The 57671-nt window shown below is 43.7% G+C and carries 49 protein-coding genes, 21 tRNA genes, 1 rRNA gene, 1 pseudogene, 1 riboswitch and 1 other annotated feature (1 of these 74 running past the window's edge); of the genes and pseudogenes, 50 read left to right on the forward strand and 22 right to left on the reverse strand.

All coding sequences use genetic code 11. The features are described from left to right. From rrf to ACZ9AO_RS20650, 22 genes are all read left to right on the forward strand, one after another. Window positions 1-95 (forward strand): 5S ribosomal RNA (gene rrf / locus ACZ9AO_RS20545); the annotation flags it as partial. Between the two features lie 11 nt (window positions 96-106). After that, window positions 107-182 (forward strand) — tRNA-Val (locus ACZ9AO_RS20550). A gap of 10 nt (window positions 183-192) precedes the next feature. Then, window positions 193-268 (forward strand) — tRNA-Thr (locus ACZ9AO_RS20555). Between the two features lie 22 nt (window positions 269-290). Continuing rightward, window positions 291-366 (forward strand) — tRNA-Lys (locus tag ACZ9AO_RS20560). Window positions 367-373: 7 nt separating this feature from the next. Continuing rightward, window positions 374-455 (forward strand) — tRNA-Leu (locus ACZ9AO_RS20565). A gap of 8 nt (window positions 456-463) precedes the next feature. Beyond that, window positions 464-538, forward strand: a tRNA-Gly gene (locus ACZ9AO_RS20570). A 12-nt stretch (window positions 539-550) separates the two neighbouring features. Beyond that, window positions 551-639 (forward strand) — tRNA-Leu (locus tag ACZ9AO_RS20575). 10 nt (window positions 640-649) lie between these two features. Further along, window positions 650-726: transfer RNA gene (locus tag ACZ9AO_RS20580), tRNA-Arg, on the forward strand. Window positions 727-737: 11 nt separating this feature from the next. Further along, window positions 738-814: transfer RNA gene (locus tag ACZ9AO_RS20585), tRNA-Pro, on the forward strand. A gap of 17 nt (window positions 815-831) precedes the next feature. Beyond that, window positions 832-907: transfer RNA gene (locus tag ACZ9AO_RS20590), tRNA-Ala, on the forward strand. A 28-nt stretch (window positions 908-935) separates the two neighbouring features. Then, window positions 936-1012, forward strand: a tRNA-Met gene (locus ACZ9AO_RS20595). A gap of 10 nt (window positions 1013-1022) precedes the next feature. Next, window positions 1023-1099, forward strand: a tRNA-Ile gene (locus tag ACZ9AO_RS20600). 20 nt (window positions 1100-1119) lie between these two features. Beyond that, a tRNA-Ser gene (locus ACZ9AO_RS20605) sits at window positions 1120-1212 on the forward strand. 103 nt (window positions 1213-1315) lie between these two features. Beyond that, window positions 1316-1389 (forward strand) — tRNA-Met (locus tag ACZ9AO_RS20610). 6 nt (window positions 1390-1395) lie between these two features. Continuing rightward, window positions 1396-1471, forward strand: a tRNA-Asp gene (locus ACZ9AO_RS20615). A 23-nt stretch (window positions 1472-1494) separates the two neighbouring features. Continuing rightward, window positions 1495-1570 (forward strand) — tRNA-Phe (locus tag ACZ9AO_RS20620). 17 nt (window positions 1571-1587) lie between these two features. Continuing rightward, window positions 1588-1663: transfer RNA gene (locus ACZ9AO_RS20625), tRNA-His, on the forward strand. 4 nt (window positions 1664-1667) lie between these two features. Next, window positions 1668-1741 (forward strand) — tRNA-Gly (locus tag ACZ9AO_RS20630). Window positions 1742-1746: 5 nt separating this feature from the next. Beyond that, window positions 1747-1823: transfer RNA gene (locus tag ACZ9AO_RS20635), tRNA-Ile, on the forward strand. Between the two features lie 12 nt (window positions 1824-1835). Continuing rightward, window positions 1836-1910: transfer RNA gene (locus ACZ9AO_RS20640), tRNA-Asn, on the forward strand. A gap of 1 nt (window position 1911) precedes the next feature. Further along, window positions 1912-2002, forward strand: a tRNA-Ser gene (locus ACZ9AO_RS20645). A gap of 3 nt (window positions 2003-2005) precedes the next feature. Then, a tRNA-Glu gene (locus tag ACZ9AO_RS20650) sits at window positions 2006-2077 on the forward strand. Window positions 2078-2118: 41 nt separating this feature from the next. Here the strand turns inward: ACZ9AO_RS20650 and ACZ9AO_RS20655 are convergent. Together ACZ9AO_RS20655 and ACZ9AO_RS20660 are read right to left on the reverse strand one after the other, a co-directional pair. Beyond that, window positions 2119-2868, reverse strand: coding sequence for a TraR/DksA C4-type zinc finger protein (locus tag ACZ9AO_RS20655; protein ID WP_476110142.1), 750 nt, complete (start codon window positions 2866-2868; stop codon window positions 2119-2121). Between the two features lie 146 nt (window positions 2869-3014). Then, the gene (locus ACZ9AO_RS20660; protein WP_476110144.1) at window positions 3015-3935 is read right to left on the reverse strand and encodes a 1,4-dihydroxy-2-naphthoate polyprenyltransferase; all 921 of its coding nucleotides are present in this window, start codon (window positions 3933-3935) and stop codon (window positions 3015-3017) included. A gap of 299 nt (window positions 3936-4234) precedes the next feature. Between ACZ9AO_RS20660 and ACZ9AO_RS20665 the strand changes: the two genes are divergently transcribed. The 7 genes from ACZ9AO_RS20665 (at window position 4235) to ACZ9AO_RS20695 (ending at window position 12190) form a co-directional block, all read left to right on the forward strand. Beyond that, the gene (locus ACZ9AO_RS20665; RefSeq protein ID WP_251542924.1) at window positions 4235-5644 is read left to right on the forward strand and encodes an isochorismate synthase; all 1410 of its coding nucleotides are present in this window, start codon (window positions 4235-4237) and stop codon (window positions 5642-5644) included. Then, entirely contained in the window at window positions 5637-7388 is a 1752-nt protein-coding gene (menD, locus tag ACZ9AO_RS20670) for a 2-succinyl-5-enolpyruvyl-6-hydroxy-3-cyclohexene-1-carboxylic-acid synthase (protein ID WP_476110146.1), read from the forward strand. Before ACZ9AO_RS20665 ends, menD begins: the two co-directional genes overlap by 8 nt. Beyond that, a complete protein-coding gene (gene menH / locus ACZ9AO_RS20675) occupies window positions 7385-8206 on the forward strand; it encodes a 2-succinyl-6-hydroxy-2,4-cyclohexadiene-1-carboxylate synthase (protein ID WP_476110148.1) in 822 nt (273 codons plus the stop codon). Before menD ends, menH begins: the two co-directional genes overlap by 4 nt. A gap of 7 nt (window positions 8207-8213) precedes the next feature. Next, window positions 8214-9026 carry a 1,4-dihydroxy-2-naphthoyl-CoA synthase gene (menB, locus tag ACZ9AO_RS20680; protein WP_370029151.1) on the forward strand — a complete coding sequence of 271 codons (813 nt, stop codon included), beginning with the start codon at window positions 8214-8216 and terminating at the stop codon, window positions 9024-9026. 86 nt (window positions 9027-9112) lie between these two features. Next, window positions 9113-10594: an o-succinylbenzoate--CoA ligase gene (locus tag ACZ9AO_RS20685; protein ID WP_476110150.1), complete on the forward strand. Its 1482-nt coding sequence runs from the start codon at window positions 9113-9115 to the stop codon at window positions 10592-10594. Continuing rightward, window positions 10591-11694: an o-succinylbenzoate synthase gene (gene menC / locus ACZ9AO_RS20690; RefSeq protein WP_476110310.1), complete on the forward strand. Its 1104-nt coding sequence runs from the start codon at window positions 10591-10593 to the stop codon at window positions 11692-11694. The genes ACZ9AO_RS20685 and menC overlap by 4 nt, the downstream gene beginning before the upstream one ends. 349 nt (window positions 11695-12043) lie before the next feature. Continuing rightward, window positions 12044-12190 (forward strand): hypothetical protein, encoded by a 147-nt coding sequence (locus tag ACZ9AO_RS20695; protein WP_153246142.1) that lies wholly within the window; start codon window positions 12044-12046, stop codon window positions 12188-12190. Between the two features lie 44 nt (window positions 12191-12234). On the opposite strand, the gene ACZ9AO_RS20700 is transcribed toward ACZ9AO_RS20695, so the two are convergent. Both ACZ9AO_RS20700 and ACZ9AO_RS20705 read right to left on the reverse strand, forming a co-directional pair. After that, window positions 12235-12930 carry a response regulator gene (locus ACZ9AO_RS20700; protein WP_251542933.1) on the reverse strand — a complete coding sequence of 232 codons (696 nt, stop codon included), beginning with the start codon at window positions 12928-12930 and terminating at the stop codon, window positions 12235-12237. Next, complete coding sequence (locus ACZ9AO_RS20705; protein ID WP_283906231.1) at window positions 12923-14533, reverse strand: ATP-binding protein; 1611 nt, start codon at window positions 14531-14533, stop codon at window positions 12923-12925. The genes ACZ9AO_RS20700 and ACZ9AO_RS20705 overlap by 8 nt, the downstream gene beginning before the upstream one ends. A 140-nt stretch (window positions 14534-14673) precedes the next feature. Between ACZ9AO_RS20705 and ACZ9AO_RS20710 the strand changes: the two genes are divergently transcribed. Continuing rightward, a complete protein-coding gene (locus ACZ9AO_RS20710; protein ID WP_251542937.1) occupies window positions 14674-15738 on the forward strand; it encodes a DctP family TRAP transporter solute-binding subunit in 1065 nt (354 codons plus the stop codon). A 41-nt stretch (window positions 15739-15779) separates the two neighbouring features. Here ACZ9AO_RS20710 and ACZ9AO_RS20715 read toward each other — a convergent pair whose 3' ends face one another. The 3 genes from ACZ9AO_RS20715 to yidD all read right to left on the reverse strand — a co-directional run bounded on the left by ACZ9AO_RS20715 (window position 15780) and on the right by yidD (window position 17629). Beyond that, complete coding sequence (locus ACZ9AO_RS20715) at window positions 15780-16154, reverse strand: hypothetical protein (RefSeq protein ID WP_476110153.1); 375 nt, start codon at window positions 16152-16154, stop codon at window positions 15780-15782. A gap of 180 nt (window positions 16155-16334) precedes the next feature. Then, a complete protein-coding gene (locus tag ACZ9AO_RS20720; protein ID WP_251542941.1) occupies window positions 16335-17285 on the reverse strand; it encodes a metal ABC transporter solute-binding protein, Zn/Mn family in 951 nt (316 codons plus the stop codon). Between the two features lie 122 nt (window positions 17286-17407). Further along, the gene (gene yidD / locus ACZ9AO_RS20725; protein ID WP_207118056.1) at window positions 17408-17629 is read right to left on the reverse strand and encodes a membrane protein insertion efficiency factor YidD; all 222 of its coding nucleotides are present in this window, start codon (window positions 17627-17629) and stop codon (window positions 17408-17410) included. 209 nt (window positions 17630-17838) lie between these two features. On the opposite strand from yidD, the gene ACZ9AO_RS20730 reads away from it, so the two are divergent. Continuing rightward, the gene (locus tag ACZ9AO_RS20730) at window positions 17839-18312 is read left to right on the forward strand and encodes an S-ribosylhomocysteine lyase (protein ID WP_034310515.1); all 474 of its coding nucleotides are present in this window, start codon (window positions 17839-17841) and stop codon (window positions 18310-18312) included. A gap of 37 nt (window positions 18313-18349) precedes the next feature. On the opposite strand, the gene ytzI is transcribed toward ACZ9AO_RS20730, so the two are convergent. Then, on the reverse strand, window positions 18350-18505 hold the full coding sequence (ytzI, locus tag ACZ9AO_RS20735; RefSeq protein ID WP_034310518.1) for a YtzI protein: 156 nt from the start codon (window positions 18503-18505) through the stop codon (window positions 18350-18352). 124 nt (window positions 18506-18629) lie between these two features. Between ytzI and ACZ9AO_RS20740 the strand changes: the two genes are divergently transcribed. Further along, window positions 18630-19070: a Dps family protein gene (locus ACZ9AO_RS20740; RefSeq protein WP_048686502.1), complete on the forward strand. Its 441-nt coding sequence runs from the start codon at window positions 18630-18632 to the stop codon at window positions 19068-19070. Window positions 19071-19167: 97 nt separating this feature from the next. Here the strand turns inward: ACZ9AO_RS20740 and ACZ9AO_RS20745 are convergent, their stop codons facing one another. After that, window positions 19168-19434 (reverse strand): DUF6154 family protein, encoded by a 267-nt coding sequence (locus tag ACZ9AO_RS20745; protein ID WP_370020242.1) that lies wholly within the window; start codon window positions 19432-19434, stop codon window positions 19168-19170. Window positions 19435-19660: 226 nt separating this feature from the next. Between ACZ9AO_RS20745 and ACZ9AO_RS20750 the strand changes: the two genes are divergently transcribed. Together ACZ9AO_RS20750 and ytkD are read left to right on the forward strand one after the other, a co-directional pair. Further along, window positions 19661-20011 (forward strand): hypothetical protein, encoded by a 351-nt coding sequence (locus ACZ9AO_RS20750; RefSeq protein WP_053536647.1) that lies wholly within the window; start codon window positions 19661-19663, stop codon window positions 20009-20011. A 113-nt stretch (window positions 20012-20124) separates the two neighbouring features. Further along, window positions 20125-20595 carry an RNA deprotection pyrophosphohydrolase gene (gene ytkD / locus ACZ9AO_RS20755; protein ID WP_251542943.1) on the forward strand — a complete coding sequence of 157 codons (471 nt, stop codon included), beginning with the start codon at window positions 20125-20127 and terminating at the stop codon, window positions 20593-20595. Between the two features lie 253 nt (window positions 20596-20848). On the opposite strand, the gene ACZ9AO_RS20760 is transcribed toward ytkD, so the two are convergent. Genes ACZ9AO_RS20760 through ACZ9AO_RS20770 form a run of 3 tightly spaced genes read right to left on the reverse strand, consistent with a single transcriptional unit; the run spans window position 20849 to window position 23429 of the window. Further along, window positions 20849-21640, reverse strand: a complete 792-nt coding sequence (locus tag ACZ9AO_RS20760) for an ABC transporter permease (RefSeq protein ID WP_222620005.1) — start codon at window positions 21638-21640, stop codon at window positions 20849-20851. Next, window positions 21630-22400, reverse strand: a complete 771-nt coding sequence (locus ACZ9AO_RS20765) for an ABC transporter ATP-binding protein (protein WP_057279181.1) — start codon at window positions 22398-22400, stop codon at window positions 21630-21632. The genes ACZ9AO_RS20760 and ACZ9AO_RS20765 overlap by 11 nt, the downstream gene beginning before the upstream one ends. A 27-nt stretch (window positions 22401-22427) precedes the next feature. Beyond that, entirely contained in the window at window positions 22428-23429 is a 1002-nt protein-coding gene (locus ACZ9AO_RS20770) for an ABC transporter substrate-binding protein (RefSeq protein WP_476110157.1), read from the reverse strand. Between the two features lie 135 nt (window positions 23430-23564). Between ACZ9AO_RS20770 and ACZ9AO_RS20775 the strand changes: the two genes are divergently transcribed. The 4 genes and pseudogenes from ACZ9AO_RS20775 to ACZ9AO_RS20790 all read left to right on the forward strand — a co-directional run bounded on the left by ACZ9AO_RS20775 (window position 23565) and on the right by ACZ9AO_RS20790 (window position 26136). Beyond that, window positions 23565-24353, forward strand: a complete 789-nt coding sequence (locus ACZ9AO_RS20775) for an alpha/beta hydrolase family protein (RefSeq protein WP_252267928.1) — start codon at window positions 23565-23567, stop codon at window positions 24351-24353. Between the two features lie 50 nt (window positions 24354-24403). Continuing rightward, complete coding sequence (locus ACZ9AO_RS20780) at window positions 24404-24646, forward strand: DUF2584 domain-containing protein (protein ID WP_048686484.1); 243 nt, start codon at window positions 24404-24406, stop codon at window positions 24644-24646. Between the two features lie 221 nt (window positions 24647-24867). Next, window positions 24868-25332 (forward strand): 2-thiouracil desulfurase family protein, encoded by a 465-nt coding sequence (locus tag ACZ9AO_RS20785; protein ID WP_214774116.1) that lies wholly within the window; start codon window positions 24868-24870, stop codon window positions 25330-25332. Window positions 25333-25366: 34 nt separating this feature from the next. Further along, a pseudogene (locus tag ACZ9AO_RS20790) lies at window positions 25367-26136 on the forward strand (sulfite exporter TauE/SafE family protein). A 254-nt stretch (window positions 26137-26390) separates the two neighbouring features. Here the strand turns inward: ACZ9AO_RS20790 and ACZ9AO_RS20795 are convergent. Together ACZ9AO_RS20795 and wecB are read right to left on the reverse strand one after the other, a co-directional pair. Further along, window positions 26391-26561 carry a Fe3+ hydroxamate ABC transporter substrate-binding protein gene (locus ACZ9AO_RS20795; RefSeq protein ID WP_476110160.1) on the reverse strand — a complete coding sequence of 57 codons (171 nt, stop codon included), beginning with the start codon at window positions 26559-26561 and terminating at the stop codon, window positions 26391-26393. 205 nt (window positions 26562-26766) lie between these two features. Beyond that, a complete protein-coding gene (gene wecB, locus ACZ9AO_RS20800; protein WP_476110162.1) occupies window positions 26767-27903 on the reverse strand; it encodes a non-hydrolyzing UDP-N-acetylglucosamine 2-epimerase in 1137 nt (378 codons plus the stop codon). Window positions 27904-28098: 195 nt separating this feature from the next. On the opposite strand from wecB, the gene ACZ9AO_RS20805 reads away from it, so the two are divergent. The 3 genes from ACZ9AO_RS20805 to ACZ9AO_RS20815 are packed head-to-tail and all read left to right on the forward strand — an operon-like array spanning window position 28099 to window position 31987. Further along, window positions 28099-29304: a glycosyltransferase family 4 protein gene (locus tag ACZ9AO_RS20805; protein WP_476110164.1), complete on the forward strand. Its 1206-nt coding sequence runs from the start codon at window positions 28099-28101 to the stop codon at window positions 29302-29304. 23 nt (window positions 29305-29327) lie between these two features. Further along, window positions 29328-30644: a glycosyltransferase gene (locus ACZ9AO_RS20810; protein ID WP_476110166.1), complete on the forward strand. Its 1317-nt coding sequence runs from the start codon at window positions 29328-29330 to the stop codon at window positions 30642-30644. 41 nt (window positions 30645-30685) lie between these two features. After that, window positions 30686-31987 carry a nucleotide sugar dehydrogenase gene (locus ACZ9AO_RS20815; RefSeq protein ID WP_476110168.1) on the forward strand — a complete coding sequence of 434 codons (1302 nt, stop codon included), beginning with the start codon at window positions 30686-30688 and terminating at the stop codon, window positions 31985-31987. Between the two features lie 680 nt (window positions 31988-32667). Here ACZ9AO_RS20815 and pckA read toward each other — a convergent pair. Continuing rightward, on the reverse strand, window positions 32668-34254 hold the full coding sequence (gene pckA, locus ACZ9AO_RS20820; RefSeq protein ID WP_048686469.1) for a phosphoenolpyruvate carboxykinase (ATP): 1587 nt from the start codon (window positions 34252-34254) through the stop codon (window positions 32668-32670). A 429-nt stretch (window positions 34255-34683) separates the two neighbouring features. Next, window positions 34684-34846: riboswitch (SAM riboswitch) on the forward strand. 163 nt (window positions 34847-35009) lie between these two features. On the opposite strand from pckA, the gene metK reads away from it, so the two are divergent. Further along, complete coding sequence (metK, locus tag ACZ9AO_RS20825; protein ID WP_048686467.1) at window positions 35010-36203, forward strand: methionine adenosyltransferase; 1194 nt, start codon at window positions 35010-35012, stop codon at window positions 36201-36203. A 300-nt stretch (window positions 36204-36503) separates the two neighbouring features. On the opposite strand, the gene ACZ9AO_RS20830 is transcribed toward metK, so the two are convergent. Continuing rightward, window positions 36504-37022 (reverse strand): gamma carbonic anhydrase, encoded by a 519-nt coding sequence (locus tag ACZ9AO_RS20830; RefSeq protein WP_063596121.1) that lies wholly within the window; start codon window positions 37020-37022, stop codon window positions 36504-36506. 210 nt (window positions 37023-37232) lie between these two features. Between ACZ9AO_RS20830 and ACZ9AO_RS20835 the strand changes: the two genes are divergently transcribed. Next, the gene (locus tag ACZ9AO_RS20835; RefSeq protein ID WP_034310569.1) at window positions 37233-38036 is read left to right on the forward strand and encodes an alpha/beta hydrolase; all 804 of its coding nucleotides are present in this window, start codon (window positions 37233-37235) and stop codon (window positions 38034-38036) included. Window positions 38037-38099: 63 nt separating this feature from the next. On the opposite strand, the gene ACZ9AO_RS20840 is transcribed toward ACZ9AO_RS20835, so the two are convergent. The 3 genes from ACZ9AO_RS20840 to mnmL all read right to left on the reverse strand — a co-directional run bounded on the left by ACZ9AO_RS20840 (window position 38100) and on the right by mnmL (window position 40408). Next, a complete protein-coding gene (locus ACZ9AO_RS20840; RefSeq protein WP_072273698.1) occupies window positions 38100-38495 on the reverse strand; it encodes a hypothetical protein in 396 nt (131 codons plus the stop codon). Between the two features lie 384 nt (window positions 38496-38879). Further along, on the reverse strand, window positions 38880-39452 hold the full coding sequence (gene mnmM / locus ACZ9AO_RS20845) for a tRNA 5-(aminomethyl)-2-thiouridylate-methyltransferase MnmM (protein ID WP_251542952.1): 573 nt from the start codon (window positions 39450-39452) through the stop codon (window positions 38880-38882). Next, window positions 39449-40408 (reverse strand): tRNA modification radical SAM protein MnmL/YtqA, encoded by a 960-nt coding sequence (gene mnmL, locus ACZ9AO_RS20850; RefSeq protein WP_048686310.1) that lies wholly within the window; start codon window positions 40406-40408, stop codon window positions 39449-39451. Before mnmL ends, mnmM begins: the two co-directional genes overlap by 4 nt. 168 nt (window positions 40409-40576) lie before the next feature. Between mnmL and ACZ9AO_RS20855 the strand changes: the two genes are divergently transcribed. From ACZ9AO_RS20855 to ACZ9AO_RS20875, 5 genes are all read left to right on the forward strand, one after another. After that, window positions 40577-41083: an SMI1/KNR4 family protein gene (locus tag ACZ9AO_RS20855; RefSeq protein WP_052137365.1), complete on the forward strand. Its 507-nt coding sequence runs from the start codon at window positions 40577-40579 to the stop codon at window positions 41081-41083. Window positions 41084-41179: 96 nt separating this feature from the next. Beyond that, window positions 41180-41443, forward strand: coding sequence for a DUF2524 family protein (locus ACZ9AO_RS20860; protein WP_034310579.1), 264 nt, complete (start codon window positions 41180-41182; stop codon window positions 41441-41443). A gap of 153 nt (window positions 41444-41596) precedes the next feature. Then, window positions 41597-41828: a binding site (T-box leader), on the forward strand. 53 nt (window positions 41829-41881) lie between these two features. Then, window positions 41882-44296 (forward strand): leucine--tRNA ligase, encoded by a 2415-nt coding sequence (gene leuS / locus ACZ9AO_RS20865; protein WP_161922125.1) that lies wholly within the window; start codon window positions 41882-41884, stop codon window positions 44294-44296. 336 nt (window positions 44297-44632) lie between these two features. Beyond that, a complete protein-coding gene (locus ACZ9AO_RS20870) occupies window positions 44633-47800 on the forward strand; it encodes an Ig-like domain-containing protein (protein WP_476110173.1) in 3168 nt (1055 codons plus the stop codon). 405 nt (window positions 47801-48205) lie between these two features. Next, the gene (locus tag ACZ9AO_RS20875; protein ID WP_476110175.1) at window positions 48206-48409 is read left to right on the forward strand and encodes a hypothetical protein; all 204 of its coding nucleotides are present in this window, start codon (window positions 48206-48208) and stop codon (window positions 48407-48409) included. 892 nt (window positions 48410-49301) lie between these two features. Here ACZ9AO_RS20875 and gltC read toward each other — a convergent pair. Beyond that, window positions 49302-50204, reverse strand: a complete 903-nt coding sequence (gene gltC / locus ACZ9AO_RS20880) for a glutamate biosynthesis transcriptional regulator GltC (RefSeq protein ID WP_476110177.1) — start codon at window positions 50202-50204, stop codon at window positions 49302-49304. A 133-nt stretch (window positions 50205-50337) separates the two neighbouring features. On the opposite strand from gltC, the gene gltB reads away from it, so the two are divergent. Together gltB and gltD are read left to right on the forward strand one after the other, a co-directional pair. Further along, the gene (gltB, locus tag ACZ9AO_RS20885; protein WP_251542965.1) at window positions 50338-54888 is read left to right on the forward strand and encodes a glutamate synthase large subunit; all 4551 of its coding nucleotides are present in this window, start codon (window positions 50338-50340) and stop codon (window positions 54886-54888) included. A 16-nt stretch (window positions 54889-54904) separates the two neighbouring features. Beyond that, entirely contained in the window at window positions 54905-56386 is a 1482-nt protein-coding gene (gene gltD / locus ACZ9AO_RS20890; protein WP_048686283.1) for a glutamate synthase small subunit, read from the forward strand. A gap of 341 nt (window positions 56387-56727) precedes the next feature. Here the strand turns inward: gltD and ACZ9AO_RS20895 are convergent, their stop codons facing one another. Both ACZ9AO_RS20895 and ACZ9AO_RS20900 read right to left on the reverse strand, forming a co-directional pair. Next, window positions 56728-57291 carry an MEDS domain-containing protein gene (locus tag ACZ9AO_RS20895; RefSeq protein WP_251542971.1) on the reverse strand — a complete coding sequence of 188 codons (564 nt, stop codon included), beginning with the start codon at window positions 57289-57291 and terminating at the stop codon, window positions 56728-56730. A 122-nt stretch (window positions 57292-57413) separates the two neighbouring features. Next, window positions 57414-57671: the 3' portion of a FusB/FusC family EF-G-binding protein gene (locus tag ACZ9AO_RS20900; RefSeq protein ID WP_476110180.1), read on the reverse strand. 378 nt of this gene lie beyond the right edge of the window; the window shows 258 of its 636 coding nt (coding positions 379-636); its start codon lies beyond the right edge, outside the window; the stop codon is at window positions 57414-57416.

A 57671-nucleotide genomic window follows, 5' to 3' on the forward strand; every position in this document is an offset into this window, starting at 1 on the left:
GTCACACCCGTTCCCATTCCGAACACGGCAGTTAAGCTCTTCAGCGCCGATGGTAGTTGGGGGTTTCCCCCTGTGAGAGTAGGACGTCGCCAAGCAGGTTTCATATGGAGGATTAGCTCAGCTGGGAGAGCATCTGCCTTACAAGCAGAGGGTCGGCGGTTCGATCCCGTCATCCTCCACCATTTTACACCTGCCGGTGTAGCTCAACTGGTAGAGCAACTGACTTGTAATCAGTAGGTTGGGGGTTCAAGTCCTCTTGCCGGCACCATTTTTTAAGATAGTACAAGCACGAGCCATTAGCTCAGCTGGTAGAGCATCTGACTTTTAATCAGAGGGTCGAAGGTTCGAATCCTTCATGGCTCACCATTTATATGCGGGTGTGGCGGAATTGGCAGACGCACCAGACTTAGGATCTGGCGCCGCAAGGCGTGGGGGTTCAAGTCCCTTCACCCGCATCTTTCATGCGGAAGTAGTTCAGTGGTAGAATACAACCTTGCCAAGGTTGGGGTCGCGGGTTCGAATCCCGTCTTCCGCTCCACTTTTCGTATGTGCCGGGGTGGCGGAACTGGCAGACGCACAGGACTTAAAATCCTGCGGTAGGTGACTACCGTACCGGTTCGATTCCGGTCCTCGGCACCATCATAAATATGCGCCCGTAGCTCAATTGGATAGAGCATCTGACTACGAATCAGAAGGTTGTAGGTTCGACTCCCGCCGGGCGCACCATGTTTTTATTGCGGGAAGTAGCTCAGCTTGGTAGAGCACTTGGTTTGGGACCAAGGGGTCGCAGGTTCGAATCCTGTCTTCCCGACCACGTGATTTTTAATGAATGGGGCCTTAGCTCAGCTGGGAGAGCGCCTGCCTTGCACGCAGGAGGTCAGCGGTTCGATCCCGCTAGGCTCCACCATTTTTCAATCAGAAACTTATATTATATTGGCGGTGTAGCTCAGCTGGCTAGAGCGTACGGTTCATACCCGTGAGGTCGGGGGTTCGATCCCCTCCGCCGCTACCAATAAATATAAGGACCTTTAGCTCAGCTGGTTAGAGCAGACGGCTCATAACCGTCCGGTCGTAGGTTCGAGTCCTACAAGGTCCACCATATTCATTTTTTTAAGCCGTGGAGGTATACCCAAGTTCGGCTGAAGGGATCGGTCTTGAAAACCGACAGGGGAGTCAAATCCCGCGGGGGTTCGAATCCCTCTACCTCCTCCATTTTTTCTAAAAGCAGCAAGTTGTTTTAAAACAACCTTACATAAAGGATGCGGACGAAACAATATTCACGAAAGCTTGATGCTAATCGTTTCATTATTACCGTCGCGGGGTGGAGCAGTCCGGTAGCTCGTCGGGCTCATAACCCGAAGGTCGCAGGTTCAAATCCTGTCCCCGCAATTATTAGGTCCCGTGGTGTAGCGGTTAACATGCCTGCCTGTCACGCAGGAGATCGCGGGTTCGATTCCCGTCGGGACCGCCATTATTTAAATTGAATACATATGTGGCTCAGTAGCTCAGTCGGTAGAGCAAAGGACTGAAAATCCTTGTGTCGGCGGTTCGATTCCGTCCTGAGCCACCATATCTTACAAAATTACGGCGATTGTGGCGAAGTGGTTAACGCACCTGATTGTGGTTCAGGCATTCGTGGGTTCGATTCCCATCAGTCGCCCCATTTCGCGGGTGTAGTTTAGTGGTAAAACCTCAGCCTTCCAAGCTGATGATGAGGGTTCGATTCCCTTCACCCGCTCCAAATATGGGCCTATAGCTCAGCTGGTTAGAGCGCACGCCTGATAAGCGTGAGGTCGATGGTTCGAGTCCATTTAGGCCCACCATATTCATATTGTTCCGCAGTAGCTCAGTGGTAGAGCATTCGGCTGTTAACCGAACGGTCGTAGGTTCGAGTCCTACCTGCGGAGCCATGGGGAAGTACTCAAGAGGCTGAAGAGGCGCCCCTGCTAAGGGTGTAGGTCGCGCGAGCGGCGCGAGGGTTCAAATCCCTCCTTCTCCGCCAGTTGGCCCGTTGGTCAAGCGGTTAAGACACCGCCCTTTCACGGCGGTAACACGGGTTCGAATCCCGTACGGGTCATAACAAAAAAGGAAGCATACATTCATGTATGCTTCTTTTTTTCATTTATTTTCCTTGATATAACCATCTTTTTGTTTATAGGGAATGTCTCCAAGTTGGGATTCTATATTTTCTTCTTTCAGGGTATCTTCATATTCCTTTTGCTTTTTGTTCGGTATATCCACTCTCGTTTTTCCTTCGATATCATTTGCGGCAAATCCTTCATAGTCTTCAGGAAATCCATCCGTTTCATCCTCGTTTTTATAAAGATCATTGTAATTGTCATGATCGCCGGTATAATCAGATGGCGTTTCTGATGTACCGAATTTGGCCACTTCACCAAAGCTATCTTCTTTAGCCGCCATTTCGATTCCATGACGATTTTCAAAATGATCACCCTTGGATGGAATCAGTATATCCTCTTCCACTGGCCTGTCTTGTGAAAGCGTTCGTTCTGGGGCATGCTCGACACAGTAGAGGGTGCTTGGGATCGCTTCAAGCCTCTCGATGGGGATTTCCTTATTGCAGGTTTTACATTGGCCATACGATCCTTCTTCCATGGCTTTCAAAGCTTCATCTATTTTCTCCATTTCGGATTGTGCATGCTCATCGAGTGCTTGATTCCGTTCCATCTCGAATAATTCGGTCCCTAGGTCAGCAGGATGATTATCATAGGATGATAATTCACCTACGGATTCCGTCTGGCTTTTATCCAGAACGGATTGTTCATCATTTTGAATTCTATTACATAGCTCATTTTTTTCCTGAAGCAGTTCTTTTTTGAATTTTTGCGTTTGTTGTTTCGTTGCCATATCCAATTCACTCCTTCTAAAGTCCAAATCTCTTTTTATATTGGTAAGGTGGTTGTATTATCTATTACCCGAATCGGAGTATAGGAAAACAATATGGAACGGAAGATAGAAAAAAGGACTGAGCGGATGGGCTCAGTCCCCGGAGATTATATAAGATAGCTGATGAATAATCCAATGGCCATGAGTAAGCCAAAGAAGGTGTTCGTTTGGGCAGTGGCTTTCATTGCCGGCACCATCGTGATCGGCTGTGTTTTACCTACGAAGCCTTTTATTGCGGCCATGGCCTTCGGTATGCTAAGGAAGGCCAGGAGAATCCAAGCCGTAACGCTTCCGGTAAGAACGAGTCCAACAAGCCATAGATAAGAGAAAGCGAACATGATTGCCATGAATGTCAGGGCGTTTTTCCTGCCCATCACGACTGGCATCGTTTTGCGGCCATGTGCCTTATCCCCATCATGATCACGGAGGTTATTGGATAAGTTGATCAGCCCTACCAGTATCCCACTTGGAATGGCAATTAAGATGGCTATTGAAGAAACATCACCGGTTTGAATGAAAAAGGCGATCAGGATTATCAAAAAGCCCATGAACAATCCAGAAAAAAGTTCCCCGAACGGTGTATATGAAATGGGCAGGGGACCGCCTGTATAAAGATAGCCGACAAGCATGCAAACGAGGCCTACTGCAGCAAGCCACCAAGACGATGCGGCACAGATATAGATTCCAATGATCAAGGCGATGGCATACATGCCAAGGGCCAAGTTCATGATTAGTCTGGGGGTCATCCCATGACGGACGATCCCTCCACCGATGCCTACGGATTCCTCCGTATCCAGGCCTCTCTTGAAATCATAGTATTCATTGAATAAATTGGTTGCAGCTTGAATCAGGATACTTGCAATCATCATGGCAGCGAATAGTAACCAATTCACTCCATCTTCCAAAAGTGCAATCACAGTTCCAAGTAAGACTGGGACAAAAGCTGCGGTTAGTGTATGTGGACGAATTAACTCCCACCAAATCTTCCAGGTCCGTTTAAGGGGAAGTCCGTCGTATTCTGTTTGCATTATTTCTCTCCTCAAAATCATTATTGGTTCTCTCGAAATTATAACAAATATTGAAATGTTGCACAAAAGGTTATCCTAATAAATGCAGGAAAAGTGGGTAAGGGTGATAATTGAAATTCATGGGTGATGCATTTCCAAAATCAAGGGTAATTCTCTACATTCGCTAAGATTCATATAATAAGGAAAAAAGCAGGGGGGAATCGTTCGGTAAAGGGGCGTTTTATTGACATGAGGTTCAAGGGAGGTGTATCTTTAAATAGGTTAAATAGCTTTTAAAATGTACATTTGGGGGGATTTTTTTGGCTATCTCAGAGGAAACTGAACAGTTTCAGGGACTGGCTTCAGCTATACAAAAGGCGAAGGACTTGAATGATCAAGTTCTATTCAGTCATATTAAGAAGATTAAATGCAACAACCCCCTTTCATTTTATCAAGCTGGAAGAGAACGGTATGCGGGTGAACGCTTTTTCTGGGAGGACCCTGCAAAGGAAATAACCATCACCGGTTTAGGCAATGTTAAGAAACTCAAAGCGGCATCAAATGCCGAACGTTATAGAGAAGTCGAAAAGAGCTGGATCAAACTGCAGAATGATGCTGTCAAAACAGGAGTGACCGATGTAGAAGCGACAGGTCCTTTACTGTTTGGGGGCTTTTCTTTTGATTATGAAAATGACAGTACGCTCCTTTGGAATCAGTTCGGGGACAACCTGTTTTATATACCTGCCTTCATGCTTTCAATAGTGGGGAAACAAGCTTACTTAACGACAAACTTACTTTGTTCGCCTGATGATTCAGAAAAACTCTTCATAGATATGATAAATGAACGGGAAGCTTTCCTCTTCGAAAGCTTGGATGGCAATGGATTGGGTGCAAATTCCCTTGTTATGCAGAGGGAGGTCGAACCTGAGGAATGGAAGAGGACGGTCGCAGAGGCTGTTCAGGAAATCAAGACGACAGATCTCGACAAGATTGTTTTGGCAAGGGAGCTTCGACTTGGTTTTGAACGTTCCATCGATTCAGGGAAAGTGCTTGAACAATTGATTGCTGAGCAGCCATTGAGTTATATTTTCAGTTTGGAGGCTGGTGGTGACTGTTTTGTCGGTGCCACTCCCGAACGTTTGATTAAGAAACAGGGAAATGAAGTTTTTTCTACCTGCCTTGCCGGATCGATGCGGCGAGGGAAAGATGAGCAAGAAGATGTTTGTCTTGGTGAAGAATTGCTTCATGACCAAAAGAATTTACAAGAGCATCAATATGTCGTGTCAATGATATCCAATGCTTTTGATTCTGTATGCGAAAAGGTGATGGTCCCGGCCGGACCCACACTTATGAAAAACCGTCATATCCAGCATTTGTACACACCGGTTCGCGGTATATCCAAGGAAGGTGTCACGATTTTTGAATTCGTCGAGAACCTCCACCCCACACCTGCCATGGGAGGACTTCCAAAAGAAAAGGCTGTTGTCAGAATTCGGGAATTGGAAGGTCTGGAACGCGGGTTTTATGCGGGTCCTTTAGGCTGGGTGGATACGTATGGGAACGGGGAATTCGCTGTAGGGATACGTTCTGCCCTGATACAGAACAATGAGGCATCGCTCTTTGCCGGATGCGGAGTAGTGGAAGAATCGACACCCGAAAGTGAATTCCGGGAAACGGGGATTAAATTCAATCCGATGTTAAGTGCTTTAGGAGGAAATCTTAATGAATGACCGAGATGCATTGACAGCGTATGCTGCTTCATTCGTCGATGAGCTGGCACAAAATGAGGTGAAGCATGTGGTGGTGAGCCCAGGTTCACGATCCACGCCCCTGGCTTTGCTGCTAGTGGAACATCCTGATATCGAAATTCATATTAATGTGGATGAGCGTTCGGCTGCTTTTTTTGCCCTTGGTTTGGCTAAGGCCTTAAAAGAACCTGTCGGACTTCTTTGTACGTCCGGTACAGCCGCTGCAAACTATTATCCAGCCGTCATCGAGGCTTTCTATTCAAGAGTGCCGCTTATTGTACTTACCGCTGACCGTCCGCATGAATTGCGTGATGTTGGAGCCCCGCAGGCGATCGATCAAATACACCTCTACGGGAGACATGTAAAATGGTTTGTCGAAATGGCACTTCCTGAAAGCACGGATGGGATGATGCGGTATGCGAGAACGGTCGGTGCAAGGGCAGTGGCTACAGCGGCAGCTGAACCGGCAGGGCCTGTACATTTGAATTTCCCGCTTCGAGAACCATTGATTCCGGACCTGGACCAAGCAAAGGAGTACCGGCAAAATAAATGGAAGCCTGCAGTGTTGATTGACAGTGGAGAACGGTCATTGTCCGCATCACAATTAGAAGCGGTTGCAACTACATTGTCAAAAGCTAAGCAAGGTATCATTGTATGTGGCGAATTACCGCATCCAGAGATGAAGGAAGCCATTGTCGCATTAGCCAAAAAACTTGCTTTTCCGGTACTGGCTGATCCCCTTTCACAGTTAAGGAGCGGAAGTCATGATAAAGCCGTCATCATTGATGCGTACGATACGTTTCTGCGCGATGAAACGGCAAAAGCGGCGTTCAGGCCGGAAGTGATCTTGCGATTCGGGGCAATGCCTGTTTCTAAACCGTTATTGTTATTCATGAAAAAACAAAAACAGGCGATTACTTTGGTCGTCGATGGCGGAGCAGGCTGGCGCGAACCAGCCGGTTTGGCAACGAATATGATTTACAGCGAAGAGAAAGATTTTTGTCTGCGAATAGCTGAAGGTATTACTTCTTCCCCTGATGATGAATGGCTTCGCTTATGGCAAACCGTCAACGGAGCGACGAAGGATGCCTTAGCCTCCGTCAGGGATGAAGCGGAGTTAGGCGAAGGTAAGCTGTTCGCCTTGCTTGCTGATATGATGCCATTGGAGTCGACGTTATTTGTCGGGAATAGTATGCCTATACGTGATTTGGATACTTTCTTTTTGAATAATGAAAAAGGAATCCAAACCATTGCCAATCGCGGGGCGAATGGCATCGATGGTGTCGTTTCCACTGCACTTGGCGTGAGCACGGTATCGAAAAATACAGTGCTGGCAATCGGGGATTTAAGCTTTTTCCATGATATGAATGGCTTGCTTGCAGCAAAACTTCAAAAACAAAATATCACGATTTTGCTGGTTAATAATGATGGCGGCGGCATTTTTTCCTTCTTGCCACAGGCGAATGAGAGAGAACATTTCGAAACGCTATTCGGCACGCCTCATGGGCTTGATTTTTCACATACTGCCCAGCTTTATGGCGGTAAATACAACAAGGTGCAAAATTGGGATGAGTTCGAGAAGGTATTTACAGAGTCGTTCGAAATTCAAGGTCTGAAAATCATCGAAGTACCGACAGAAAGAGAGTCCAATCTACAAAAGCATCGAAATTTGTGGAGCTTTGTTTCCCAGGAAATAAAAATGGTGTTAGACAGGGAAATATCATGAATATTGTCAGCAAGGATGTCAATTATGCTGTTGAAATAACGGGAAATGGGGATCCTCTTGTACTATTGCATGGATTTACGGGAAATCGGGATACATGGAAATTTCTCATCCCGCTACTGAGTGACAGGTATACGCTGATCATGGTCGACATCATCGGACATGGCATGTCTGCGTCACCAGCCGATCATCGAAGGTATGAGCTGGAAAATGTGGCTAAGGATATCAAGTATATTTTGGATGTGTTACATTTCCCGAAAGCCCATATCCTTGGATACTCGATGGGCGGAAGGCTCGGATTGGGATTTGCCTGTTTGTATCCTGAATATGTTGATACATTGATACTGGAGAGTGCTTCACCAGGTCTTTTAACAGAAGAGGAACGGGAAATCCGAAGGGGAAATGATCGGAAGCTTGCCGAACGGATTCTTGCAAATGGCATGGAAGCGTTTGTGGATCAATGGGAAAACATCCCCCTGTTTGAAAGCCAAAAACGGTTGTCGGCCAAAACCAGATCGGCCATTCGGGAGCAGCGGCTGGCAAATGACCCTGCCGGCCTTTCCAATAGCCTTCTAGGCATGGGGACCGGCAGCCAGGCTTCTTACTGGGAACAACTGCAAAACCTTGATTTCCCGGTGCTCCTTGTAACCGGTGAACTTGACCATAAGTTTTGTCGAATAGCGGACTCGATGAAAAAAAAGCTGAAGCGCGCCGAATGGAAAATAATAAATGATGCGGGACATGCGATTCATGTGGAAGTTGGAGAAAAGTTTGGTAAAATAATAAGTGAGTTTTTAAAGCGAAATAGAAGGAGGAATTAAGGTGACGATTCAATGGGAAACAATACGTGAATATGATGAGATTTTGTATGAAAAATATAACGGGATTGCGAAAGTGTCCATCAATCGACCGCATGTACATAATGCATTCACGCCAAAAACGACTGCTGAAATGATTGATGCATTCGCAAGGGCGCGTGATGATTCCAGCATTGGTGTCATTATTTTAACAGGTGTAGGCGGCAAAGCATTCTGTTCAGGCGGAGACCAAAAAGTACGCGGAAATGGCGGATATGTGGGTGAAGATAACATTCCGCGTCTAAATGTTCTTGATTTGCAACGTTTGATCCGCGTCATTCCAAAACCAGTCGTAGCCATGGTGGCAGGATATGCAATTGGCGGAGGTAATGTCTTGAACGTGGTATGTGACTTGACGATTGCTGCTGACAATGCAATTTTCGGACAAACTGGACCAAATGTAGGAAGCTTTGATGCTGGTTATGGTTCTGGCTACCTTGCACGTATCGTGGGTCATAAAAAGGCGCGTGAAATCTGGTACCTATGCCGTCAATACAATGCACAGGAAGCATTGGATATGGGATTGGTCAACACGGTCGTGCCTTTAGACCAATTAGAAGCGGAAACGGTTAAATGGTGTGAAGAAATGCTTGAGAAGAGCCCGACTGCACTTCGTTTCTTGAAAGCGGCAATGAACGCTGATACGGATGGCCTTGCAGGTCTTCAGCAATTGGCTGGTGACGCTACACTTTTATACTATACAACAGAAGAAGCAAAAGAAGGCCGCGATGCATTCAAAGAAAAACGCACTCCGGACTTTGGGCAATTCCCTCGTTTCCCTTAATGAAACGCGTGAATCGATGAGACTGACAGCTTGGCGAAAAATCGCCGGGCTGTTTTCTATATCAAAAAGGAAGAGGGGAAGCAGCAATGGCAGAAGAAAAGTTGCCGAACTGGCTGAAAAATCGGGCGCATCTTTCACCGGATCGCCCGGCAATTGAGTTTGAAGGTCATACGTATAGCTTTCTTGAACTGTATACTTTATCGGAGAAGATGGCTGGAAGGCTTTCAAGCATTGGTCTGGGCGCTGGCGATTCATGCGCGGTTTTGCTCCGTAACCATATTGATGGTGTTGTCGTTATCCATGCACTATTTCATCTCGGTGTGAAGATTGTGATGCTGAATAATAAGCTAACGGCAAAAGAGCTGTCCTGGCAGATCGAGGACAGCAAAACTGCCTATCTGGTTTCGGAAGGGTCCTTCTCTGGCAAACTAGCTGATATTGGTGAGATACTCCCAGATTTGAAGCTTCACTTAATGGAAGAATTGCCGGATGAAGGCACAGCAGGGATACTTCAAGAGTTTTACCTTGAGGATACCGCTACGATCATGTATACATCTGGTACGACAGGAAATCCAAAAGGGGTCATCCAAACATTCAGCAACCATTGGTGGAGTGCCGTTGGGTCTGTTCTGAACCTTGGATTGCATGAAGAGGATTCTTGGTATTGTGCGGTTCCGATCTTTCATATTAGCGGTTTATCCATCTTGATGAAAAATGTGATTTATGGCATGAAAGTCGTTTTGGCGGAACGTTTCGATGAACGGGAAGCAAACCGGAGCATCCAGGAAAATGGCGTGACGATCATTTCGGTCGTGACCGCGATGCTGAATAGGATGGTGCAGGATATGAAGGAAACAAGCTATCCAAAAACCTTCCGCTGTTTCCTGTTGGGCGGCGGCCCTGCACCCGTCCATTTGCTTGAGGTATGTAAGGAGAAAGGGATTCCCGTCTATCAAACATATGGGATGACCGAAACGTCTTCACAGATTGTGACGCTGGCACCGGAATATAGCATGGCAAAAATCGGCTCTGCGGGAAAGCCTTTGTTTCCTTCGCAGTTACGGATTGAGAAAGACGGCACGATGTGTGAACCGGGTGCAGTGGGGGAAATCGTGGTTTCAGGTCCGAATGTGACGAAAGGCTATTTTAATCGGATGGATGCTACACAGCAGGCCATTACCGATGGATGGCTTTATACTGGGGACCTTGGTTATCTCGATAAGGAAGGTTTTTTATATGTGCTTGACCGACGCTCGGATTTAATCATTTCCGGCGGTGAAAATGTCTACCCGGCCGAGATTGAAAATGTCCTTAGTACGCACCCCGATGTGTTCGAAGCGGGAGTGACGGGGACAGAAGATGAAAAATGGGGACAGATCCCGCTTGCTTTTGTTGTCCTGCATCAAGGTGCAGAGCTAGGTGAGAGCGAACTGCTCGAATATTGCAAGGAGTATTTGGCATCCTATAAGATTCCCCGGAACGTGATATTTTGTAAGGAGCTTCCCCGGAACGGAGCAAGCAAGCTTCTTAGACGGGAACTGAAGAAGGAGATGGGGGAATGGCAATGATGTTATCCTCCATTTCCCTAAAGCTCATTAAGGCCCCCTTAAAGCGGCCATTCAAGACGCATCTCGGAACGGTAAGCGACCGGGAAGTGATAATTGTCGAAGCCATGGATGAAGACGGATTGATTGGATACGGGGAAGCTGTGCCTTTTACAAGTCCTTGGTATACCGAGGAAACGACCAAAACATGCTTGCATATGTTGGATGACTTCTTAATCCCGCTGACATTGGTCAGTCAGATCAGGCATCCTGATGAACTGCCGAACTTATGGAGCGGAATCAGGCGGAATGCAATGGCGAAGTCGGCTTTAGAGCAGGCAATCCTCGATTTGTATGCGAAGCAGAAAGGAGTCTACCTTGGACGGCTGTTTGGCGGCGAGCGAAGTGAAGTGGCCGCTGGCGTAGTCATTGCATCGAATGATATAGAAGATGCAATGCGCCAGATCGAGGATTTTTCCGGATCCGGTTATCAGCGATATAAAATAAAAATAAATCCTCAAAATGATCTGGAGTTTTTAGCGGAAATACGTCGGGCTTATCCCGATATCCCGCTAATGGCAGATGCCAATTCAGCGTACACTCTTGATGACATCCCGCATCTGCAGAAGCTTGATGACTTTAAGCTGATGATGATTGAGCAGCCTCTGGGGCATGACGACATTGTGGAACATTCATTTTTGCAGAAACAGCTGCAGACACCCATTTGCCTTGATGAAAGCATAAATTCATTTCATGATGCCAAAAGTGCACTATCGCTCCAGAGCTGTGGGGTCATCAACATTAAGATGGCTAAAGTCGGCGGCTGGATGGAAGCGGTAAGAATCCATGATCTATGCCTGGGAAATGATGTGCCCGTTTGGTGCGGCGGTATGATTGAATTTGGCATTTCACGTGCACATAATATTGCACTTGCCACATTAAAGGGGTTCACGATTCCCGGGGATATTTCATCTTCATCCCGTTATTGGGATGGAGATATAATCGATCCTGAAGTCATCGTCGAAAATGGCATGATCCAAGTTCCCGATAAAGCTGGAATCGGTTTTGCCATCAATGAAAAGCGGCTAAAGGAATTGACTACATATAGTAAACTGTACAAGTGAAACATCAAAGGAGGTGCACGGCCCACCTCTTTTGATCAAATATAGTTCTATCTCCTTTTACTCCCACGATCTATGTAACTTACCCAATTAGTACTTTATTGGACGGAAACCCCACCCTTTTGGAACATGATTTTAATAGGATACTAACAGTCGGCGGAAAGTGTACGGCTGACTGAAATCAACCTGAACATTTTTTATTTGTCTGCAGATTTTTTGGAAAAACCATTTAAATGGCCCGATAAACCATAATTTTTTCGTAAAATGGGGTTTTGTCTATTTTTCCTTTATTGGATTATTTTGTATAATGAATGAAAAGAAGGGCACCAAAGGGAAAAGGAGGGGAGAGTGTATGAAAAAACCGTACCTTATTGCGGAAATTCTACTAAGAAGGGGCATGCCTGACTATGTCATAAAAGAAGTGACGGCATTGAAGGAGTGCGAGCTGTTTCTTTTGAAGAGAAAGTGGGGCCTATATGACCGGAAGACAGGTGCGTAAAGATTAAAGTAAAAAGGGAACCGTTCGAGCAGGTCCCCATGCGTTTAAGGTTTTTTTAGCCGGTACCTATTGACTGGACGGCCTATGCTGCCATATTGTACGTCAAGCTGAAGGACTTCTTCGCCATGCAAGTATTCAAGATAGCGCCTAGCTGTAACTCTGGCGATTCCAATCCCATCAGCCACTTCTTCTGCAGATAGTGACCCAGGCTGAGTCTTTATGAACTTCGTCACTTGCTCAAGAGTCGCGCCATTCAATCCTTTCGGAACATCATATTTCGGACTCGCTTCAGAATGTGTCTTATTTTGAAAGAGGATTCGGTCGAGCTGATTTTGGGAAATTTGATGATCAGGTTCAACCTCCATCCGAAAAGCATAGTATTGTTCCAGCGTATGTTTTAGCCTATCGAATTTAAATGGCTTGATTAAATAGTCAAAAGCCCCGTTCTGTATCATTTTTCGAATCGTTTTCTGATCATTTGCCGCTGAAATGATGATGACATCCACGTCAAGTTGCTCTTTTCTAATTTGATAAAGTGTATCAACCCCGTTTAAAGATGGCATGAAGATATCCAAAATGACAAGGTCGGGTTTAGACTGCCTGATTTTTTCCAGACCTTCAAGCCCATTTGAAGCTGTATCAACGACTTTAAAGGCAGGCAGGCGCTCGATGAACTGTTTGTTGACCTCTTGGACCATTGGGTCATCTTCAATTAATAGTACACGAATTTCATTAGTCATTTTGGTTCTCCTCTATATCATGCATCGGAAAAGAAAGAAAAAAGCTTGTTCCCTCATTAGGGCGTGTCGTGAATTTCATTTCGCCGTTCGCTTTTTTTACAATTTGGTCTATTAGATAAAGACCAATTCCTGATCCTTCTGCACCTTTTGTTGTAAAACCATACTCGAATATATCTTTATGAATGTCCTCGGGAATGCCGGGTCCATTATCCTCAAGCACGATTTGACAATGACGTTCATCCTGGTAGATGGATAGATAAACCTGTTTTGTTTCCTCTGAACAATGCTTTAGAGCTGCGAATGAGTTTTCAATCAGGTTTCCGATTATCAAAACAAAATCGTGATGATCCAAACCAGCGGGGAAACGGTCCAATTTTGTGTGTTTGTCCATGATGAGCTCGATCCCGAGTTCCCGTCCCAAGGAGATCTTACTTAATATCAGCCCCACTAAATTATCATCGTGAATGTGCTTCGTCAAAAACCTGGTCAATTCCTCTTGTTCTTCCGTGATCTGAAAAATGTAATGCAGCGCTTCGTCAAGATTACCTAGCTGGATCAATCCTGCTATCGTATGAAGTTTGTTCATATGTTCATGGTTTTGAACGCGCAGGGCTTCCACGAATGCTTTGACACTAGTCAACTCTTCAGCTAGCTTCGTCACATCGGTGCGATCCTGGAAAATGGCCACGGCACCGATCGTTTTATCCGCAATCTTTATCGGTACCCGGTTGCTTACAATATTCCTGTTTTGAACGGAGATTTCCTGATTGAAGATGGGAGATGTCCGATCAAGCACTTCCGGGAGACGGGTATCATGTATGATATCATTGATATTCTTGCCTATGACCGCACCTTCGATCTTGAATATCTGCTTAGCCTTTTCATTGAAAATCGTGATGGCCTGATTATTATCTATGGCGATGACCCCTTCATGCATGGCATTGAAAGCGGCTGTCCTTTCAACCAACATCCGTGAAATTTCATGGGGTTCCAGTTGGAAGGTTTCTTTTTTTATCCTTTTTGCCATGAGCCAAGAGCCGCAAACACCGAATAGAAGGGTAAGGACCAGGATAATCGCGATTTCGCCTTTCAGGTCCTTTATTAATTCCGGTATCGTAGGCAAGATATTCCCGACCAGCACGACGCCGATTTGCTCTCTATCTCCATCGAGGATCGGGACAAAGGCGCGGATTGAAATGCCAAGTTCGCCAGCAGCCTTTGAAAGGTATTCGTGTTCAGCGAACGCAGCGCTTTCATCACTGCTGCTAGACGGGGTCCCCAATTGACTGAACACCGGGTGGGAATAGCGTATATGCTGATTGTTGAGTACAACTATATAATCCGCTTGATGGATTTTCCTTAAGTTTTCAATAATCGGATTAAGCTGCGTCCATCCTTCAGGCTCACGGACCAATTTCTGTACTTCAGGGAGTTCGGCAATGGTATGGGCTGTGATCATGGATCGTTTGCCGATTTCATCTTCCCTGACCGAAACGATATTTCCGAATATAAAAATCCCGCCTATTAGTATCGAAAAAGCGACGATTACGAATGATAGCAGGGTGATTTTAATTTGAATGGGCATATGAAAGGATTTATCCATTGGTTTTCCTCCATTACTTCTATACTTAATAGTAACAGAATTTCTATCACTTTTCGCTATTTTTCGCGCAGTGTATTACGACAGTAAAAAGCTGTGATAGAATAGTGATAATGTGAAGTGAGCGGTGAGGAGTTGTCGGTATGCGTGCATTATGGGGGTATTTCTTATTAATTGGCTTGGGGCTGTTGATAGCCGTGTATATATCGTTTCAATCGTTCTTTACAAGCTTCGGTTTCAATTTGCCGAAGGATGAGGAGCAGGTCGGGATGAAGGGTCAAATCGTGATTAAGTTCAGTCATGTCGTTGCCGAAAATACACCTAAAGGGCTAGCTGCGAACCGATTTGCCCAACTTGTCGATGAATATACAGACCATCGTGTCAAAATAGAAGTTTATCCTAATCAGTCATTATATAGTGATCAGGAAGAAATTGAGGCATTACAAGAAAACAAGGTGCAGATGATTGCACCGACTGCATCTAAAATTACGAGCTTATCAAAGAAATGGATGCTATTGGACCTCCCTTACGTCTTTCCAACGGACGCTGCCTTGCAGGAAGCGTTGAATGGGGAAGTGGGGGAAGAGCTGCTTAAGCAGCTGAATATAATCGATATCGAAGGACTCGCATTTTGGTCGAATAACTATAAACAGATTACAAGCAGTAAACCGATACGGCATCCAAGTGATTTTGCAGGAAAGCATTTCAGAATCATGCCAAGTGCAGTCCTGGAAAGCCAATTCAAGCATTTTGGTGCCACAACTTCTGTCCTGGAGTTTAATGAAACGTTCAAAAGCCTTGAGATCAACGAAACGGACAGCCAGGAAAATACGATTTCGAATATCTATTCCAAGAAATTATATGAAGTGCAAAAATATTTAACGATCAGTGATCATGGCTATTTAGGGTATGTAGTCATGATAAACGAGCAGTTTTGGAACAAACTCCCGTTGGATATTCAGCAGCAAATCCAACGGGCGATGGATGATACAACGAAATGGCTATGGATCAAATCAAATGAATTGAATCAGGAACAGCTAAGGGAAATCCAGCAAAAATCGAATATCGACATCTATACACTGTCAGATGAAGAAAAGAAAGAATGGATGGATGAGATGACCGTCATCTATCCGGAATTCGAATCCACGATTGGAACCGAATTGATGACGAAAATGGAAAAGATCCGTGAGAAGTACTTAAAGGAATAACTAACGTAAGGGAATCCCATTGAAAGGGGTTCCCTTCTTCTTTATCGTTCCCGATAGAATGACTCTTCTGGATTTTGTAAAAAATCAATCATCTCTTCATAATCATATGTTTTTAAAACTAAACCATTTTCATCAAACACGATGAATGCAGGTTCTTTCTTTAAATCAAGTTTTGGATATTGCTCATTCAATGACTTGTAAGATGCTTCATTTGTAATTGGGCCCACATTGGTTATATTACTCTCTTTTAGTAAATCAAATGTAATTTCTTTACCAACTGTATGGAGCGAATACGTATGACCCTCACTAGGCAAAAGATTCGAATGAATTCTAGCGTAATCATCTTTTTCATCCGTGCAAGCAACTAGCATCGATAGGAGTAGAAACGTTAAACTTCCATTTATGATCTTTTTCATATTTTCCCCTCTCTAAGCTTACATTTAATTATTCCATAAATTGTAATGATTAAAGCTTATCATAGTTGCTCTAGAACAGGAGGCTATCATGCTTTGTCAGGAACCGAAACTCAACTCAAATAAGCTGAAAAAAGAGGTACAAAAAAGAAGCGAATCCAAAGGGAGCCGCTTCTTTCTCGTCTATTGCAAGGCAGTTTGCAGTGTCTTTACGTTTTTTTCCATTAAACTGAAGTAATCTTCGCCGGCTTCGATATCTTTATCCGTCAACACGGAAAGGTTATGGAGCTCAAGTGATTTCGCTCCCATTTCCTTTTGAATGATTTCGGTAAGTTTAGAACTGATATTCTGCTCAAAGATGACGTAGTTCAAGTCTTCTTTTTCAGCCATGGTTACGATTTTCCCCAGTTCCTTTTGAGAAGGTTCGTTTGAAGATGTTAGTCCTGTGACGCCAATTTGTTCCAATCCGTAGCGTTCCTCCCAATAACCATATGCAGAGTGGGAAACGATGATCTTATTGGTACGGCCCGACTCGATCGTCGTCGCGAATTTTTCATCAAGTGCCTCAAGCTTTTCGGAAAGCTCATTGAAATGGCTGTTGAAGTATTCTTCCTGTTCCGGCATTTTTTTCGTTAATTCGTCCTTGATGGTTTTAGCCATGTCAATGGAATAGACGGGATCTAACCACAAATGCGGATTAACGCCCCCATGGTCATGACCGTCTTCTTCATGTGCATGTTCTTCTTCATGTTCATGCTCCTCTTCTTCAAGATGAACCGTTTCGCCCACCGCAATTGTGCTGACGCCTTCTTTGCTTAGAATTGGTTCAGCCTTGGTAACAAAGCCTTCAAGATTATAGCCAATATAGAAAAACAGGTCTGATTCAGCCATTTTCACAATATCTTTTTGAGAGGGTTCGAATGAGTGTTCATCCGTTCCTGGAGGATAAACCGTCTCGACATTCACGTACTCCCCGCCAATGGCCTCAGTGAAGTATTTTAAAGGGTAAACTGTCGTATATATATCCAAGGCATCCTTGGTTTCCTTTTTACTCGATTCTTCCTTTGAGTTGCCGCAGGCTGACAGAAATACCGCAGTAACAAGTAAAAGGGAGAGCAATGCTCGAATTTTCATATGATATGCTCCTTTATAATTCGTATTGATTACGATTTGAATTTTATATGGTAAAAACGAAATGATTACGATTTGACTTCTGTATGATACAAAAGATTGCAAAGGAAAGCAAGGTTTTTTTTCTATTGGTCCTCACTTTTTTCTTTTTTTTCGGGAACAAGGTCAATGCCCCCTGGATGAAACGGATGACATTTAAGAATCCGGATGAGTGCTAACCAGCTTCCTTTTATAGGTCCGAAACGATTGACCGCTTCCAAACCATAATGGGAACAAGTTGGATAAAAACGGCAGGTGGGCGGTTTTAATGGAGAGATGGCAACTTGGTAAAAACGGATGATTCCCATTACTATTTTTTTCAACACGATGCTTTCAGCTCTTTTCGAGTAAATTGACTACCCTCAATTATAGCATATTTTCTAAATTTCCAAAAAGGGTAAAAAAGGAATGAGCCTATTGGTAATCCGATTGATATAATGAGAATTAATTTTAAAGGATGAAATATATTGTTATTCAAGGTAAAATAGAGATGACATACAATTAAGGAGTGAATTAAATGCCTTCAGTTGAAAGCTTTGAATTAGATCATAACGCTGTTAAAGCCCCATATGTTAGACATTGCGGTGTCCATAAGGTAGGAACAGACGGTGTTGTTAATAAATTTGATATCCGTTTTTGCCAGCCGAATAAACAAGCGATGAAGCCGGACACGATCCATACCCTGGAACATTTGCTTGCATTCAATATCCGTAAGCATTCCGAGCGCTTCGATCACTTTGATATTATCGATATTTCGCCAATGGGATGTCAAACAGGATATTACCTTGTGGTCAGCGGCGAGCCGACTGTGACGGAAATCATCGATGTTCTTGAAGATACATTCAAGGATGCTGTTACAATTACCGAAATTCCTGCTGCAAACGAAAAACAATGCGGCCAAGCAAAATTGCATGATCTTGAAGGAGCTAAGAAATTAATGAATTTCTGGCTTGCACAAGATAAAGAAGATCTTCATAAAGTTTTCGGTTAATAAAAAAGTTCCTGTCCATTTGTGACAGGAACTTTTTTCATTTTTCGGGTTCTTCTTTTTTTCCCTCATCCTCTGGTAAAGGTTTGACCGGATCCACTGTATGCTTGTAGCTGTAACCTTTTCCGATTGTTAAGACCGATAGTGCCAATACAATCAGAATCACAATAATGGAGATAACTAAAACCGTAATCATACTTTACAGCTCCTAACGTTCACAATTTAGATTCATTTTAGCATAAGAACCGAGTCAGATAATGTTTCAATTTTCGAATAGAGGGAATTATAAAGGTATAACCCACTTACGGAGGTAGATATTTATGGCTCAGAAAAAATTAGGAACTTTAGTGAATAAGGAAATTGCAAACTTCAGTGTTCTTTATACGAAAATTCATAATTACCATTGGTTCGTGAATGGACCGCACTTCTTTGAACTGCACCAAAAATTGGAAGAGTTATATAAAGAAGTGACATCCAACTATGACGAATTGGCTGAAAGACTATTGGCCATTGGTGAAAAGCCGGTTGCTACCCTTAAAGAGTACATGGAATTAACGACGATCGAAGAAGCGACAGGTAATGAAAATACAGAAGATATGGTCCAAAGCGTCATCAGTGATTTTGAAAAGCTTTCCGAAGAGTTCCTGGAAATCATCGAAGTTGCCGAACAAGAAGATCCGGTTACGGCCGATATGCTGACAGGCATGAAGAAAAGCTTAAACAAACATGCTTGGATGCTGCGTGCGTATTTAGGACATTAAGATTTAGGAAAAGCCCTGCTTCGTTAGGGCTTTTTTTTTTGGTTAAACCTATAAAAAAGGCATCCATCAAAAGAGGGACACCTGACATGGTATGTATTTAATGAATATTCCTAGGCGGAAAATGTGTAGGTTTCGTGTCGCTCATACTATTTTGAGCAAACTTCCCTTTTAACGTTTCAATAATGTAAAGGCCCATTAAATTGGTTAGTTCCTGATCATCCATCTCTTGAAGCAATTCGAAAATTTCCTTGCGGTCAAGCTGTTCCAGAACCGCAAACGTAAGCATATCAATATCTTCTTCATCACCAGTCATCTTATCACGGTACATATTGTATAATTCTTCAATTAACTTCAAAACTTTCACCTCACATTTATTAGAAATCCGTTATCTCTTTATATGTAGGTTATCAAAAAAACCTCTGGGTGCATATAAAAATCTTAAGGGATGCTTGGGCTTATTATATGTTTTACCCTTTGAAAGATACTTTAATCTATTATTTAACATCTTTGTTCTTCTGTAAACAAAATTTTCCATTGTATGAAGTGGGGAAATACGTGAAAAATAAGCGTAGGATATATGGAAAGGGTGGATGAATGTGTCTGAAAACAGGAAAAAATATTACATTTGGCTTCCGAATGGGCAGATAACACAAGATAGGGAAAGTTCTCCATGGAACTTCGAAATCGAGGCGACAGATAATGAAATCATCAAATTACGTGAATTATTTGATTATAATTATTCAATAGGGGAAGAAAATTTTTACCGGGCACATGTCCCATACCTTCAATATCATTTTGACCGTGAAAATGATAAGCAGGATATCACTCTCCAAAAAATTTACGAAATGATTTACGCCCTGGGTACTGAAGAAGGAAGACGGCATATTGAAAGCATGGGAATACTACAGGCAAAACCAACAGACGATGGCCTCGAATATTGAGGGTCCATCGTTTTTTTGATGTAATGCAGATTCCCGCTGGATAGTGATTTTTTTTACCCATATAATGAAACAAGGGGCATAGCACCATTTCTTATACGGAGAGAAGGGGAAAAATGAAACGATTTCTTGATAAGAACGGATATAAGGTCGAATTCTCCGAGAATCCTGTCTTTGGAGAGCCTTGGCATGTTTTTGTGCTAAGCCGATATAAGGGCAGGTGGGTATTGACCAAACACAGAGAAAGGGGATTCGAGTTCCCTGGCGGTAAACGGGAAGCAGGGGAATCCATTGAAGAAACGGCCATACGGGAAGTGTATGAAGAAACAGGAGGCTTGGTGGGCCAGCTGCAATTTTTGGGACAATATAAAGTGCATGATCCAGTGAAGCCATTCGTTAAATCAATATACTATGCCGAATTGCGTGAAATAGAGAAGAAACAAAATTACCTGGAAACGGAAGGCCCGGTCTTTATGGAATCATTACCGGATGTACTCGGTGAGGAGTTTAGCTTCATCATGAAAGATGAGATTGTACCGCTGAGCATATCGAGACTGGATGATGGCATTTTGCAAAGAAACGAGTGAATGGCAGGAACTCACGAGTAAACCGGCGGAATTCACGAGTAAATGTCCGAAACTCACGAGTAAACAGCCGAAACTCACGAGTAAACAGCCGGAATTCACGAGTAAATCGATGAAACTCACGAGTAAAGGTCCGATTCACGGGTAAATCATCAAAATTTACGAGTAAACTCACGAGTAAACTGCAGGAACGTAACTAAATTCATGTTTTAACTCAGCATGAGTGAAAAACTGCCGAGGGTTATCGGCAGTTTGGTCAGTCTTTGATTAATTTTCGCTCGAGCAGTTCGACTAGTTGATACATGATTGTGGCAAAGACGGCAATGATCATCAAGGCAAGCATTACGAGGGTGAAGTTGAAGACTTGAAAGCCATAAATGATTAGGTAGCCGAGTCCTTTGGCCGAAACAAGGAATTCCCCTACGATGACGCCGACCCAGGAGAGGCCGACATTCACTTTTAATGTCGAGATGATCGTTGGGAAGGATGCTGGTAATATGGCTTCCCGAAAAGCTTGTGTTCTTGTGGCGCCAAAAGTTTGGAGTACTTTCAGGTAGTTCGGGTCGACTTCGCGAAATGCGGTGTAGACGACGATGGTGGTGATGATGATGGAGATGATCGCCCCCATCGAGATGATGGATGGAAATCCAGGGCCGAATGCTACGATGATGATGGGGCCGAGTGCCACTTTCGGCATCGCATTTAAAATGACGAGATAAGGGTCAAGTGTTTTGGATAATCTTGGCGACCACCAAAGCAGGGATGCCAGGATCGTTCCAAGCAGTGTCCCTATGATAAAGCCGAGAACGGTCTCGAATAGCGTCACTCCGGAATGGGATAGCAGGGTTCCATCACCCAATTTCTGTATGAAAAGATGCCACACTTTAGTCGGGGAGCTGAAGATGAGCGGATCGATCAGTTCCTTCCTGGATAAAAATTCCCAACTGCTGAAAAAAACGATGAAAATCAGGATCTGATAAAAGCGAATGAGCCTGTTTTCTTTTTTTAATGAGGTTTTATATTGGTTATGAAGCTGTTCAATATTCAAGGCTCTCAAGCTCCTTCCAGATCGTTTGGAATAACATCGGATACTGCGGATGGTTGCGTGCATGGAAAGGCGTGAGTTCACGCAATTCATCGGGCACCTTGAAGGTTTTGTGCACGCTTCCCGGGTTCGCGGAAAACAGAAAGATGCGGTCACTCATTGCAATGGCTTCACCGATATCATGGGTGACGAGGACGGCTGTCTTTCCGAAGGATTTCAGGGTTTCAAAAACAAGGTCTTCCAGCTTCAACTTGGTTTGGTAATCAAGAGCTGAAAACGGTTCATCAAGCAAAAGGATTTTTGGATCGACTGCCAGTGTCCGTGCCAGTGCAGCCCTTTGCCTCATTCCTCCCGATAGTTCGCGCGGATATAATTTTCCGGTGTCTCCCAATCCAACGTCACTTAAAAGTTTAAGCGTTTTTATTCTCTCGAGTCCTTCATCTTTTTTTATCAGTTTCAATCCTAATAAGATATTTTCTTCTATCGTCTTCCATGGAAATAGATAATCCTGCTGCAGCATATAGCCGATTGAAAGGTCGCTGTTGGCTTTCAGCGGTTTGTTTTCGAGCAGGATCTTTCCTGAAGTGGGCGGAAAGAGCCCGGCGATGATGGAAAGCAGGGTGGTTTTTCCGCAGCCGCTCGGACCTAGAAAAGAGACGAATTCACCTTTTTCAATGTCGAGGGAAATGTCCGCAAGTGCGGTCGCTGCCGTCTGATTTGAAAAATAAGTATGGTGAATGTCTTGGATTTTTAAAAAGCTCATCGGACATCCTCCTTACCTTTTGCTATGTTATTTTGTGACTTCTTCAGCAAAGTCGGTATTGACCAGCTCTTCATGGCTAATACGTGTTGAAAGCTCGCCTGCTTCATCCATGATGTTTTGCAGATTGTTCCATTCTTCTTCATCAAGAATGGGGTCGGTGGCAAAGGATCCTTGTTCTTTGTAGCGGTTGATAACTGTTTCCATCGTCTCGAGATTGGTATCTTCAAAATACGGCTGAATGACTTCGGCAATTTCGGCAGCATCGTTTTCCTGAACCCAATCTTGTGCTTTCTTCAAGGCCCTCGTGAATTTTTCGACAGTCTCTTTGTCTTCTTTCAAATAGCTTTCTTTGGCCATATAAACTGTATATGGAAGATGACCTGACTCGGTGCCGAAAGAAGCGACGATATAGCCTTTTCCTTCTTTTTCAAACACACTGGCCGTTGGTTCGAACAGTTGCACGAAATCGCCGGTTCCGGAAGCGAAGGCAGTTGCGACATTCGCGAAATCAATGTTCTGGATGAGGTTTAAATCTTTTTTCGGGTCTATGTTATGTTTTTTCAATACGAATTCGCCGGCCATCTGCGGCATCCCGCCCTTGCGCTGGCCGAGGAATGTAGAGTTTTTCAGCATATCCCAATTGAAGTTGTCAATTTTTTCACGTGAAACAAGGAACGTTCCATCCGTCTGTGTTAATTGAGCGAAGTTGATGACTGGGTCATTCGAGCCTTGTGCTTGAACGTAAATCGATGTTTCGGAGCCAACGAGAGCAATATCCGCGCCATCGGAAAGAAGCGTGGTCATCGTCTTGTCGCCGCCTGCCGTCGTTTTCAAATCAATGCTGAGGCCCTCATCTTTAAAAAAACCTTTTTCGATCGCCACATATTGCGGTGTATAGAAAAGGGAGCGGGTTACTTCGGCAACCCTGACCTTCGTTGTTTCCTGTTCTTTGTTGCCGCATGCGCCAAGCGGGATCACCAGCACGCACAGAAGTAAAAATACGACACCTGCTTTACACCATTTTTTCAAAATTCCTTCCTCCTTGATATATGGGTATTTTGCCTACATTATCGTATGAACGGAAGAAAAAAATGTGAATGCCTCTCAGGGGATAAAAACAAGCGGATGTTTTACAATAAGAATAAAGAGAAAGGAGAGTGGAAATTGGAGAACGGAACGATTATTTCAAAACAGCGGTTTCCATCACCGCATCCACGAATCCATCTTTATTCAGTTACGTACATATCACAAGGCCTGAAGGTAAAGGGTTTGCTGGCTGAACCGGTTGATGGCGAAATACATGACGCCTTCTTATATTTACGCGGCGGGATTAAAAATGTCGGCAAGGTGAGGCCTGCAAGGATCGTGCAGTATGCTGTAGAAGGTTTCATCGTTTTTGCTCCTTTTTACCGTGGAAATCAAGGCGGGGAGGGAGATGAGGATTTTGGAGGCGAAGATCGATTCGATGCGATATCAGGATTCAATCTTCTTGAACAGCATCCACGAGTGAACAAGGATCACATTCATATCCTCGGATTCTCCCGTGGCGGCATCATGGCCCTTTGGACTGGGATATATTGCAGGAACGCAGCGTCGATCGTCACATGGGGAGGTGTGTCGGATATGTTTTTAACATATGTCGAACGGGTCGATATGCGCCGGATGATGAAGCGTGTCATCGGCGGAACACCTAAAAAATGCCCGGATCAATATGAATACCGTACTCCATTGTTTGCGATTGAAGATTTGAATGTACCCGTCCTGATCATACATGGTGAAAAAGATGACAATGTCGCCATAGAACACGCATACCGGCTGGAAAAAAGGTTGAAAATGCATGACAAAGAGGTCGAAAGTTGGTATTTCCCTCAATTCACGCATTACTTCCCGCCTGCCGTGAACAGAAAAGTAGTCGAAGATTTAACATCTTGGATGAAAAGTAAAACCGAATAATGATAGAATGAAGGATATACTAAGTATATTGGCAAGAGGAGGAGATACACATGGGCATGCCTATGGAGCTAAATACCATGATCGTTACAAAAGGGAACGAAACCCGTGAAGAAGAAAACACTTTTCGGCTGGCGAAAGCTGGTTACAGGTTATACCCTATCGATATTCCAATCGATGTCCGCAAAACGATCCAATCTGATTCAAGCGGAACAGCCGTTATCCAAAAAATTGAATGGACCAGTGAAAAGACCATCATTACGTACCAACTGCTATCACTGAATTCAACTAACTAAATAGACAAGCGCTTGCCGGGGATCGCCTTCGCTGCAAGCGCTTTTTTTGTTTTTGCAGAATTCGACAGATACGCGGATAATTCGGCCTGTGTGGAAAAAATTCGACCCAAGCAAAACGGGATTTTAACAGCGTAGAATCCCTGGTGGATATTCAATCTTCGAAATGATTGTCACGAAAAGAGTGGTAAAATGGTGTAAAGTGCATGAGGCGGGGTGGTTTGATGATTTTGGTGAGTTCTTGTTTAGCGGGCCTTGAGGTAAGATACAATGGTACTCACAGCTTGGATGATGGAATTATGGCATTGATGAGGGAGAAAAAGGCTATAGCTGTTTGTCCTGAGTTGCTTGGCGGTTTTTCGACCCCGAGGGAACCTGCTGAAATAGTTGGCGGTGAAGGTGGGGATGTCCTTGATGGAAAAGCGAAGATCATCGAAAAGTCGGGCAGGGATGTAACGGAACTGTACATAAAGGGAGCGAATCTTACGTTATTGAAAGCCCAGGAGGTAGGGGCGACGTTAGTCGTTTTAAAAGAAAACAGTCCATCCTGCGGGAGTGCCACGATTTATAATGGGGAATTCAAGGGGAAGAAGAAGGTCGGGAATGGAGTGACCGCGGCTTTGCTTAGGAGGCATGGGTTCACGGTCATTTCAGAAGAAAGGTTATTCGATTACCTGGGTGAAAAATGAGTAATGGCATTAGATTTTGAAAGAAGGGGAATACATGGAGGATATCAATCTCTATACTTTGCTATTTTTAGTACTTGCGGGTTTTATTGCCGCATTCATCGATTCCGTAGTGGGCGGGGGAGGGTTAATTTCCATTCCTGCTTTATTGTTCACGGGGATATCGCCTTCAGCGGCACTTGCCACTAACAAGCTGGCGGGTACCATGGGGTCTTTAACGAGTACGATTTCATTCATTCGGGCTGGAAAAGTGGATTTCAAATTCGTCATCAAGCTGTTTCCGATCACCGTGATTGGAGCGGCGTTAGGAGCATACATTGTACATTTCGTTTCCGCAGAGATATTGAAGCCCCTCATTTTGATCTTGCTGGTCATTGTCGCGTTTTATACATTGGTAAAAAAAGGATTGGGGTAAAGATGCAAAGTATAAAGGGCTGACAAGGAAGAAAATGATTCTCTTGATAGTCATAATATTTGCGATTGGTTTTTATGATGGTTTTCTTGGACCAGGCACAGGTTCCTTTTTATTTTTCATTTCTGATCATTGGGTTTGATTTTGTCCAGGCTGCCGGGAATGCAAGAATATTGAATTTTGGAAGCAATATTGCCGCACTTATCATTTTTTTATCTATGGGGACCGTCAATTTTGCCTATGGAATCCCGATGGGTCTTGCAATGGTCGCGGGAGCATTGGCAGGAACGAACTTCGCCATTAAGAAAGGTGCTTCTTATGTCCGTATATTATTCATTTGCGTCACGATTTTATTGATTGGAAAAAATACCCTTAATTATTTTCATATTTTTTGATGGAGTGTTCAGCGAATGAATGCCTATTAAAAATGGCCGGGGATACAAGGCGTATTTTCGGCCATTTTTAAACAAGGTCATTCGCTTCTTCAGGTGTTGGGAAATCAGCTTCCCCGTAGATTTGCAGTTGACTATGAAATACTTCTGCATAAAAGGCCAATGCGTCTATAGCTGTCCATCAAAAATTAAATAGAGGGTAACTTGATTTTTCATACTAATCCTCCTGTTTCGTGTTGACTATCCATTCGATAGAATTAAATTTTCTTATCAAAACAAGCTTCGCAGATGAAACTTCCTTCATTTTTTAAATATGCTTTTATTTTAGTCATCCCTTTACGCTTCGGATAACGCATTTTCACAAGAACGACTTCGTCCCCCTTAATTTCTTTACCACATTTAACACAATTGGGATCTTTCCCGAACATAGCAACACCTCCAAGGTAATACGATTGACTTCAAAGAAACTTTAAATCTCCCCAAACTATCACATATGTATTTAACATTTACAAATCTAAATTGGACTTTGCTTTAATCCTTCGCTAAATGAAAATGAAAGCAGCCGTTTCATAATCTGGCTGAATAGAAAAAGCCTGCCGCTTACGTGACAGGCTTTTCTCTCTATTTTATTTTTTATAATGGAAGGGGTGATTTCACTTCGCAATGCGTTAATAGGATATCGACAATCCGCTTTGAAGCGAATCCATCTCCATATGGGTTGGAAGCTGTCGCCATTTTTTTATAGGTTTCTTCATTTGTAAGTAATTCTGAGGCTAATTGATAAATTCGTTCTTCCTCGATTCCTGCCAATAAAAGGGTACCGGCATCGATTCCTTCCGGACGTTCTGTTGTATCGCGTAACACAAGGACAGGAACGCCAAGTGAGGGAGCTTCTTCTTGCACCCCTCCGGAATCTGTCAATATGAGATGGGCGTGCGCCGCAAAGTTATGAAAATCAAGCACCTCAAGCGGCTCTATTAAGTGAAGCCTTTTCGTTTCACCGAAAATCCGGTAAGCAATTTCACGGACAACCGGGTTTTTATGAAGCGGGAAAACAACTTGGATATCCGTGTAATCTTCAAGCAGCCGTTTGACGGAACGGAATATCTCTTCCATTGGTTTTCCGATATTTTCCCTTCTGTGCGCTGTCATCAATAACATGCGATCTCCATTCAAACCAGATAGAATTGGATGTTCATAGTCTTTACGTACTGTTGTTTTCAAAGCATCGATAGCCGTATTGCCAGTAATATAGATACAATCACTCTTTTTATTTTCCAAAATTAGATTCTCTGCCGCCTGATTTGTAGGGGCAAAGTGCAAATCAGCCATGACGCCTGTCAGCTGCCTATTCATCTCTTCAGGATATGGAGAATACTTATTACCAGTCCGCAGACCAGCTTCAACGTGACCAATCTGTATCTTATTATAGAAAGCTGCCAGGCTGGCGATGAAAGTTGTCGTTGTATCCCCATGTACGAGGACGATATCCGGTTTTATATCTTTCATGAGCGAACTCAATTTTTCAAGCCCTCGAGTTGTAATCTCTTCTAATGTTTGTCTATCCTTCATCATATCCAAATCGTGATCTGGATTTATTTGAAAACATTGCAAGACTTGGTCGAGCATTTCCCTATGCTGGGCGGTGACCACCACGATGGTTTCTATTTCTTCTGGATGCTTTTTCAGTTCCAAAACGACTGGTGCCATTTTGATAGCCTCTGGTCTTGTACCAAATACGGTCATGACCTTAATACGTTGTTTAGGCATGCTCATTTCCTCCCCTTCTGAATGTCTCCCCCATTATAACGGGAAGTTCAGGGGAAATATAAAAACGAAACAATTATTAACAGAATTTTTACAATATTAATAATGACTTTATACTTCTTTAACCTTAAGTTAATATCTGGCATTTACAATATAAAGCAGGAAGTAAGCTAAGCAGAATAGAGGTGATAGGCGAATATGAAAAGCGTCCTGATGATCGTGCAAAACTTTTATCCGGAAATCGGAAGTGCGGGAAATAGAATGAAAAATATATATCTCCATTTGAAAAGAAACGGATTCGAGGTAACGGTCATCACATTGAAGCCGAGTTATCCTAATCAAAGTTTATATCAAGATACAAAGTTTTGGGATGAAGATAGCATTGAAGAAGATGTCATCAGGATTAGGCCGGACAAAGTGAAGAGGTATACAAGCAATATGGGGAAGCGGTTGCTTCATTATCTTGAAGCGATGTGGCTTTTCATCTATACAATCATCCGTCTCGAAAAAAAATATGATTATGTGTTTGCCACGACCCCGCCGATCTTCCCTACATTGGCAGCATTGATCGCCAAGAAAAAGATGAAGGCGAAACTCATTACCGATGTCAGGGATTTATGGCCGGAATCGTTGATAGGTGTAGGCGTATTTAATAATAAGTGGGTTTTGAAAATCGCTTTCTTCCTGGAAAGGAAGCTATATAGGCATTCAGATTTTATTATCATCAATAGTCCCGGTTTCAGGGATTATATCGTTGCAAAGGGAGTCAAGGAAGAGGCCATCCAATTCATCCCCAATTCGCTTACAGCGGATGAGCTGACGTTAAAGAACTTGCTTACACCCATATCGGAAAAGGTAATCAAGGTCGTTTATGCGGGGAATATCGGACTGGCCCAGGACTTGAAAAAGCTGATAGCCGTCGCTGAAAAGCTAAGGGAACATAAACAAATCGAGTTCTCGATGATTGGATATGGATATCGGATATCCGAAGTGGAGAAGGAGATAAGTTCTAGAGGGCTGACTAATATTAAGATGATTAATGCGATGAATCGAAGAGTGACTCTTCATGAAGTTTCAACGTCTCATATTGCCTATGTGAGCTTGGTTGAAAAAGAAGTCTTCAATAAGGTCCTGCCCGGTAAAATCATCGATTATATGTGTGTCGGAAAACCCATTGTCGGTGATGTGGACGGCAGGGCCAAGAAGATGCTCATAGAGGCGAAATGCGGGTTGGTGGCAGAGAGCAGAAATGTTGATGAAATCTGTCAGCATATATTGACAATGGCCTCAGATCCGGCCCTTCGTGAAGAACTCGGAGAAAACGGTCATCGTTATGCTAAACAACATTTTCAATGGTCTAAAAATATTAAAGGTCTCATCAACGTGATGGAAGCGTCAGGCTGAAAAATCCGGAAGTGGAGGACAACATGGCGAAGAAAGTATGTATGTTCGTGTGGAATCACTTTACGAACGATGCGAGGGTTCTAAGAGAATGCACAGCACTTACAGAAGCGGGTTATGAAGTCGATTTAATTGCCATTCATAACTGGAAAATCGAAGGTTTGGCCAAAAAGGAGAAACACCAAAATGGTTTCTCGGTCACTAGGGTGAATAACCGCTGGGAGGCGCTTAATAAGATTCTCAGGATCGTAGGCAAATTGAAGAAAAAGAAGTTTGAAATCGTTCTATTTGCCTTATTGATCTGGAATACGCTGTGGAATTTGAATTTTATCAACGGCTGGGTGGGATCGGGAATACTGTTCGGTGCATTTGCACTCCTTGCGCTGGGCACCCTGTTCATCACTAAAACGAAGCTGCCGACACTATTAACGAGGAGCTACATTTTTGGTCAAATGATCTATCATGGCCGGAAAAGGAAATATGATTTCTATCATTCAAATGACTTGAATACGCTCATGCAGGGAGCGATCAGCAGTAAATGGCTGAGAAGGAAAAAGCTGATTTATGACTCGCATGAAGTACAAACGAGCAGAACGGGATATAATAGCCGAATTTACGGGATGATGGAGAAATTCCTATTAATGTTCGTCGATGAAATGATCGCCGAAAACCATACGAGAGCTAAGTATAACGAAGACTTATATGGTCTGTATCCCAAGGTGGTCCATAACTACCCGATTCCAACCAATCCGGAGGAAAGTACGGCCGTGAATTTGCATGAGCTGCTCGATTTGCCAGAGAATGAACCGATATTGTTATACCAAGGCGGCGTTCAAATGGGAAGAGGGTTAGAGCAATTGGTTGATGCTGTACCGATGATCGAGGGCGGAACGGTAGTTTTTATCGGGGATGGAAGGATCAAGGATGAATTAATGAAGAAAGTAAGCGACATGAATCTGGAGCATCGTGTGAAGTTCCTGCCGAAGGTTCCGGTCGACGAGCTGCTCCATTATACAAAAAATGCGTATTTAGGTTTTCAGATATTGAATAATGTCTGCTTTAATCACTACTCCGCTTCTTCAAATAAATTGTTTGAATACATGATGAGCGGTGTGCCAGTGGTTGCCTGCAGCTTTCCTGAAATTCAAAAGGTTGTCGATACGGAAAAAATTGGTGTGTGTGTCGATTCGCATGATCCAAAATCAATTGCCGAAGGTGTCAATTACTTATTGAAGCATCCTGAAAAAAGGGCGGAAATGAGCCAAAACTGCCTGAAGGCGCGACAAAAATACAATTGGAAACAAGAGAAGGAAATCTTTATCGAAATCTATCAAACAGCCTAACAAATTTGAGTGCAGCAGAAAAATAGATAGGAGTGGTTTATATGAAACTTTGTACAATCGGACTTGGTTATATTGGACTTCCAACTTCTTTAATGTTTGCGAAATACGGTGTCGATGTTGTCGGCGTGGATATCCATCCTGAAATTATTTCCAATTTGAATAGCGGCAGGCTCCATATCGAAGAACCTGGATTGGATGAGGTATTAGAAGAAGTGATTGCTTCCAATAAGTTCCGAGCTGCGTTAAGCCCGGAACATGCGGATGTTTTCATCATCGCGGTGCCTACTCCAAATAAAAAGGACATGCACCAATCCTGTGATTTAACACATGTCATGGATGCAACCTCAAACATTCTTCCTTTTATCAAAAAAGGGAATGTCATCATTATCGAATCGACGATAGCGCCAAGAAGCATGGATGATCATATTAAACCGATGATCGAGAGGACGGGCCTTACCATCGGAAAAGACATTTTCCTCGTACATTGTCCGGAACGCGTTTTACCTGGAAGGATTCTTGAAGAGTTGGTTCATAATAACCGTATCGTCGGGGGCATCACCGAAACATGCTCATATAAAGGAAGTCTTGTTTACAAAACCTTCGTTCAAGGGGAGATCATTCAGACCGATGCGAAAACGGCTGAAATGTCCAAACTGATGGAAAACACCTTCAGGGATGTTAATATCGCCCTTGCGAATGAGTTGACGAAAATCTGTTTTGAGCTGGACATCAATGTTTTGGATGTCATATCGATGGCAAACAAACACCCTCGTGTCAATATACACCAACCAGGACCAGGAGTTGGCGGCCATTGTTTAGCGGTCGATCCGTATTTCGTCGTTGCAAAGGCACCAGAGTATGCGAGAATCATTAAATTGGCCCGTGATACCAACGTATCGATGCCTTATTACATCGTTAATTCCGTAAGGATGATGCTAGAGGGGATCCGGAAGCCAAAAATAGCTGTTTTCGGTCTAGCATACAAAGGAAATGTAGATGATATTCGTGAAAGTCCCGCCATTGATGTCGTCAATATCTTGATGGGGATGGAAAACATGGATGTAGCCTTGCATGACCCGCATGTCCAATCTGGAAAGATGCCAGTCGTATCAGTGGAAGACGCTGTAAATGATGCCGACTTGATACTTATCCTGACTGACCATGATGAATTTAAACAGATGGATTATGATAAGCTATCGAATCTCATGAGCAATAAATTGATTCTGGATACACGCAATTGCATTGATGCAACTAAAACAGAGGTCCCGGTGGCGAACCTGGGCAATATATATCAATACAAAACGGTGTCCATGAAAAAAGACAGGAATAAAGCGATCATCTAAAAATTTGGACAACATCGATAACGGAATAACGATTAAGGGGGCACTGACTATCACAGTGCCCTTTTTCCAATGAAAAAAGGACCATGCAAGAAAGTGGTCCTTTCAGAACGTGGAAACGATCCAGTTGGTTTCAGATCCGCTTCCTGTACGTCAAGCATCCTAGCAGAGTCTCGGCCAATTATTCGAGCGCAGCCATCATATTTCGGGTTATAAGGCAGTATTCGAGCGCAGCCGCCGTATTTCGGGCTTGCAAGGCAGTAAATTCGAGCACAGCGGCCGTATTTCGAGCTGCAAGGCAGAGAATTCGAGCGCAGATGGCGTATTTCGAGCTATAAGGCAGTAATTTCGACCACAGATGGCATATTTCGAGCTGTATGGCAGTGAATTCGACAGTAGACGTGTATTCGGGTGCAAGGCAGTAAATTCGAGCGCAGCCGCCATATTTCGGGGTGTATGGCAGTAAGTTCGAGCGAAGATGCCGTATTTCGGGCTAATGGTAGTTACTTCGACCGTAGCCGCCGTATTTCGGGTTACTTGGTACTTTATTCGACAGTAGATGAGGTATTTCCCCTTCCATGGCACTTAATAAAGTAATCCATAATCATGGTTCGGGAAGTGACATTTCTTGCCGACAAACTGAAAGGACCAAGCAAGAGCTTGGTCCTTTTGTGTACAATTTATTAAGCTGTCGGGCCGCCAAGTTCCTCGATTTCACTTGGAACGCTTTTGAATTTCTTGAAGTTTGCACGGAATTGTGCGGCAAGGTCTGTTGCTGCTTCTTTATAAGCGGCAGGATCTGCCCAAGTCTTGATTGGTTGAAGAACTTCATCAGGAACACCAGGAACATGAAGCGGGATATCCAAACCGAAGATATCATCTTTGATCGTTTCGATGTTCGCTAATTCACCTTCAAGCGCCGCTTGTACCATTGCACGGGTGTAAGCAAGTTTCATACGGCTTCCAGTTCCGTATGCACCGCCAGTCCATCCTGTGTTGACAAGGTATACTTTTGCATTGTGCTCGTCAATTTTATCACCAAGCATCTCAGCATAGCGTGTAGCTGGAAGCGGTAAGAATGGTGAACCGAAGCAAGTGGAGAATGTAGCTTCCGGAGAAGTTACGCCTCTTTCAGTACCAGCCAATTTACTAGTGTATCCGCTTAGGAAGTGGAACATTGCCTGTTCTTTGGAAAGCTTGCTGATTGGAGGCAGAACGCCTGAAGCATCAGCTGTTAAGAAAATGATTGTATTTGGATGTCCTGCAATACTTGGGTTCACGATGTTATCGATCGCTTGCATTTGGTAAGCAGCACGAGTGTTTTCAGTCAATGAACTGTCATCATAGTTCGCTACACGCGTATCCGGATCAACAACAACATTTTCTAATACAGCACCAAAACGGATTGCATCGAAAATTTGCGGTTCTTTTTCACGTGAAAGGTTGATCGTTTTCGCATAGCAGCCGCCTTCGATGTTGAATACGCCGTTAGAAGACCAGCCGTGCTCGTCATCGCCAATCAATTTACGGCTAGTGTCTGCTGATAAAGTTGTTTTGCCTGTACCGGACAGTCCGAAGAATAAAGCGACGTCCCCTTCACGTCCTACGTTAGCAGAGCAATGCATTGGAAGGATTCCAGCCTCTGGAAGTAAGTAGTTCATGATCGAGAAGATCGATTTTTTCATTTCTCCTGCATATTCCGTTCCGCCGATCAGGATCGTACGGCGTTCAAAAGAAACGATGATGAACGTTTCGGATGTAGTTCCGTCCACTTCTGGGTCCGCTTTGAAGTTAGGTGCAGAAAGGATCGTGAATTCAGCTTCGTGACCTCTCAGTTCCTCTTCGTTTGGACGGATGAACAAAGTATGGGCGAAAAGGTTATGCCAAGCATATTCATTAACAACACGGATGGGAAGACGTGATGATTCGTCTGCACCAGCGAAACCTTTAAAAACAAAAATCTCTTCTTTTGCTTTTAGGTAGTCAACTACTTTATTATATAGTTTATTGAACACATCTTCGGAAATCGGCCGGTTCACGGGACCCCAATCGATTTTATCTTTAACTGATGCTTCTTCCACGATATATTTATCTTTAGGTGAACGACCAGTATATTTGCCAGTTTCAGCTTTTACCGCGCCGGTTGATGTTAAAACGCCTTCATTTCTGCTAAGTACTTTTTCGACCAATTGAGGAACTGATAGTTGAGTTTGCACATTGTTTCCTGTTAATAATTGGTGTAACTCATTAGAAACATCTACAGAATTCATATATGAGGTACCTTCCTTTGTTTGAGTTTTTATATTACAATTAGTATAACACATTCATTTAATTAGTCTATACTATTTCTTTTAATTTGTGATTATTTTCAGCTAGCCGCATTAATCATTTTAATCCGGCAGGAACCGAGTCAGGATAATCGCATATACTTTCATGAAGAAAAATTTATTTAAATAGGAAGTTAGTAAGCAATATATGTCTAATGGGAAAGTCAGGATGTCGTTCCTTTTCGATGTTCAATACTTTATTATTAATGGCAATTTACAACATTTCTATTCGTATTTTGCGTTGTAAACCCCTCTAGGACGTTGTATCAACATGTTTTTTCAAATGAACGCCATTCTGGGTGGAAATGTTCTTTTTAGAAAAGCATTGACAAATTCCAGCCAAATACGATAATATCTTAAATTGTACGGATTCTCTTATCCCGAGTTGGTGGAGGGACAGGCCCTTTGAAACCCAGCAACCTGCCATATTGAACTTGACTCCAAGATCGATCGCCGAAAATAAAGCGAAGGTCTTCAAGGAATAGTGGTGATGGTGCTAACCTGAGCAAGGTAAAAAACCCTTGAACGATAAGAGTGAAAGGATAGAAGACAGAATTTTAAACCTTTCCTCATTTGCCAGGGAAGGTTTTTGTGTTTTTTATAAGTAATTCTGTGTCTATAGTTGAAACTAATGAGGGAAACGAGTTCCGTAAAAATCAGGCTTATGCCTACAACATACTAACTTCCAAGGAGGAAATATGATGTCAAAGAAACGTCTATTTACTTCTGAATCTGTTACAGAGGGCCATCCGGACAAAATTTGTGATCAGATTTCAGATTCCATTTTAGATGCTATCCTAGCTAAGGATGCAAATGCACGTGTTGCGTGTGAAACTAGTGTAACTACAGGTCTTGTACTTGTTGCTGGTGAAATTACAACGTCCGCTTACGTGGATATCCCGCGTATCGTTCGTGATACGGTTAAAGGAATTGGCTACACACGTGCGAAATACGGTTTCGATGCTGAAACTTGTGCCGTTTTGAGTTCCATTGATGAGCAGTCTGCCGATATCGCAGCTGGTGTCGATAAGGCATTGGAAGCTCGTGAAGGAAACATGTCAGATGAAGAAATCGATGCAATCGGTGCAGGGGACCAAGGTCTTATGTTCGGATTCGCTTGTAATGAAACAGAAGAGCTTATGCCGCTTCCGATTTCATTGGCGCATAAACTTTCATTCCGCTTGACTCAAGTTCGTAAAGATGAAACTCTTGCTTACCTACGCCCTGATGGTAAAACACAGGTAACCGTGGAATATGATGAGAATAACCGTCCTGTACGTGTAGATACAATCGTCATCTCTACACAACATGATGCAGAAATTACGCTTGAACAAATTCAAGCCGATCTAAAAGAACATGTGATCAAAGCTGTCGTTCCAGCCGAGTTGATCGATGCAGATACTAAGTACTTCATCAACCCGACTGGCCGTTTCGTAATCGGCGGACCTCAAGGGGATGCTGGTCTTACTGGACGTAAAATCATCGTTGATACTTACGGCGGATACGCTCGTCACGGCGGCGGTGCATTCTCTGGAAAGGATGCAACTAAAGTTGACCGTTCTGCTGCATACGCTGCACGTTACGTTGCGAAAAACATCGTGGCAGCCGGCCTTGCCGACAAAGCGGAAGTTCAATTGGCATACGCAATTGGTGTGGCAGAGCCTGTATCGATCTCTATTGATACGTTCGGAACTGGTACAGTTAGCGAAGAAGTCCTTGTTGACCTAGTTCGCGCAAACTTCGACCTTCGTCCAGCTGGAATCATCAAAATGCTTGACCTTCGTCGCCCAATCTACAAACAAACAGCTGCATACGGACACTTCGGCCGTACAGATGTCGATCTTCCATGGGAACGCACGGACAAAGCAGAAACATTAAAAGCACAAGCGTAATTCATATAAAAAAAGGTGTCCCGCTATTTGCGGGGCACCTTTTTTATGGATTAACTTAGCCGTCTGCGGGAATAATTCAAGAAATCCCAAAGAAATTCAACTTTAAGGGCCATACTAGCGATTTACTCGTGAGTTTGGAGCAAATACACGTGAGTTTCAGCGATTTACTCGTGAGTTAGGAGCAAATACTCGTGAATTTCAGCGATTTACTCGTGAATTTGGAGCAAATACTCGTGAATTTCAGCGATTTACTCGTAGTTTGGAGCGAATACTCGTAATTTTCAGTCAAGTGCTCGTGAATTACTTTATTCGTTCCGCCGTTTTATAGTATTGGCCTTTTTCGGCGTATTCGCGTACGATGCGTTCCATATCCTGACGATCTTCTTCGTTGATTTCGCGTATGACTTTAGCTGGACGTCCGAATGCCAACATGTTCGGTGGAATGACTTTGCCTTGGGGAACGAGACTGCCGGCACCGATGAAAGCACCTTCGCCGATTTCGGCTTCATCAAGTACGATCGATCCCATGCCGATTAAAGCTCCTTTGCGGATTTTACAGCTATGTAATATGACCTGATGGCCAATGGTTACTTCATCCTCGATGATCAATGGATTATTTGGGCTTTGGTGCAGGACGCTGTTATCCTGTATACTGACTTTTTTTCCGATGATGGTTGGGGATACATCACCGCGAATGACGGAATTGAACCAGATTGATGTTTCGTCGCCAATTTTGACATCACCTGTGACGACAGCATTTTCAGCAATATAAGCGCTTTCAGCAATTTCAGGTTCTTTGCCTTTAAACGGATAAATAATCATTTTCAATCATTTCCTTTCCGAAGTGAATGTTTTTATGTATTATTTTAATATACCGTATGCAAATACACTTGGCTATTTATAATAGCAATGTACAACTTGTTAGATTTCTTTTTTGTCGAAAATCACGAATATGGTTATAATTTATATATATTATTTCAACTATCATGGATCGTACACAACAAGTGAAAAGTGAAAGGGGGATTTCGAATGTGGAAATGGGAGACAGAAGGAGACGCAAAGGGCGTCATTGTCATCATTCATGGGGCAATGGAACATCACGGACGTTATAAGTGGGTAACACAAATGTGGCTTTCAGCTGGATACCATGTCGTCATGGGCGACCTTCCTGGGCAGGGTATGACTACTCGCGCCTACCGGGGACATATCGATTCCTTTGATGAGTATTTGGACGAAGTGAAAAGCTGGATAGAAGAGGCTTATGAATATTCGTTGCCGGTCTTTTTACTTGGACACAGCATGGGCGGTTTGATTTCGATACGCCTTCTTCAGGAAGAGGAATGGGACATTGCAGGAGTGATTCTTTCTTCTCCTTGCTTGGGCCTCGTGACGAAGCCGCGGAAGTTCCTTACAATGCTCTCGCATGGTTTGAACATCGTTATGCCTCAGTTCAGGGTGGATTCCGGATTGACACCTGAAATGGCGACGAGAAGTGCGGAAATTCGTGAATCCGATAGAAACGATACATTATATATCACAAAGGTTTCGGTTCGCTGGTATCGCGAGCTTGCACAGGCTATGAAGGATGCTTTTGAAGAGATTCCTGAATTTCAGGATGTGCCGCTTTTGGTGATGCAGGGCGGAGATGACCGAATCGTGAACAAGAAGGCGGTTCGTGAGTGGTTCAATTATAATTTGGCCAGTGAAAAGCAATATAAGGAATGGCCGAAGCTTTATCATGAAATCTTCAATGAACCAGAGCGTGATGATGTATTTCAATATGCGCTGAGTTTTGTTGAAAACCGTTTAAAGATATTAGGGTATGTCGTTTGATCCGTACATACTTCAGGATAAATGAAAAACTGCCGAAGTTTGACTTCGGCAGTTTTTTTTGGATCAGCCTGCGTTTTTAAGCAATTCGTTCGACTTGATGACCGGTGCCCAGAAAGTAACCGGATACATAAATTGGTTCAAATGAGTAAGTTCCTTTTTGTTGGATAATGCAGTGGATAGGAGATAAATAGATTTGAAGGTCAAGTCATTGGCGAATAGGTCCAAAAGCGTCGCTTTCATATTCATGGTCGCTTCATGGTTTTGGGTGGAAATCATTAAATCGAGCTGTGGCAGGAACTTATCAAAATGATGGTCAAATTGTTTGAGATCCTCCATGGTTTTTTGTTCTTCTGTCAACGAGTTGAGCGAGCTGACAAAATCCCCGTATTGCTCACTTGAATCCCTTTTGATTTTTTCAGTCAATATATCCGTCAGTAATGAAGTAGGCAAATGTTCCATTTTCTGCACCCTCTTATCTATTTTCTATCATTATAATCATTATAGACGAAAAATTCAAAAAGTTATGATTGGTAATTCTGCTTCCTGCGAGTTGGGATTGAAAAAACACCGTTCGTATCGAACGGTGTTCAGACTGTAGACGTACTCGATGAAAATCAAGTTTGTCTACAGTTTTATGAAGGTTTGTAAAATCTCGAACGTCGATTTCCACTCCAGGCACTCGCTTTCCGCGGGCGGTCCGCCCTCGGCGCTTTTGGGCCTGCGGGGTCTCCCCTGAACGGGCTTTTCCTGCTGGAGTCTTGCACACCCGCTCTAATCAAAATTTAGATAAAACCGCTTTTGTCTACAAAATGAACAACGTTCGAATAGAACGGTGTCAAGTCATCATCTCTTTTCAATCGCGACAATGAATGGCGGATTGTTTGCTTGGTTGATGAACCCGTATCTCAGGATATGGGCTTTCTGTTGAGGGAAGTTCTCTACATAATCCATCAATGCATCCCGTTCTGCCGATCCCCCTGGATGACCATGGTATATGACGAGGATGATGATGCCTTCAGGCGCCAGCAGTTCGAACAGCTGTTCAATGGCTGATATCGTCGTCTCGGCTTGGGTGATGATTGATTTGTCTCCGCCAGGTAGGTAGCCCAGGTTGAAGATGGCACCTGTGACCTTTCCTGAATGTTCTTTCCCGATATATTTGCTTAAATGTTCATGCCCATCATGAATGAGGGTGCAGTGCTCTTGTAAATTCTCGGAGTTCAGTTTTGCCGTTGTGGTTTCGATCGCTTCTTTTTGAATATCAAAACTATAGACATGTCCGTCTGCACCTGTAAGTCCTGCAAGAAAGACGGTATCAAAGCCGTTGCCCATCGTGCCATCTATGGTTATATCCCCGGGGCGCACCGCTTTTCCCAGCAGAATCCTGGCAAAAGGCAAAATTCGATCTAGCTTCATGATTGTACCTCCATGTGATGATTTTTCCCCTGCCAGCTGTTGCGGCGTTTCAGTTCGGCGTCAATGGCATTCAGGACATCCCATTTATTGACGCTCCACATTGGACCGATCATCAAATCGATCGGACCGTCACCCGTAATGCGATGAACGATCATTTCTGGAGGGATTATTTCCAGCTGGTCACATACAAGGCTGACATAATCGTCACGGTCAAGAAACTCGAGCAGGCCCTTTTCATATTGTTTGACCATCGGTGTCCCTTTTAATAGATGAAGTAAATGGATCTTTATCCCCTGCACATCGAGTTTGGCGACTTCACGGGCTGTTTCCATCATCATGCCGTAATCTTCCTGAGGAAGGCCATTGATGATATGGGAGCAGACGCGGATGCCATGTTTGCGCAGTTTATCGACACCTTCTTTGTAGCAATCGAAGTCATGGGCGCGGTTAATCATCGTTGCGGTCTTTTCATGGACCGTCTGGAGACCCAGCTCGACCCAAAGGTAAGTGCGTTCGTTCAATTCCGCTAAATACTCGACTACATCATCTGGAAGGCAATCCGGGCGTGTCGCGATGGAGAGTCCGACGACACCTTCCTGGGTCAATACACTTTCATATTTCTCGCGAAGCTCTGCCACGGGTGCATGAGTATTCGTGAATGCTTGGAAATAGGCCATATATTTTCCATCTTTCCATTTATGGTGCATCCGTTCACTGATTTTCTTAAACTGGACGTCCAAGGGTTCAACCCTGCTGCCAGCGAAGTCACCAGAGCCTGAGGCACTGCAGAAGGTACAGCCGCCATGTGCGACGGTGCCATCACGGTTCGGACAGTCAAAACCGCCATCCAGGGCAACTTTAAAGACCTTATGTCCAAAATGTTCTCTCAGGTGGTAATTCCATGTATGATATCGTTTGTTGTCCGTTGCATATATAAACGGGTTTGCTTGATTCAAATCAGCAACCTCCTAAATAAAATAAAGCGCAACATATATTATACAACATTCTCGCAGCTAGGTCTTTTTTTGAAAAATAAGCGTATACTGTATACTTGAAGGCTAAATATTTTGCTGCTATTTCCAGTTTATCTTTGAATGACTATATCCAATCGGGAGCTGATGGACATGACCGGTCAAGTTGAAGAAGCGATCAAACAAATGAAAAAGAAATTAGCCGAAAATAATCAGGTGATCGAAGTAAATGAAGATGGGTTCACATACAAAGCCACTTGCACCTTCAATTCACCTGCTTCGGATGAACAAATTCATTCCTTTGAAAAGAAAACCGGACTGCTTCTGCCTGAGGATTATAAGGAGTTTTTAAAAATAACCAATGGATGCCGTCTGTTCGATAATGTGGAATCAGGCGGGGAAAACGATTTATACAGCTTGGATGATATTATTAATTACACATATGAAAATTCCTACGAGGGATGCTATAAAGTGGCCTGCATTTATCAAGATAATATTGTGATCGATGGGGAAGCCGTCGCCAAAGGCGATAAGGAGTATTTAATGGTAAAAGGCCATATCGATGATTTTGAAGAAGGCGAGAAGCTCCATATGGGCTTTGCCGAATGGATCGAGCAGTTCATTTCCCATCAAGGTGAGAAGTTTTGGGATAAAGGTTGATTGTTCAAAAAAAAATGATAATCCTCCCGTTATTTGCTCAAACTAGAAAAGATGATTCCGAATCATCCAAATGAGACGCGAAGGAGAGGGTTTGAAATGGCAACCAGACAATCCGTCGATCATTTTTTAGAGCAATGTGAAGGGGCTCTCCATTTTGCAGAGTTTGAATTTAACGAGGCCTCACGGCAGGAGCATTATGATGATGAACAATTTCAAAATTCGCAAAGGTATATCGAAGAGGCTTTGACGGATATGGAACGATTGTATGCCAGTTCGAATGACCAGCAACGGGAAATGCTTTCGCGGATGAAGCAGCAGTTGAACGAATTGAGGAATGAAATGATTTTACTGCGACATTAAATGGAAGCAGGGGAGCTATGAATGAATAGCTCCCTTTTTTGCACGAATTTTCCTGAATTCGCATATATAATGAAAAACCTGTCGATAATGTTTATGTACGGCTATTGCAATTATCGGTGAAATTGACTAGAATGAAATAAAATCAATATTCTCATAAAGACTATGATGAGGAATAGTAGCGGTTTAAACCAGTAAAGAGAGTTGACGGATGGTGCAAGTCAACCTGGGACGGTCGCGAACTCGCCTTGGAGTCCCGGGTGTGAATTAATAAGTAATGCCTGGCGTTTTAATCCATGTTACGGATGTTTTTAAGCTGGGCGGATTTTAGCTATCGCCAATGTGGGTGGTACCGCGGGAAGATATACATAATCCTCTCGTCCCTATTTTGGGATGAGGGGTTTTTTATTGTTTTTTATACGGAAATTAGGAGGAAATCATATGAGTTTTGACCATAGAAGCATAGAAACGAAATGGCAAAAGTATTGGGAAGGCAATAAGACATTCAAAACGGGTGAAGAAAGCGGCAAACGCAAATTCTACGCGCTGGATATGTTCCCATATCCTTCAGGGGCTGGTCTTCATGTGGGGCACCCGGAAGGTTATACGGCAAGCGACATCCTGGCACGGATGAAACGGGCACAGGGGTATAATGTATTGCATCCGATCGGCTGGGACGCTTTTGGACTTCCGGCAGAGCAATATGCGATCGATACGGGAAATGATCCAGCTGAATTCACGGAGCACAACATCAATACGTTCCGCCGCCAAATCAAAGCCCTTGGTTTTTCTTATGACTGGGATCGTGAAATAAACACGACAGATCCCGACTATTACAAATGGACGCAATGGATCTTTTTGAAATTATATGAAAAGGGCCTTGCCTATATTGATGAAGTGGCCGTTAACTGGTGTCCTGCACTTGGCACGGTATTGGCGAATGAAGAAGTCATCGATGGGAAAAGTGAGCGTGGAGGCCATCCTGTTGAGCGCCGCCCAATGAAACAGTGGATGCTTCGCATCACGGCGTATGCTGATCGTTTAATCGACGATCTTAATGATGTGGATTGGCCGGAAAACATCAAGGATATGCAGCGTAACTGGATTGGCCGTTCCGAGGGAGCGGAGGTTACATTCAATATCGATGGCTTTGATGAAACATTCACGGTGTTCACGACTCGTCCGGATACGTTATTCGGTGCAACATATGCCGTATTGGCACCTGAACATCCGTTTGTCGATAAAATTACGACGGCTGATCAAAGTGCGGCAGTTGAAGCCTATTTAGATGAAGTGAAACATAAAAGTGACTTGGAAAGAACAGACTTGGCAAAGGATAAATCAGGCGTGTTCACGGGGGCTTATGCGATTAACCCGGTAAACGGCGAAAAAATGCCGATCTGGATTGCCGATTATGTGTTGATCAGCTACGGAACAGGAGCAATCATGGCCGTTCCTGCCCATGATGAGCGAGATTATGAATTCGCAGTAAAGTTCGACTTGCCGATCAAGGAAGTCGTAGCTGGCGGAGACGTGACAAGTGAAGCATATACAGGCGATGGACTTCATGTGAATTCGGAATTCCTTGATGGGTTGAATAAGGAAGAAGCCATTTCGACAATGATCAAATGGCTGGAAGAAAAAGAAATCGGCACGAAGAAAATAACATACCGCCTTCGCGACTGGTTATTCAGCCGTCAGCGTTACTGGGGTGAACCGATTCCAATCATCCATTGGGAAGACGGCACGATGTCTCCAGTGAAGGAAGAAGAACTTCCATTGATTTTACCGAAAACTACGGACATCAAGCCTTCGGGTACAGGCGAATCACCTCTTGCGAACATATCGGAATGGGTGAATGTAACGGATGAAAACGGACGAAAAGGACGCCGTGAGACGAATACGATGCCACAGTGGGCAGGAAGCAGCTGGTACTTCCTTCGTTATATCGATCCGGATAACAAAGAAGCACTTGCCGATCCTGAAAAATTAAAAGAATGGATGCCGGTCGACATTTATATTGGCGGCGCTGAGCATGCGGTGCTTCACTTGCTTTACGCTCGTTTCTGGCATAAATTCCTGTACGATATCGGTGTCGTGCCAACGAAGGAACCTTTCCAGAACCTATTTAACCAAGGAATGATCCTTGGTGAGAATAATGAAAAAATGAGTAAATCCAAAGGGAACGTCGTGAATCCGGATGATATCGTGGAAAGCCATGGTGCCGATACACTTCGCATGTACGAAATGTTCATGGGGCCATTGGATGCTTCGATTGCCTGGTCCACAAACGGATTGGACGGTTCTCGCAGATTCCTTGACCGTATCTGGCGTTTATTAGTCAACGATGACGGGACGATCACAGATAAGATGACAGAGACGGATGACACGGGCAAGCTCGAAAAAGTCTATCATCAAACGGTTAAAAAAGTGACCGAGAACTATGAGGAATTGAAATTCAATACGGCGATTTCACAATTGATGGTATTCATTAATGATGCTTATAAAGCGGATTCGCTTCCTAAGGTGTATATCGAAGGCTTCGTAAAGCTGCTTGCACCAGTGGCACCGCATATCGCCGAGGAGCTTTGGTCTAAACTGGGCCATTCCGAGAGTATCACGTACGGAACATGGCCGGCTTTCGACGAAGCGAAGTTAGTGGATAACGAAGTCGAAATCGTCATCCAAATCAACGGAAAAGTCAAAGCGAAATTAATGGTGCCGACTGACACTACGAGAGAAAAACTGGAAGAAATCGCGATGGGTGATGATTCTATCAAAGAACAAATCGATGGGAAAACCGTTCGTAAAGTGATTGCCGTACCAGGTAAATTAGTCAATATCGTCGCAAACTAAATAAAAATGATTGGAAGCTGTCCCGCATATTTTTACTGCTGGGACAGCTTTTTTTCGTGGCAGTGGCTGACCATGGGAAAAAGGTCATGTTAGGATACTCACCGATTTGACTCTATTAGCGATCAATCTGCCAAATGGACATCTACTATCGTCATGAGAGGAAATCGGAACGTAAATAACTCGCTTAATTGGTTCATGCGAATCATTTTTCAACTCTTTGGCCAAATAAATCAAGCATTTGACATAAAAAAGGGAAAAAATTGGTTGATAAAATTTTACAGTGTGATAGTTTGGTATAGTACTGTATTTTTTTAACCAATTATTGGAGGGAAAACCGTGAAATTTAAGAATGTGAGTCGAATTACGGCGTTTGCACTAATTTTTGCACTGATTTTCAGCTTGATGGTTCCATTGAATTCTCAAGCAGCAGCTACAGCACCCATTGAAAATGTAAAAACGATTAAAAATGGGGACACTCTGGACGGAAAGTTTGAAAAACCGGATGTTCAATGGTACCAAATCAGTCCCACAACAGAAGAAGTACAAAAGTTCTCCCATATTGAGTTCGAAGTCAATTCGGACAAAATCTTGAATATCTCCGTATATCAAGATAAAGAAAAAGCAGAAAAAGATGAGAGCAATTATATTGTCTCTTCTTATCCTGATGAAAAAGCTGTAGTCGATTTCCCATATGCTTGGGAAGGCACATATTATGTTAAAGTTGAATATTTCGGCGATACGGATGATGAGGGAAATCCCATTCCGGATGCGGAAAATGTAGCTGAATACTCCATCAATGCGCATTCAGTGACATTGCCGCCATCTGCCGGGGACGAAGGGGAGGAGCTTGAATCTTGCCCGGTTGAAGTGAGTGTAAACGATAAGAAAACGGGAGAATCCATGTTGAAAACACTCCGCGTGTTTAGAGATGAAGTTCTCACGAAGTCGTCTGAGGGACGTACCCTTTCCTCTTTATACTATAAAGCTTCGCCATTCCTGGCCCTTCATCTGGCTGGTAATAAAACGGCAAGGGAAGCCGTTTATAATCACTTAGTCGAGATTAAGCCTCTTATCGAGGATCTTAATGAAAATGGAGCAAGCAGTACGGCAGTCATTAGCAACAAGCAGCAAGAAGCGATCAAGGCCTTATTCAAAAAGTCGGTAGATGTTGCTCCGGCCGGATTGAAAAAGGATATGGACGCCATTGCAAAGAAAATCAATCTTGATAAGCTTGCAGGTGAGAGGATCGTCGATATCGCAAGCAAAGCGGGAGTCGAACTTCCTGCTTCGAAAAATGTAAAGAACAAATATATCGTCAAACTTAAACCTGGGAAGTCATTAAGCGCTGTCCAATCCAAGATAAGCGGAAAAGGATATGGAACATTATCGGCACCTAAGCAACAAGAGGTTCTGTATGATGATATGTATGTCGTCGAGTTAAAGAACCAAGCTAAAATGAGCACAGCAGCTCTATCCGGTATCGAAAAACTTCCAGAAGTGGAATATATCGAAGCGGTAAAAACGTACAAAGCACTTTCTGCCGACATTCAATCTCCGTATCAATGGTCTTTGAATAACGCCGGCGGGGAAGAAGGCGTAAAGGGAGCGGACATCGATAACGAAAAACTGCAGAACCTTATTAAGAAACGCAATTTAAAAGATACGTTGGTAGCGGTTATCGACACAGGTGTCGATGATTCACTTGCGGATCTACAGAGTGTCGTTGAAATGGAGTCAGGTAAGAATTTCATCGATAAGAAAGAAAAAGCAATAGATGACAATGGCCATGGTACACATGTATCCGGAATCATCGCTGCCAAAGCAGATAACGGTTATTCCATGCAAGGAATCAATCCGGCAGCTAAAATCATGCCTGTGAAGGTCTTGGACTCTTCAGGATTTGGAGACAATGAGAAAATTGCGCTAGGCATTAAATATGCCGTGGATCATGGTGCAAAGGTCATAAACCTTAGCTTGGGCGGAGAATATAGCAGGACGATCGAATATGCCTTGAAACATGCCGCTGCCAAGAATGTAATGGTTGTCGTGGCAAGCGGTAATGATGGGATGGAAGGTCTTTCTTATCCTGCATCATCAAAATACGCCATATCCGTCGGTGCAACCAATGCCCTTGATTTAGTATCCGATTATTCCAATTATGGATCGAAGTTGGACATGGTCGCACCAGGGACAGCCATCCCAAGCCTTGTGCCTAACGGGAATGTTACTTACATGGATGGTACATCAATGGCAGCTCCCCATGTTGCGGCAGCCACAGCCTTATTATTATCCGGAAACCCTGGGTTGAAAGTGAATGAAGTAAGGGAAATCCTTCATGAGACATCGGAATATGTCGCTTTTGAAGAAGAAGATAATGTAGACCCTTATGAGGACTATGTACCGGAAGATGGCGAAATCATCATACCGGAAGAAGAACTTCCTGTCGGAAAAGATTTAGTCTCTGGATACGGAAGATTGAATGCGTACAGTGCACTTAGTGCAGTGGACTTGAATGCTAAAGTCAATCTTGTGATGGATACGCAAACAAAACTGACTGGTTCAGCTAAAAAAGGGTCAGTGATCGAAGTGAAAAGCGGAAGCAAAACGCTCGGTAAAGGAACGGCGTCAGCCAACGGAACGTTCAGCGTTACGATTCCGGTCCAAAAGGCTGCACAGCTGCTTACTGTGAATATCTCTGATTCTTCCAAACTAGCAGTATCTTCAATCAAAGTATTCGTGAATAAGGGTGCAACCCCTAACAAGCCAACTGTCAAAGCTTTAAGTGACAAAGATACGTATGTAACGGGTCAATCGCAAGCGGACATGAAAATCTCTATCAAAAATAGTGCCAAAAAAGTGATTGGTTCAGGTAACACGGACAGCAAAGGGAATTTCAAAGTGAAAATCAGCAAGCAAAAGGCCGGAACTACACTTTCAGTCACGGCTACAGACTTAGCAAAACGTGAAAGCAAGGCGGCAACCGTGACGGTTCTCGATAAAACCGCCCCAGATGCACCGAAAGTGAATGAAGTAAGCGATAAAGCTACTTCAGTAACTGGTAAAGCGGAAATCGGTTCAACCGTTACCGTGAAGCACAGCAATAAAAACATCGGAACGGCAAAAACTGATAGTAAGGGGAACTTCTCCATTAAAATCAGCAAGAAAAAAGCAGGCTCCGCATTATACGTCTCAGCAAAAGACAAAGCGGGCAATACAGGAAAAGCAGCAAAAGTAACGGTTAAAGATAAAACCGCTCCAGGTACACCGAAAGTGAATGAAGTAAACGATAAAGCAACAAAAGTAACTGGTAAAGCGGAAATCGGTTCAACCGTTACCGTGAAGTACAGCAATAAAAACATCGGAACGGCAAAAGCTGATAGTAAGGGGAACTTCTCCATTAAAATCAGCAAGAAAAAAGCAGGGTCCGCATTATATGTTTCAGCAAAAGACAAAGCGGGCAATACAGGAAAAGCAGCAAAAGTAACCGTTAAAAAATCTAAATAAATAGTAGGTGAAGGCCGTTTAACTACATGTTAAACGGCCTTTTTTTGTGAGCGCGGTGTTTTTGCTATGAGCGTGCCTTTTCCGAGCTGTGATGCTAGAAAATGATTTGTCATGTGCATTTTCTTCATGATGTCAGATTTGGCATGTCCCATTTTAATTATGAAACTTCACATACTCGCCGTTCATATATCATTAATCTGTTCAAAAATAAATTTCAGGAGAAAATATGATGAAAAAAGGAAAAGGAAGTGTAATAGCATTAGGACTATTTTAGCTCATCGGGTTAGGGACGCTTTCAGTTGAGGCTGGGAATGAGAATTCGGTATATTCCTTTAAGATTAAGAAAGAGCAAGGCAACGAATATACACGTACAAAGTATCGCCAAACGACTACGGAACGGAATACATGGATCGAGTGTTTGTCGATATAAAAGATGAAACGCAAACCGAAAGCTTGCAAACGATTCAATGGGATATTGACGAAAAAGTGAAAAAGCCAATCGTGATCGAACTGAAAAAGGGCTATAACGTATATATCGATAAAACGGGAAAAGATGGTTACATATCGAATGAAGGTGATCTGGTATTGGAGAGAAATAATGAGGACTGAGTAATTTAAGGTGATTTAATACCAGCTTAATTGAGTGATAAGTTTTCTTAGTTTCAAATTCCATGATCGTTTCTTAAAATGATAATATTTATTAACTTCCGAAATGATAAGGAATCAAGCGCAAAAGCGGATTCCTTATTTCAAATGTATATACCGAGGGCGGGATTTTCGAGGGTCCATATATCCACCGGTTATTTGATGTCCGAGAGAGCTCGCAATGACTACTGCTGCAAAGAGGAGGATGATTTTCTTCAAATTAATGATCTTCTTTCCGTTTTATTATTTTTAAAGATTACACCCAAATACCTCTTCCTTCAACCCCTTTTTAAAATGTAGAAAAATTTACTACCATCCTATAACTTGGACTTACTCATCTATCAAATGAGCAAAATCGGTCATCCAATGGTTTTTTCATCATCAACCATTAGATGACAACCCTTTTTTGATTCTTCATTAATTTCTCAAATTCATAGAGTTTAACGTTCAGCTTTTCAATAGTATCGTGCTAAAACAAACTTGTCCCTGCATTTGTCAGCTCATTTAGTAAATTCACTTCTTAGAAGGTAGACTATATCGTATTCCTTCAACTCGTCCATATGTCCTTCCATATCACCATAAAAATCAGTGGAAAGTGAACGTATGCCTTCCTGATTGCTTGAATAACAAATGCTCGCCAATACTGGCTTGTTATCTTTCTTTATAACGATTTTATAAGCTCGAGTGTTTCATGCCAAGCAAGATGTGAATGGGTGGGTTGCATGTAAATTCCTCCTGAACGAATAATCTTGATACATTATTCGTTCAGTGGGCTATAGGTAGGTTGTCTAGTGAAATATTTATGGGAAGATCTGTCCCATCTTCAATTTCCATTAATAGTTTGGAAGGCCATGTTTTATTGATATTGTTCGAGAACAGAGAAGAACTTTTTGGCAAATTGGTAAAAAAGTTCTTCTGATGGAGCCAAGTCCCTGTTTTTAGGAGTGATGATGCCGACCGTCCGTTTGACTTCGGGTGTGTCGATCGGGATCTTGACAGTGAGTCTTGGAATGACTTCATAAAAGGTACTGTCAGGGAGCAGACTGACTCCGATTCCGGCAGAAACGAGCCCTTTTATGGAATCCATGTCTTCACCTTCCGAGGCGATGTTCGGTGTGAAACCGGCTGCTTTGCACGCTTCGAGAGCGATAGTGTGAAAGATATAACCTTTTGGAAACAAGACGAAGGGATCATTTCTTAAATCACTTAGGCGCACACTCTTCCTATCAGCCAATGGGTGAGTGATTGGCAGTAAAGCGGATATGTTTTCCGTGAATAGGATATGACCTTCGATATCTGGATCGTTTGTCGGGATCGGTCCAAGGAAGGCTAATCCGATTTCGCGATTTTTGACAGCTTCCTTTAAAGAGGAATAAGATCCCTGTCTTAAGTGGAAGCCGATATTCGGCTGCTCATCTTTAAAAGCGGAAATGACGGTAGGCAGTAAATGGGTGGAGAGGCTCGTCGGGAACCCGATTTTAATGCTTCCGTGTTCAGGGTCCAAAAACTCCTCAATTTGATATTTGGCATATTCAATCGCCTGTATCGCCGTTTTGGCATGGATCAAGAATATTTTACCAATTGGGGTTAACTGGATATTCCGGCCGATTTTCTCGAATAAGAGTACGCCAAGCTCATCTTCCAGTCTGGAGATTTGCCGGCTGATTGCTGATTGTGCGATATGCAGGTGTTCTGCGGCTTCTGAGACGTGTTCCCTCTCGGCGACTTCAACAAAATAACGTAATTGTCGTAGTTCCATTTATTCATCCTCCTGCCATTCATCTCAAATTGAGATGGATTCTACTAGAATTATATATTGTTTATATCGATTTGAAAACCTAGAATAAATGTAAGTGACATAACGGTGTAAGAATACGATGGGGGCGATTAATATGACATACAATCAAATACCAAAAGCACAAGGGCTCTACCATCCTGAATTTGAACATGATGCATGTGGGATCGGTTTATACGCTCATTTAAAAGGGCTTGCTACACATGACATCGTCAAACAAGGACTGAATATGCTGTGCCAATTAGATCATCGCGGCGGACAAGGCAGCGATCCCCTTACAGGAGATGGCGCAGGATTAATGGTACAGATTCCTGATGAATATTTCAGGCTGGCATGCCCGGAAATGAATTTGCCGGCAAAAGGACGCTATGGTGTAGGCATGCTCTTTTTCTCTAACAATGATGATGAACGGAATGAAATCGAAGCTCGTTTGAATGCATTTATCGAACAAGAGGGCCAAACGTTATTAGGCTGGAGAACGGTTCCTGTTGATGCAACGAAAATCGGGGAGGTCGGCAAGGAGACATGTCCGACGATCCGCCAAGTATTCATCGGGGCAAGCGTAGAGATGACCGATGATTTAGCTTTTGAGCGTAAATTGTTCGTTATCAGAAAACAAGCTGAAAACTGGGCTCGGGAACGCGGCAATCGTTTTTATTTTGCCAGCCTTTCAAGTGCTACGATCGTATACAAAGGATTGTTGACGCCAGAGCAGGTGGATGCTTTTTATCTTGATCTCCAACAGGAGTCTTTCGTTTCCGCTTTCGCTTTAGTGCATTCCCGCTTCAGTACGAATACTTTTCCTAGCTGGGAACGGGCACATCCAAACCGTTACCTGATCCATAATGGTGAAATCAATACGCTTAGAGGTAATGTGAATTGGATGAAAGCGCGTGAGCAGCAGTTTGTTTCGGAAGCATTCGGGGATGACCTGCAAAAGGTCCTGCCTATTCTGGATATAGACGGCAGTGATTCCTCGATTCTTGATAATGCACTTGAATTCTTCGTGCTTGCCGGGCGTAAACCGGCACATGCGGCGATGATGCTCATTCCTGAACCGTGGACGGAAAATCCGCATATGACGAAGGAAAAGAAAGCATTTTACGAATATCATAGCATGCTCATGGAGCCATGGGATGGACCGACGGCCATATCCTTTACGAATGGCAAGCAAATCGGTGCCATCCTGGATCGAAATGGACTAAGGCCGGCAAGGTATTATGTGACAAAAGATGATTACATCATTTTCTCCTCTGAAGTCGGCGTGATCGATGTGGAGCCGGAGAATGTATTATATAAAGATCGTTTAAGCCCGGGCAGAATGCTTTTAATAGATTTAGAGGAAGGCCGTATTGTTTCCGATGAAGAGATCAAGTCGGAAATGGCACAGGAAAATCCATACCAGCAATGGCTGGACGAACAGCTTGTTCAATTAAGTGACGAAGAACCTGTGCTCGAAGGGGAGCCTTTGAGTGATTTATTATTCAGGCAAAAAGCGTTCGGATACACGTATGAAGATGTCCAAAAGTATTTACTGCCGGTCATTAACGAAGGCAAAGATCCACTGGGCAGCATGGGCAATGACATTCCGTTAGCGGTCTTATCAGATCGCCCGCAATCGCTTTTCAATTATTTCAAGCAATCTTTTGCACAGGTAACCAACCCGCCGATCGATTCGCTGCGTGAACAGATCGTCACGTCAACGATGACATTTCTCGGTGCGGAAGGAGATTTGCTGAAGCCGGATGAAACGAACAGCCGCCGCATTCAATTGGATTCACCTGTTTTGACGCCAGGTCAAATGCAGCAGTTGAAAGAAAATGCCTATCCTGAATTCAGGAGCAAAGTCATTCACACTTTATTTTCAGAAGATTTAGAGAGTGGACTCGATCGCATCTGCCGTGAAGCGGAACAAGCGATCGCTGATGGTGTCAGCCTTTTGATATTATCTGACAAGGATATGAGCAAAGAAAAAGCTGCGATTCCTTCCCTGCTGGCTGCGAGCGCCCTTCATCAAGAGCTGATCCGCCATGGTAACCGTACGAAGGTGAGCATTATCGTTGAATCGGGGGAAGCAAGGGAAGTCCATCATTATGCATCCCTAATCGGGTATGGAGTGGATGCGATTTACCCGTATCTTGCTTATGAAACATATAAGCAGGCGGTATTGGAAGGCAGTTTGGCCACCAGCTACGAAGAAACGGTAAGGAAATATGTAAGCTCTGTGACAGAAGGCATCGTAAAAGTGATGTCGAAAATGGGGATTTCAACGATTCAAAGTTATCGCGGCGCACAAATTTTCGAAGCGGTCGGAATCGGTGCTGATGTGATCGAACGCTATTTCAGCGGTACGGCATCGCAGCTTAGTGGGATCGATTTGGTAACGATCGCAGATGAAGCGTTGATTCGCCATAGGAAAGCTGCAGCCGATTCCCTTGATGAAACGCTTGAAAGCGGAAGTGACTTTCAATGGAGAAAAACAGGGGAACATCATGCTTTCAATCCTAAAACGATCCATACATTGCAATGGGCGTGCCGGAAAGGCGATTATAATTTATTTAAGCAATATTCAAACTTGGCGAATGAAGAGAGACTCGGGTTTTTACGGAATTTATTCTCGTTCGATCAAAAACGCCAAAGCATTTCAATAGATGAAGTGGAATCCGTGGAATCCATCGTCAGCCGATTCAAAACGGGTGCGATGTCATTCGGTTCATTGAGTCAGGAAGCACATGAAACATTAGCGATTGCGATGAACCGTTTAGGCGGAAAAAGCAATAGCGGTGAAGGCGGGGAGCACCCTAGCCGTTACCAACTTGATGAAAACGGCGATAATCGCCGCAGCGGTATTAAACAAATTGCGTCCGGCCGTTTTGGAGTGAAAAGCCATTACCTTGTTAATGCCGATGAACTTCAAATCAAAATGGCGCAAGGTGCTAAGCCGGGTGAAGGCGGCCAGCTGCCCGGAAACAAAGTATATCCTTGGGTTGCAGAGGTCCGCGGTTCCACACCGGGTGTCGGCCTGATTTCACCGCCTCCGCATCACGATATCTATTCGATTGAAGATTTGGCACAGCTGATCCATGATTTGAAAAATGCGAACCGTGATGCCAGGATCAGCGTCAAGCTTGTGTCAAAAGCAGGCGTAGGCACGATTGCAGCCGGCGTGGCCAAAGGAGCCGCAGATGTCATCGTTATCAGCGGGTACGATGGCGGTACGGGTGCATCACCAAAAACGAGTATCAAACATACTGGTCTTCCTTGGGAGCTAGGTCTTGCCGAAGCACACCAAACATTGATGCTGAATGGCCTGCGCAGCCGTGTTGTCCTTGAAACGGATGGGAAGTTAATGACGGGACGCGATGTGGTCATGGCAGCTATCCTTGGAGCGGAAGAATTCGGCTTTGCTACAGCACCGCTTGTGGTCCTAGGCTGTGTCATGATGCGTGCTTGCCATTTGGATACATGTCCTGTCGGGGTAGCTACCCAAAACCCTGAACTTCGCAGCAAATTCACTGGAGATGCGGATCATGTCGTGAATTTCATGCGCTTCATCGCTGAGGAAGTCCGGGAAACGATGGCTGAGCTTGGCTTTAGAACACTGGAAGAGATGGTCGGCCGCACTGATGTTTTACAAGTGAGCGAGCGGGCGCAAAACCATTGGAAAGCGAAGCATCTGGACTTGACGACACTTCTTTTCCAACCGGAGGGGATTCGTACGTATCAACTTCCTCAAAACCATAAAATAGAAGAATCTTTGGATATCCGTGAGATTTTACCTGTTGTGGAGCCTGCTTTAAATGACCAAACCCAGGTGGATGTCAGCTTCCCGATTACAAACGTGAACCGTGTGGTCGGAACGATTGTCGGCAGTGAAGTATCCAAACGCTACGGTGAGGAAGGGTTGCCTGAAGATACGATCACACTTCGTTTTACAGGATCGGCGGGCCAGAGCTTTGGTGCGTTCATTCCAAAAGGGATGTCGATGTATTTGACTGGTGATGTGAATGACTATGTTGGGAAAGGCTTATCTGGTGGGAAGATCATTGTCACGGCACCTTCTGGCAATCAGATCGAGGCCGGGGACAATGTAATTGCCGGAAATATCGCCTTATATGGTGCAACAAGCGGCGAGGCCTACATTAATGGCCGTGCGGGAGAACGATTTGCCGTACGGAACAGTGGAGTCAATGTCGTCGTTGAAGGAATAGGAGACCATGGCTGTGAGTATATGACAGGCGGACGCGTGGTCATTCTGGGTGACGTCGGCAAAAACTTTGCGGCAGGCATGTCAGGCGGCATCGCTTATGTACTTGCTGATGATGCAGAAGAATTCAAGGCATTATGCAATGGTGAAATGATAGAATTCGAGACGCTTGATGATATGGGTGATGCCAACGAGGTAAAAGAAATGCTTTACAGCCACCTTCATTATACAGAAAGTGCCAAAGCATCGTATGTACTGGAGAACTGGGAGGATTTCGCCAAGAAATTCGTAAAAGTCATTCCGAAAGATTACAAACGGATGATCAAAAGCATCAATGAGCAGAAGCGTGCAGGGCTAACGGATGAAGAAGCGATCATGAGTGCATTCCAAGCAAATGCCGTTCAAGATAAAAAAATCACTAAACAAGCTGTGATGCAGTAAGAAAGGGGAGAGAAAGATGGGAAAAGCAACAGGATTTATGGATTATCCGCGAGAAAAACCAAAAGACCGGAATCCTCTCACTCGTTTAAACGACTGGAGAGAGTATACAGCTCCTTTCTCTGATGAAAAGTTAAGTACACAGGGAGCGCGGTGTATGGACTGCGCCACCCCTTTCTGCCATATGGGCATGGAATTGAACCGAGTCACTACGGGCTGTCCGATTCATAATCTTATTCCGGAGTGGAATGATTTGGTGTACCGCGGCAGATGGAAAGAAGCATTGGACCGTTTATCGAAAACGAATAATTTCCCTGAATTCACAGGGCGCGTCTGCCCGGCCCCATGTGAAGGGTCTTGTACGGTAGCGATAAGCGATCCTGCCGTTACCATCAAGAACATAGAACGGACCATCATCGATAAAGGATTTGAAAATGGCTGGATAACGCCTCGCATCCCTGAAAGCAGGACCGGCAAGAAAATTGCCATCATCGGTTCAGGACCGGCAGGATTGGCGAGTGCCGACCAGTTGAATCAAGCAGGTCATTCAGTCACGGTTTATGAGCGCTCAGACCGTGCAGGCGGGCTGTTGACATACGGAATCCCGAACATGAAACTTGAAAAGGATATCGTTGCACGCCGAATCAAATTATTGACCCAGGAAGGCATCGATTTCATTACCAATACAGAAGTAGGCAAAGATATAACAGCCGAAGAACTGAAAGATCAGTATGATGCAGTCATCCTTTGCACAGGTGCCCAAAAGCAGCGTGACCTGGTAATTGAAGGACGCGGGGCATCAGGCATTCACCTTGCAATGGATTACTTGACTACATCGACTAAAAGCCTGCTGGATTCCAATTTTGAAGACGGCAAGTTCATCGACACAAAGGGGAAGGACGTCATCGTAATCGGCGGCGGGGATACAGGAGCTGACTGTGTCGCAACTGCCCTTCGCCAGGGATGTAAGAGCGTCGTACAATTCGGGAAGCATCCGATCCTTCCGACAGCCCGTACATCTGATAATATGTGGCCAGCCTACCCGAATGTCTTTTCCCTTGATTATGCGTATGAAGAAGCGGAAGCGAAATTTGGTGCAGATCCGCGTCAATATTCAATCCAAACAAAAAAAATCGTCGCCGATGAAAATGGCAACGTAAAAGAACTGCACACAATCTCCATGGAAAAAATCAAAGGCGATGACGGAATGTACATTTTCAGGGAAGTTCCTGGAACTGAAAAAGTATGGCCTGCACAATTCGTTTTCATCGCAATCGGATTTGAAGGAACGGAAATGCCGCTCTTAACTCAATTTGGCGTAGAAACAGTCAATCAAAAAATTGATGCCGTCTATGGCGAATACAGAACGAATGTCGAAGGGGTTTTCGCTGCCGGAGATGCAAGAAGAGGGCAAAGCCTCATCGTTTGGGCAATCAATGAAGGCCGAGAAGTGGCAAGAGAAGTGGACCGCTACTTGATGGGCGCAACCGTATTGCCTTAATTTCAAAAAAAGAAGTGCCATTATGGCGCTTCTTTTTTTTCTGTGGTGGGAAATATGTGCTCACGAGTAAAGTGCTGAAACTCACGAGTAAGAGCGCAGAATTCACGAGTAAAATGGCGAAACTCACGAGTAAAAGCATGAAACTCACGAGTAAATGCCCCAAATTCACGAGTAAAGCGCTGAAACTCACGAGTGAAACGGTAAAACTCACGAGTAAAAGCTCATAACTAACAATATTCCGGCTTAAATATACAAGGAATTCACAACAAGTGGTCGGTAATCATTAAAATGCAAAGGAAAAAACACGCTTAGGGGAATCCTAAGCGTGTAAGTGTATTATTTCAAACAGATGGCAAGTATTGTTCGCAGACGATGATATCATCGTCTTTTAGAACATAAGGATGTGTTTCCAGCAAAATGGTTTTCAGGTAGTCTGGCATCCTCTCACCTTTGTACGCACAAATTAATGGAAATGACAGCAGATTTACAGCTTTGTCTACTGTTCGCTCAAATTCCTCTATGATATGCAGGGGCTCTTCCAAGGTTGCCCATTCCACATGTGCCCATGATCGGAAAGAGATTTTATTTTCAACATAGGGCTGTACCGTTTTATTAAAGTATTCTTCGATTGCAGGAGGATGATAACTGCCGCTTGAGCAATAGAAATCGAAGTTGTTCACAAAGTGAAGGAGCTCCATTTGATCTTTCGTTAACCGAGTGCTTAGTTCTTTATGAATAATGGGGTAAATACGGTCATTTTCAACAAGAATGACATAATCTCCCGCCATGATGCCATCTTGGATATAACTTAAAACTTGTTTAATGTAATTTTCCATTTCATTATAGGAATACAGCACATGAATATTTTTTTGGTCTTCGAACAACTGATTCATTTTGCTTTTCAATATATCAATCCTTCTTTCATGTATCGCTTCCATTATACTAGAATTCGATAGGCAGGACAAAATGAGAATTTTTAACAAGGACAAAAAGCAATCCTTCGCCATTGAAGGATTGCTTTTCCGTTTTATTTCAGCCGTTCGATCAGGTCGGTCATTTTATCCAAAGTGGTTATGTTCTGGTTGCATTTCATGCTGTCCAGACAAATATAATTCCCTTTTTTAATGAATGTCCCTTGGACGGTTCCTTTTGTTTCAGAAATGAACATCCCTACTTCTTCAAAGCGGCTGCATATGGCACAGATCCCTTTTTTGTTGGCAGGTTTAATGGTTCCATGCAATCCGGTGAGTTTATGATGATGGGGGGCAATGATGAATTTCTTTCC

This window comes from Peribacillus sp. TE19612 (genome assembly GCF_056279465.1).

Bases quoted from the DNA above. Each gene is read 5' to 3' on its own strand.
- ACZ9AO_RS20655 (WP_476110142.1), bottom strand. From the start codon at position 2,868: ATGGCAACGAAACAACAAACGCAAAAATTCAAAAAAGAACTGCTTCAG.
- ACZ9AO_RS20660 (WP_476110144.1), bottom strand. From the start codon at position 3,935: ATGCAAACAGAATACGACGGACTTCCCCTTAAACGGACCTGGAAGATT.
- menD (WP_476110146.1), top strand. From the start codon at position 5,637: ATGAATGACCGAGATGCATTGACAGCGTATGCTGCTTCATTCGTCGAT.
- menH (WP_476110148.1), top strand. From the start codon at position 7,385: ATGAATATTGTCAGCAAGGATGTCAATTATGCTGTTGAAATAACGGGA.
- ACZ9AO_RS20685 (WP_476110150.1), top strand. From the start codon at position 9,113: ATGGCAGAAGAAAAGTTGCCGAACTGGCTGAAAAATCGGGCGCATCTT.
- menC (WP_476110310.1), top strand. From the start codon at position 10,591: ATGATGTTATCCTCCATTTCCCTAAAGCTCATTAAGGCCCCCTTAAAG.
- ACZ9AO_RS20695 (WP_153246142.1), top strand. From the start codon at position 12,044: ATGAAAAAACCGTACCTTATTGCGGAAATTCTACTAAGAAGGGGCATG.
- ACZ9AO_RS20700 (WP_251542933.1), bottom strand. From the start codon at position 12,930: ATGACTAATGAAATTCGTGTACTATTAATTGAAGATGACCCAATGGTC.
- ACZ9AO_RS20705 (WP_283906231.1), bottom strand. From the start codon at position 14,533: ATGGATAAATCCTTTCATATGCCCATTCAAATTAAAATCACCCTGCTA.
- ACZ9AO_RS20710 (WP_251542937.1), top strand. From the start codon at position 14,674: ATGCGTGCATTATGGGGGTATTTCTTATTAATTGGCTTGGGGCTGTTG.
- ACZ9AO_RS20715 (WP_476110153.1), bottom strand. From the start codon at position 16,154: ATGAAAAAGATCATAAATGGAAGTTTAACGTTTCTACTCCTATCGATG.
- ACZ9AO_RS20720 (WP_251542941.1), bottom strand. From the start codon at position 17,285: ATGAAAATTCGAGCATTGCTCTCCCTTTTACTTGTTACTGCGGTATTT.
- yidD (WP_207118056.1), bottom strand. From the start codon at position 17,629: ATGGGAATCATCCGTTTTTACCAAGTTGCCATCTCTCCATTAAAACCG.
- ACZ9AO_RS20730 (WP_034310515.1), top strand. From the start codon at position 17,839: ATGCCTTCAGTTGAAAGCTTTGAATTAGATCATAACGCTGTTAAAGCC.
- ytzI (WP_034310518.1), bottom strand. From the start codon at position 18,505: ATGATTACGGTTTTAGTTATCTCCATTATTGTGATTCTGATTGTATTG.
- ACZ9AO_RS20740 (WP_048686502.1), top strand. From the start codon at position 18,630: ATGGCTCAGAAAAAATTAGGAACTTTAGTGAATAAGGAAATTGCAAAC.
- ACZ9AO_RS20750 (WP_053536647.1), top strand. From the start codon at position 19,661: ATGAATGTGTCTGAAAACAGGAAAAAATATTACATTTGGCTTCCGAAT.
- ytkD (WP_251542943.1), top strand. From the start codon at position 20,125: ATGAAACGATTTCTTGATAAGAACGGATATAAGGTCGAATTCTCCGAG.
- ACZ9AO_RS20765 (WP_057279181.1), bottom strand. From the start codon at position 22,400: ATGAGCTTTTTAAAAATCCAAGACATTCACCATACTTATTTTTCAAAT.
- ACZ9AO_RS20780 (WP_048686484.1), top strand. From the start codon at position 24,404: ATGGGCATGCCTATGGAGCTAAATACCATGATCGTTACAAAAGGGAAC.
- ACZ9AO_RS20785 (WP_214774116.1), top strand. From the start codon at position 24,868: ATGATTTTGGTGAGTTCTTGTTTAGCGGGCCTTGAGGTAAGATACAAT.
- ACZ9AO_RS20795 (WP_476110160.1), bottom strand. From the start codon at position 26,561: ATGTTCGGGAAAGATCCCAATTGTGTTAAATGTGGTAAAGAAATTAAG.
- wecB (WP_476110162.1), bottom strand. From the start codon at position 27,903: ATGCCTAAACAACGTATTAAGGTCATGACCGTATTTGGTACAAGACCA.
- ACZ9AO_RS20805 (WP_476110164.1), top strand. From the start codon at position 28,099: ATGAAAAGCGTCCTGATGATCGTGCAAAACTTTTATCCGGAAATCGGA.
- ACZ9AO_RS20810 (WP_476110166.1), top strand. From the start codon at position 29,328: ATGGCGAAGAAAGTATGTATGTTCGTGTGGAATCACTTTACGAACGAT.
- ACZ9AO_RS20815 (WP_476110168.1), top strand. From the start codon at position 30,686: ATGAAACTTTGTACAATCGGACTTGGTTATATTGGACTTCCAACTTCT.
- pckA (WP_048686469.1), bottom strand. From the start codon at position 34,254: ATGAATTCTGTAGATGTTTCTAATGAGTTACACCAATTATTAACAGGA.
- metK (WP_048686467.1), top strand. From the start codon at position 35,010: ATGATGTCAAAGAAACGTCTATTTACTTCTGAATCTGTTACAGAGGGC.
- ACZ9AO_RS20835 (WP_034310569.1), top strand. From the start codon at position 37,233: ATGTGGAAATGGGAGACAGAAGGAGACGCAAAGGGCGTCATTGTCATC.
- ACZ9AO_RS20840 (WP_072273698.1), bottom strand. From the start codon at position 38,495: ATGGAACATTTGCCTACTTCATTACTGACGGATATATTGACTGAAAAA.
- mnmM (WP_251542952.1), bottom strand. From the start codon at position 39,452: ATGAAGCTAGATCGAATTTTGCCTTTTGCCAGGATTCTGCTGGGAAAA.
- ACZ9AO_RS20855 (WP_052137365.1), top strand. From the start codon at position 40,577: ATGACCGGTCAAGTTGAAGAAGCGATCAAACAAATGAAAAAGAAATTA.
- ACZ9AO_RS20860 (WP_034310579.1), top strand. From the start codon at position 41,180: ATGGCAACCAGACAATCCGTCGATCATTTTTTAGAGCAATGTGAAGGG.
- leuS (WP_161922125.1), top strand. From the start codon at position 41,882: ATGAGTTTTGACCATAGAAGCATAGAAACGAAATGGCAAAAGTATTGG.
- ACZ9AO_RS20875 (WP_476110175.1), top strand. From the start codon at position 48,206: ATGGATCGAGTGTTTGTCGATATAAAAGATGAAACGCAAACCGAAAGC.
- gltC (WP_476110177.1), bottom strand. From the start codon at position 50,204: ATGGAACTACGACAATTACGTTATTTTGTTGAAGTCGCCGAGAGGGAA.
- gltB (WP_251542965.1), top strand. From the start codon at position 50,338: ATGACATACAATCAAATACCAAAAGCACAAGGGCTCTACCATCCTGAA.
- gltD (WP_048686283.1), top strand. From the start codon at position 54,905: ATGGGAAAAGCAACAGGATTTATGGATTATCCGCGAGAAAAACCAAAA.